The organism is Pseudooceanicola sediminis, from assembly GCF_003575965.1.
GTDB lineage: Bacteria > Pseudomonadota > Alphaproteobacteria > Rhodobacterales > Rhodobacteraceae > Pseudooceanicola > Pseudooceanicola sediminis.
On record NZ_QWJJ01000002.1, the window covers coordinates 169,586 to 227,256 of the forward strand.

Sequence of the window (57,671 nt, forward strand, 5' to 3'; positions counted from 1 at the left end):
CGATGCGCGTGAGGGCCTGACCTGCGTGCTGTCGGTCAAGGTACCCGACCCGAAATTCTCGAGCCAGACAAAGGACAAGCTTGTCTCGTCCGAGGTGCGCCCCGCCGTGGAATCCCTTGTGGGCGAGAAACTGGCCGAGTGGTTCGAAGAAAACCCTCAGCAGGCCAAGATCATCATCGGCAAGATCGTCGAGGCCGCACAGGCGCGCGAAGCCGCCCGTCGGGCCCGCGAACTGACCCGGCGCAAATCGGCGCTGGATGTGAACTTCCTCGCCGGCAAGCTCAAGGATTGCTCGGAAAAAGACGCGACCAAGACCGAAGTCTTCCTGGTCGAGGGCGACTCGGCTGGCGGCTCCGCGCAGACGGGCCGGGATCGGCGCACGCAGGCGGTACTTCCCCTGCGCGGCAAGATCCTCAACGTCGAGCGGGCGCGTTTCGACAGGATGCTCTCCAGCCAGGAGATCGGCAACCTCGTCATGGCGCTCGGCACCGGCATTGGCCGCGATGAGTTCAACATCGAAAAGCTGCGCTACCACAAGGTCGTCATCATGACCGACGCCGACGTCGACGGCGCGCACATCCGCACCCTGCTGCTGACCTTCTTCTACCGCCAGATGCCCGAGCTGATTACCGGCGGCTACCTCTATATCGCGCAACCGCCGCTCTACAAGGCGTCGCGCGGCAAGTCCGAGGTCTACCTCAAGGATCAGGCCGCGATGGACGACTTCCTGATGGATCACGGGGTCGAGGGGGCCGTGCTCAAACTGGGCAACGGCAACGAACTCGGTTCGCAGGACCTCAAGCGCGTCGTGGCCGAGGCGCGCCAGCTGCGCCGCGTTCTGGATGCCTTCCCGACGCATTACCCGCGCCACATCCTGGAACAGGCGGCCATCGCCGGGGCCTTCGTGCCCGGTGCGATCGACGCCGACCTGCAAGGCGTTGCCGAACAGGTTGCCGCCCGCCTGGACCTGATCGCGCTGGAATACGAACGTGGCTGGCAGGGGCGCATCACGCAGGATCACGGCATCCGCCTGGCCCGCATCCTGCGCGGCGTCGAGGAAGTCCGCACGCTGGACGGTCCGATGCTGCGGTCGGGCGAGGCGCGCCGCACCGGCAGCTTCACCAAGTCCCTGCAAGAGATCTACAGCGTGCCCGCGACACTGGTCCGCAAGGAAAAGCGCCAGATGATCTATGGCCCGCTCGACCTGTTCAAGGCGATCCTGGCCGAGGGCGAAAAGGGCCTGTCGATCCAGCGCTACAAGGGTCTGGGGGAAATGAACCCGGAACAGCTGTGGGAAACCACGCTGGACCCGGATGCGCGCACCTTCCTTCAGGTCAAGGTCGACGACATCGCAGAGGCCGACGATCTGTTCACCAAGCTGATGGGCGACGTGGTCGAACCGCGCCGCGAATTCATCCAGCAGAACGCACTGAACGTCGCCAACCTCGACTTCTGATCCGACAATGGCGCCCGCCCGTTGCGTGCCCCTTCCGGGCCGCGACGGGCGGGCGTCCTAGCGCTCGCTCGCGCCCTTTCCGGCCAGAATTTTGTCGCGGAATTTCGCGATACGGGCCACGCGGGTCGCAGATTGCTTTGCCCCGTTCAGATTGATGACATAGCTCCTCTGGCGGCCCGGTGTCAGCGCCCGAAAGGCCTCGTCCAGCTCTGCATCGCCCTCCAGCGCCTCGACCAGTTCGTCAGGGTAGTCCAGTGCGGCTTGCACCTTTTCCGGTTTGATGCCCGCCTCGGCATATCCCATCGCCTCTTTCAGATAGGACAGGATCAGTCCCTCCTGCGCGGCAACCTGCGCGGCGTCGTCAAAGCTGATCAGATTGGGATGGTCCGTATTCGGCCCCTGCCGCACCATCACCCCCGCGGGGTCCTTCATCAGGGCCGCATTGAAGAAACTGAGGCAGAAGTGCCTGCGAAAGGCCCCGATGATGACGATGTTGCGCCCTTCGTGCACATAGCAGGGGTGGCCCCATTTCACCGTTTCGATCAGTCCCGCGGCGCAGCAGATCCGGCGCAGATCGCTCAGGCCATTTTCCCACAGGTGCACCGAACACTCCGGTGTCGCGAACCGGGAACAGCGCCCGCAGCCCTGGTGGAAAAATGTCTCGATATCCGTGATCATCGCCGCCCCCTGCCTCGGCCCCCCTCTGGATGCCTGTGCCGCTATCTGGTCGCGTCAGCCTCGCCCCGGCACGCGCGTCCCGGCCCGCATCGGCGTCAGATTGCCGGGGCCATCGTCCGGTGCGGGAATGAATTCGGCCCGATCCTGCGGCGGCAGGTCGAACACGCCCTTGCCCCAATCCGCCATCCGCCAGGCAATCTTGGCCGCCTCGATCTTTTCTTCGCTCGAGGCCACGAAATTCCACCAGATATAGCGCGGCCCGTTCAGCGTCGCCCCACCCAGGGCCATGAACCGGGCACCCTCTGCCCCGGCCCGCACGCTGATCCTGTCGCCGGGGCGAAACACCATCATCTGCCCGGCGCGAAACACCTCGCCCGCCACGGTGATTTCGCCATGAGTCACGTGAATGCCGCGATCCTCGTGATCGTCGGGCAACGGAAAGGCCCGCCCCGGCCGCAGCGTCACATCCAGATAGAACGCCTCGGAAAACAGCGTCACCGGGGCCGTCCGGCCAAACGCGCTGCCCAGGATCAGACGCGCCGTGATGCCCTCGGCCTCGAACATCGGCAGGTCCGGCTGGCCAAAGTGTTCGAACATCGGCGCGCGCTCCTCGTGGTCCTCCGGCAGGGCAATCCAGGTCTGGATGCCATACAGGCTCTGCGGGCCCTCACGCTCGGCACTGGGCGAGCGTTCGGAATGGCTGACACCCTTGCCCGCGACCATCCAGTTGACCTCGCCCGGCTTGATCAGCTGGTCACTGCCAATGGAATCCTGGTGGTGGAACGTGCCCTTGTACAGATACGTCACCGTGCCCAGCCCGATGTGGGGATGCGGGCGCACGTCTATGCCCTGCCCTGTCACCAGTTCCGCCGGGCCCATCTGGTCGAAAAAGATGAACGGCCCCACCATCTGGCGGCGCGGGGCCGGCAAGGCGCGGCGCACCTCGAACCCGCCGATATCGCGGGCGCGGGGCACGATCACGGATTCGATGGCATCGCGGGCAATCGCCTCGGGGTCGGTCAGATCAACAGCAGGATTCCAGCTCATGACATTCTCCTCTCGCTAAGGAAAATGTACCCGTTTCGCACCACTTTGCATCCCCGCAATCGCGCACATATCACCTGCGTGCGGCGTCATGGGCCGCCATCGTCCGCACATCGGGCCACGGGCAGCGCGCTGGCAGCGCCCTCGCAGCGCCGCGGCGCAGGGCCCGGCAGTTGCCGGTTTCTTGGGCAGCGACATCGATTGTCGGCACGGCCTCCGGCGCTTGATGGAATCCCCGTTTACTTCCTGTGACCTTCCGCGACATTTCGAGGTCATGCCGGACAAGCTCTCCATCATCGTCGTCGAACCGGATCGCGACCGGGCGCTGTTGATCGTCGACAGCCTGCGCGGTGCTGGCGATTACGACATCCATGTCATTTCCGAGGTGACGGGCCTTGCCCGCTCGATCCGCGCCCACAATCCCGACATGGTGCTGGTCGATATCGCCAACCCCTCGCGCGATACGATCGAGGAGCTGACCCTCGCCTCCGGCCCTCTTGAACGGCCCGTCGCCATGTTCGTCGACCAGTCCGACGTCGGCCTGACCCGCACCGCGATCGAGGCTGGCGTCTCCGCCTATGTTGTCGACGGGCTCAAGGCAGATCGCGTCAAACCCATCCTCGATGCCGCCGTCGCCCGCTTCAACATGTTTCAGCGGATGCGCACCGAACTCGCCGCCACGAAAAAGGCGTTGGAAGAACGCAAGGTCATCGACCGCGCCAAGGGCGTGCTGATGAAGGCGCGCGGCGTCAACGAAGACGAAGCCTATGCCCTGCTGCGCAAGACCGCGATGGATCAGGGCCGCCGGGTCGCGGACGTGGCGCAGGCGCTCGTGACCACCGCGGGCCTGCTGGGATGAAGGGGGCCACTCTCTCTGTCGGCTATATCGGCCTCGTGGACGCCGCGCCGCTGATCGTGGCGCAAGAGATGGGCTTCGCTGCCGAAGAGGGGCTGGACCTCGACCTGATCAAGGCCCCCTCCTGGTCCTCGCTGCGCGACATGCTGGTGTTCGGCCGGGTCGAGGCGGCGCATATGCTGGCGCCCGTCCCCGTGGCCTCCGCGCTCGGGCTCGGCGGCAACGGCGGGCCGATCTCGGCGGTGTCGGTGCTGTCGGTGAACGGCAATGTCATCGGCGTCAGCAACGATCTGGCACGGCGGCTGCGCGATGTTGGCCATGACTTCGCGTTCAACGATGCCCGCAATGCCGGTCTGGCGCTGATCGCCGCCAAGCGCCCCGACAAACCGCTGCGCATCGGCGTGCCCTTCCCCTTCTCGATGCACGCCGAACTGCTGTACTACTGGCTGTCTGCCGTCGGTCTGCCCGCGCCGCAAGGCGTTCTGATCCGCACCATCCCCCCGGCGCTGATGGCCGATGCCATGGCCGCCGGGGAAATCGACGCCTTTTGCGTGGGCGAACCCTGGGGCTCCATCACCGTGGAAAATGCCGCCGGTGAACTGCTGCTGCCGACCCGTGCAATCTGGGCCTTTGCCCCGGAAAAGGTGCTGGCCGTGCGCACCGACTGGGCCGAAACCGAAGGCGCCCTGCTGGGCCGCCTGATCCGGTCGGTCTGGCGTGCCGGGCGCTGGCTGTCCGATCCGGCCTCCAAGAGCCTCGCCGCCGAGATCCTCTCGGCAGGCAATTACCTCGACCTCCCCGCCGAGGTGCTGGACCGTGCCCTCTCGGGTCGGCTGATCATCGGCCCTCGCGGCGACATGCGCGAGGTGCCGGGGTTTGTCGGCTTTCACAAGGGCACCGCCACATTCCCCTGGCGCAGTCAGGCGGAATGGATTGCGCTGCAACTGGCTGCGCGCACCGGGCTGGACCGCGATCAGGCCCTGCGTGCCGGGCGCGCCTCGTTCCGATCCGACCTGCACCGCGCTGCCCTGGCAGGAACCGAGGCCGACCTGCCCGGCGCGTCGATGAAGATCGAGGGCGCGATTCGCTCCGAAACGTCCATCGCCTCTGCCTCCGGTCACCTGTCCCTGCTGCCTGATACGTTCTTCGATGGCCGTGTTTTTGAGCCGACAGCCGAGTGACGCACAAAAAAATCGCGTCACTTTGCCCCCGGAATGGGCAAATCGGGTCTTTGCCTGCGTTTTTGACGCCGCGCATCATCTTCTCTTTGCTTTTGTGGCCCGGCCCCGTCTAGATCAAGGGCGTAGGTAGGCAATGGCGCCCACCGAACCGAATTCTCCCACCGATTGGGTACGACTGAGCAAAGCCGCTCGACTCTCTGATGCACAGGCATCGGGGTAGGTCGATGTGGCTTTTTTCGTGTTTGCCCGGGCGGTTGTGAACCCCGGGCCATAAACGGGGTAACCTATGAAGAACTTGATCCTTTCGCTTGCTGCCACCACCGCTCTGGTCGCACCGGCCCATGCCGAAATGCTCGACCTCGAAAAGGACGTGCTCACCTTCGGCTTTATCAAGCTGACGGACATGGCCCCCCTCGCCGTCGCCTATGAACAGGGCTTTTTCGATGACGAGGGCCTGTTCGTCACGCTTGAGGCGCAGGCCAACTGGAAGGTGCTGCTCGATGGCGTCATCGGCGGTCAGCTCGACGGCGCGCACATGCTGGCAGGCCAACCCCTGGCCGCCACCATCGGTTACGGCACCGAGGCGCATATCGTCACCCCCTTCTCGATGGACCTGAACGGCAACGGCATCACGGTCAGCAACGAGGTCTGGGACATGATGAAACCGCAGCTGGACACCGGCGCCGATGGCAAGGTGGTGCACCCGATCTCGGCCTCCACCCTGCAACCCGTGATCGAGAAATTCGCGGCCGAAGGCAAACCCTTCAACATGGGCATGGTCTTTCCCGTCTCGACCCATAACTACGAACTGCGCTACTGGCTGGCCGCCGGCGGGATCGAACCGGGCTATTACAGCCCTGAAAACGTCTCGGGTCAGATCAACGCCCAGGCCTATCTCTCCGTCACCCCGCCACCGCAGATGCCCGCCACGCTCGAGGCCGGCACCATCTCGGGCTATTGCGTCGGTGAACCCTGGAACCAGCAGGCCGTCTTCAAGGGCATCGGCGTGCCGGTGATCACCGATTACGAGATCTGGAAGAACAACCCGGAAAAGGTCTTCGGCATGTCCGCGGAATTCACCGATGCCAACCCCAACACCACCCTCGCCATCACCAAGGCGCTGATCCGTGCCGCCATCTGGCTGGACGAGAACGACAACGCCAACCGCCCCGAAGCGGTCGAGATCCTGTCGCGCCCCGAATACGTCGGCGCGGATGCCGAGGTGATCGCCAACTCGATGACCGGCACTTTTGAGTATGAAAAGGGCGACGCGCGCGAGGTGCCCGATTTCAACGTCTTCTTCCGCTACAACGCCACCTACCCCTTCTACTCCGATGCGGTCTGGTACCTGACCCAGATGCGCCGATGGGGCCAGATTGCCGACGCCAAGCCCGACAGCTGGTACGACGAGGTTGCCCGCTCCGTCTACAAGCCCGAGATCTACCTTCAGGCCGCCCGCATGCTGGTCGACGAAGGATTGGCGGACGAGGCCGACTTCCCCTGGGACAGCGATGGCTACAAGGCCCCGACTCCGGCGGCAGATGTGATCGACGGCATCAGCTATGACGGCAAGACCCCGAACGCCTACCTCGAGTCCCTGCCCATCGGCCTCAAGGGCGACCAAAAGGTCGTCGGCACCGAAATCCAGGGGTGACGTAACCGCCCCTCGTCGCCGGACCTCGCCCGGCAAAGCACCCGCGCAGCGCCGTTCAGGGCACACCACCGGCGCTGCGCGAAACACCGAAGGGCGGGCCTGCGCACCGCTCCGGCGACCGCCCTTCGCACTGCCACAGGCACCGCTCAGATACCGACAGGATACCGACGTGCTTTTCGCCATCAGATCAGAGAGTTGAGCCATGACAACAGTCGATCCAGATTTTGCACGTGTCCAGGCCAGGGCGGCCCGCCGCGCACGGCTTTTCACCCGCATCAACACCGCCGATAAATGGCTCAACGTCCTCGGTCTCGCCTGGGTCACCCCGATCCTCAAGGCCCTGGCAGGCGACAATCCCCGCGCCCAACTTGGCGATATCTGGCGGCTTCTGATGGTGCCCCTGCTGGCCATCGTGGTCTTCCTGTCGCTCTGGGGCTATCTCGCACCCAAGGTGCAGACCTCGCTCGGCGCGATCCCCGGCCCTGCCGCCGTCTGGTCCGAGGCCGTGAACCTGAACCATGAGGCGCAGCTCACAGCGCAAAAAAGGCAGGATTTTCAAGACCGTATAGATAAACGCAACGCCCGTCTGATCGAACAGGGCAAGGCGGATCAGGTCAAGGACATCCCCTATACCGGCGCGCCCAGCTACTACGAACAGATCTGGACCTCGATCAAGACGGTGTTCTTCGGCTTCCTCGTCGCCTCGGCCATCGCCATCCCGCTCGGTATCGCTGCGGGTCTGTCGGTCACCGCCAACGCAGCCCTCAACCCGTTGATTCAAATCTTCAAACCGGTCTCGCCCCTGGCATGGCTGCCAATCGTCACGATGGTCGTCTCTGCCGTCTACGCCACCAACGACGGCATGTTTTCGAAATCCTTCCTGGTTTCGGCAATCACCGTCACGCTCTGCTCTCTCTGGCCCACCCTGATCAACACCTCCCTCGGCGTTGCCTCCATCGACAAGGATCTGATCTCGGTCTCCAGAGTGTTGAAAATGAACACTTATACCAAGATCACCAAGCTGGTCCTGCCCTCGGCCCTGCCGCTGATCTTCACGGGATTGCGCCTGTCCCTCGGGGTCGGCTGGATGGTCCTGATCGCGGCCGAGATGCTGGCCCAGAACCCCGGCCTTGGCAAATTCGTCTGGGACGAATTCCAGAACGGCTCCTCCTCCTCCCTCGCGCGGATCATGGTCGCCGTCTTCACCATCGGGATCATCGGCTTCCTGCTCGACCGGGTCATGTACGCCCTCCAGTCCCTCTTCACCTTCTCGAACAACAGGTAAGCACCATGGCAATCCTCAGTTTTGACAATGTGAACAAGGGCTTCGGGACCGGCCTGTCCCGTGCCGAGGTGCTGCGCGGCATCTCCCTCGACGTGCAGGAGGGCGAGTTCGTCGCCATCCTCGGCTTCTCTGGCTCGGGCAAATCCACCCTGATGAACCTGATCGCCGGGCTGGAATTTCCCGACAGCGGGACGGTCCGTTTCAAGGGCGCGCCGATCACCGGCCCCGGCCCCGAACGCGGTCTGGTGTTTCAAAGCTACTCGCTGATGCCCTGGCTGACCGTGATGGGCAATGTCATGCTGGCCATCGACGCCGCCAACCCGCGCATGGCGAAGAAAGACAAACAGAAAAAAGCGTTGCATTACATTGCGATGGTCGGCCTGTCCCATGCTGCCACGCGCCGCCCTGCCGAACTTTCTGGCGGGATGCGCCAGCGGGTTTCGGTTGCCCGCGCCCTGGCGCTGAACCCCGAAATGCTGCTGCTGGACGAACCCCTTTCGGCGCTGGATGCCCTGACCCGCGCCAACCTCGCGGATGAGATCCTCGCGATCTGGGAACGGGACCGCAAGACCTGCATCCTGATCACCAATGACGTGGACGAGGCGATCCTGCTGGCCGACCGCATCGTGCCACTGAATCCCGATGGCACCCTGGGCGATGCAATCCCCGTCACCCTGCCGCGCCCGCGCGACCGCAGCGAAATGAACCATGACGAAGGCTTCAAGGCCCTGCGCGCCCGCGTCACCACCTACCTGATGGACGTCGGCATCCAGTCCCGGATCGAAGGCACACGCAGCCTGCCCAACGTCCAGCCAATCCACAGTCTGCCTGCCGCCGTCGTCGATGCGCAAAAGGGCATGATCGACCAGAAATTCCTGTCTTATGAACAGCTTCACAAGGTCTATCCGACGCCCAAAGGCCCCCTGACCGTGGTTGAGGATTTCAATCTCAAGCTCAATCGCGGCGAATTCGTTTCGCTGATCGGGCACTCGGGTTGCGGCAAATCCACCGTGCTGACGATGACGGCGGGCCTCAACGCGATCTCGAAAGGGGTTATCAAGCTGGATGGCTACGACGTGAAAGGCGCCGACCCCGAACGCGCCGTCGTCTTTCAGTCGCCCAACCTTTTCCCCTGGCTGACCGCACGCGAAAACGTCGCCATCGGCGTCGACAAGGTCTACCCCAAGGCCAGCCGGGCCGAGCGGCAGGATGTCATCGAATACTACCTCGAACGCGTCGGCATGGCCGATGCGATGGACCGGCTGGCGGACTCGATGTCGAACGGCATGAAACAGCGCGTCGGCATCGCCCGCGCCTTCGCCCTGTCGCCCAAACTGCTGCTGCTCGATGAACCCTTCGGGATGCTCGACAGCCTGACGCGGTGGGAGTTGCAGGAGGTGCTGATGGAGGTCTGGAGCCGCACCAAGGTCACCGCCGTCTGCGTCACCCATGACGTGGACGAGGCGATCCTGCTGGCCGACCGGGTGGTGATGATGACCAACGGCCCGCAGGCCACCATCGGCAAGATCACCGAGGTCAAGCTGCCCCGCCCGCGCACCCGCAAGGCGCTGCTGGAGCACCCCGATTACTATCTCTACCGCGAACAGGTTCTCAGCTTTCTCGAAGAATATGAACATGGCGCAAAGGGCAAATCCGCCACCCAGGATGACACAGCAAAGCAGGAGGCCGCGTGATGGACGCCGCACTCGATCTTCCGGTCAAGACCTTCATAGAAGTCGCAGAAATCTGGGTGCCCCAGGGGGATCGGCTGGTTCTGGGCGAGGGGCATTATGGCACCCTCGACAGCTTTGCCGAAGCCTCGCGTCACGCCAGCTTCGCCCGTGGCGAGGGCCTGCCCGGCAAGGCCTGGGCCGAACAACGTCCCATCGTGCTGAAGGAATTCGACGGTTCGTACTTTCAACGCACCGAGGCCGCGCAGGAGGCCGGCCTGACCGCCGCCGTCGCCGTGCCGATCTTCAGCGGCAAGACCCTGAAGGCGGTTCTGGTCGTGCTCTGCGCCAATGACAACATCCGCACCGGCGCCATCGAGGTCTGGAAGGAAAACGATGGCGTGCTGATGCTGGACGATGGCTATTACGGCGCGGCCAAACATTTCGAGTGGGTCTCGCAGCACACGCATTTTCCGCGTGGGCAGGGCCTGCCGGGGGGCGTCTGGGCCTCGCAGACGCCGATGCTGATGCGCGATCTCGGCTCGGGCTATCGCTTCATCCGCGCTGACAGTGCGGGCAAGGCGGGGCTGACCACCGGCCTCGGCCTGCCGATCCCCGTGCCGGGGGGCGCGACCTATGTTCTGGCGTTGCTCTCGGCCCTCGGCACCCCCATCGCCCGCCGGTTCGAACTGTGGGATGCCAGATCTGCCCGCGTCGGCAAGGCCGGGAAATCTGCGGTGCTGGCGGATGGTATCTGCGCCCGCGACGGCGCGCTCTGGGTCGGCGAAACAGAAGAGCCACGTCGCGCTACCCCATGGCAGGGCCTGATCGGCCGCGTCCTTGCGACCGGTCTGCCCGCTGTCGAAACGGGAAATGCCGCACTGACGCAGGGGTATGACACCGCCGTCGCCCTGCCCATCCATCTGGATGGCGAGGTCGCCCACATCATCGCCTGGTATTGCTGAAAGGAAGGACGGAACATGCAGAAACTGGTCATAATCGGTGCTGGCATGGCCTCTGGCCGTGTCCTCGAACATCTGCGCGACACCGCGCCCGACGCCTTCGACATCACTGTTTTCAACGCAGAACCGCGCGGCAACTACAACCGCATCATGCTGTCGCCCGTGCTGTCGGGCGAAAAGACATATGCGGAAATCATCACCCATGACGATACCTGGTATGCCGACAACAACGTCACCTGCCGCTTTGGCGAAAAGGTCATCGCGGTGGACCGCGACCGCCGCGTCGTCATCGGTGAGAAGGGCGAGGTGCCCTATGACAAGCTGATCTTCGGCACCGGCTCCGCCCCCTTCATCATCCCGCTGCCCGGCCACGACAAGAAGGGCGTCGTCGCCTACCGCGATCTTGAGGACACCAACGCCATGGTCGCGGCGGCAGCCAAGCCCGGTGCCCGCGCTGTCGTCATCGGCGGCGGTCTGCTGGGGCTTGAGGCCGCCGCCGGTCTGCGCCTGCGCGGCATGGAGGTGACGGTGCTGCACATCGCGACGCACCTGATGGAACGTCAGTTGGACGAGGCCGCCGGATACCTGCTGCGCCGCGATCTGGAAAAGCGCGGCATCAACGTGATCCTGCAGGCTTCGACGCAGGAAATCACCGGCGGAGATGCGGCCGAGGCGGTGCACCTTGCCGATGGCACCGTGTTGCCCTGCGATATCGTCGTCATGGCCGTCGGCATCCGCCCCGCCGTGCAACTGGCGCGCGATTGCGGCCTGACCTGCGGTCGCGCGATCGAGGTCGACGCCCAGATGCAGACCTCCGACCCCGATGTCTATGCGGTGGGCGAATGCGTCGAATTCAACGGCAATCTCTTCGGCCTTGTCGCGCCGCTCTATGATCAGGCCAAGGTGCTGGCGAAAACCCTTCTGGGGCAGGCTGACGCCTTCAAGCTGCGTGAGCTGTCGACCAAGCTCAAGGTCACCGGCTGCGATCTCTTCTCTGCCGGGGATTTCGCAGGTGGCGACGGGCGCGAGGATATCGTGTTCCGCGATCCCGGCCGTGGCGTCTACAAGCGCCTGGTGATCGAGGATGATCAGCTGATCGGCGCAGTCATGTACGGCGATACGGGCGATGCCAACTGGTTCTTCGGGCTGATCAAGGACGGCACCGACATTTCGGAAATGCGCGACAGCCTGATCTTTGGCCCCGCGTTTCAAGGGGGTGCCCAGGCGGACCCTATGGCAGCCGTTGCAGCCTTACCGCCTGAGGCGGAGATTTGTGGCTGTAACGGCGTTTGCAAGGGGGCCATCACCGCCGCGATCGAGGGCGGCGCGACCGACCTCGGCGCGATCCGGGCCACCACCAAGGCCAGCGCCTCCTGCGGGACATGCACCGGGCTGGTCGAACAGGTGCTGTCGGTCACGCTGGGCGACGATTTCGTCAGGCCCGCCGCGCAACCGGTCTGCAAATGCACCGATCTGACCCACGAAGACGTGCGTCGCCTGATCAAGTCGCAAGAACTGAAATCCCAGCCCGCCGTCTGGCAGGAACTGGGCTGGAAAACCCCGAACGGCTGCCACGTGTGCCGTCCGGCGATCAACTATTACCTGCTGGCCGACTGGCCGCTTGAATATCAGGACGACCTGCAATCGCGCTTTGTCAACGAACGCAACCACGCCAATATCCAGAAGGACGGCACCTATTCCGTCATGCCGCGCATGTGGGGCGGCATCACCACCCCGGATGAGCTGCGCGCGATTGCCGATGCCGCCGACAAGTTCAAGGTGCCCACCGTCAAGGTCACCGGCGGTCAGCGCATCGACCTGCTCGGCGTCAAGAAAGAGGATCTGACCGACATCTGGTACGACCTCAATCAGGCGGGCATGGTCTCCGGGCACGCCTATTCCAAGGGGCTGCGCACTGTCAAAACCTGCGTCGGCACGGATCACTGCCGCTTCGGTACGCAGGATTCCACCGGCCTCGGCATCAAGCTTGAGAAAAAGCTCTGGGGGTCGTGGACGCCGCACAAGGTCAAGCTGGGCGTCTCGGGGTGTCCGCGCAACTGCGCCGAGGCGACGTGCAAGGACGTCGGCATCATCTGCGTCGACAGCGGCTATCAGGTCAGCGTCGCCGGCGCGGCGGGCATGGACGTCAAGGAAACCGAACGCCTGCATGACGCGCGAACCGAGGAGGAGGCCATCGAATGGGTCGCCGCCTTCGTCCAGCTCTATCGCGAAAACGGCAAGTATCTGGATCGCGCCTACAAATGGGTCGCCAAGGTCAGCCTCGACTGGGTCAAGGAAACGCTCTCCGACGATGCCACCCGCGCCGCGCTGAACGAACGGTTCGAAATCTCGCAATCCGTCTATCGCAAGGATCCCTGGGCAGATCACAACCAGACCCGCGCCGCGCTCTACCAACCGCTTGCCGATCTCACGCAGGAGGCCGCAGAATGAACACCCCTATGAGCTGGATCGACATCGGTCATATCGACGACATCCCCCTGCGCGGATCGCGCGTGGTGAAAACGCGCGCGGGCTGCCTTGCCGTGTTTCGCACGACCGAAGCGCAGGTCTTTGCCGTCGGCAACACCTGCCCGCACAAGGGTGGCCCCCTGTCCGAGGGCATCGTGCACGGCACCTCCGTCACCTGCCCGCTGCACAACATGATCTTCGATCTGGAAACCGGGCAGGCACAGGGGATGGATACCGGCCAGATCCCGACATACCCGATCCGCATCGAGGCCGGCCGCCTTTTGCTGGACGCTGCCAGTGTCAGCTCGCGGAGCGCCGCCTGATGACGCCCCCCGGCCCGCCGGAAACACGTTCGACCTGCGCCTATTGCGGGGTCGGGTGCGGGGTCCTGCTGCGCGCGGATACCGCAGGCGGGCTGGCGGTGCGCGGGGATCCCGATCATCCGTCCAACTTCGGGCGCCTCTGTTCCAAGGGCACCAACCTGGGCGAAACCGTCGATCTTGACGGGCGCCTGACGCATCCTCTCTACCACGGCACGCAGATCGACTGGGACAGTGCCCTGCAAACCGTGGCCGACAAGTTCAGCGCGGCAATCGCGGAACATGGACCCGACAGCGTGGCTTTCTACGTCTCAGGTCAACTGCTGACCGAAGACTATTATATCGCCAACAAACTGATGAAGGGGTTTATCGGGTCCGCCAATATCGACACGAATTCAAGGCTTTGCATGGCGTCGACGGTGGCAGGGCACAAACGCGCCTTCGGCACCGACACCGTCCCCGGCACGTACGAGGATCTTGAGCAGGCCGATCTGGTGGTCCTCACCGGCTCCAACCTCGCCTGGTGTCACCCGGTGCTGTATCAGCGCATCGTCGCGGCCAAGGCGGCACGGCCGAGCATGAAGATCGTCGTCATCGACCCGCGCCGCACTGCCACCTGCGACGGCGCCGACATGCACCTGCCACTGAAACCCGGCAGCGACGTGGCGCTGTTCAACGGACTGCTGGCAGCCATCGCGCAGCAGGGCGCGCGCGATGATACCTTCGCCCAGCATGTCGACGGCTTCGACCCCGCGCTCGCTGCGGCCCGCGCCTGCGACCTCGGGGTCACCGGCCTCGATCCGGCACTGATGCAGCGGTTCTTCGACCTGTGGATCGGCACGGAAAAGGTCGTCACCGTCTTCTCTCAGGGCGTCAACCAAAGTTCTTCCGGCTCGGACAAGGTCAATGCCATCCTGAACTGCCACCTTGCCACAGGGCGCATAGGGCGCCCCGGCATGGGGCCGTTTTCCGTCACCGGTCAGCCCAATGCTATGGGGGGACGTGAGGTCGGCGGGCTGGCCAATACCCTCGCCTGCCACATGGACATCGGAAACCCCGATCACCGGCAGGCTCTGCGCCAGTTCTGGGATGCCCGGGCGATGCCGGAAACCGCTGGCCTCAAGGCGGTCGAGATGTTTCAGGCCGTTGCCTCGGGGCAGATCAAGGCGCTCTGGATCATGCACACCAACCCCGCCGTCACCATGCCCGACGCCGACGCGGTCAAGGCCGCCATCGCAGGGTGTGACTTCGTTGTCTGCTCCGACATCACCCCCCAGACCGACACGGTGCGGCTGGCTCACATGCTGCTGCCGGCCGCTGCATGGGGCGAAAAATCCGGCACTGTCACCAACTCCGACCGCACGATCAGCCGCCAGCGCACGGTTCTGCCCGCCCCGGGACAGGCCCGCCCCGACTGGGCGCAGCTGGCCGAGGTCGGGCGCCGCATGGGTTGGCATGCGGCCTTCGACTATACCACCCCGTCCGAGATCTTTCGCGAATATGCTGCACTTTCGGGGATCGCGGGCGGCTTTGGACTCGATTTCGACATCTCCGGCCTCGCGGACATTTCAGATGCCGCCTATGACGCCCTTGCCCCAACGCGCTGGCCTGTCAGCGCGGGCAGGACCGGCGGGCGCTTTTTCGGTGACGGTCGGTTCTTCACACCGTCCGGGCGGGCACGGATGCTGGCGCTGACGCATCGCGCGCCCGCTGCCCGACTGCAACCGCGCTTTCCCCTGCGCCTGAATACCGGGCGCATCCGCGACCAGTGGCACACGATGACACGCACCGCGAAATCGCCGCGCCTGTCCTCGCACCTCGCCGAACCCTTTCTCGAACTGCACCCCAGTGACGCCGCCGTCCGCGGCATTACCCCTTCGGCCCTGGTCGAGGTCACCACCCCCCATGGCCGCGCCATCCTGCGCGCCCTGATCACCGATCGCGTGCAACCGGGCGATATCTTTGCCCCCATGCACTGGACAGGTGAAAACGCCCCCTCGGCCCGCATCGACACGCTGATCGCCCCGGTCACCGATCCGATTTCGGGCCAACCGGAGAGCAAGGCCGCCGCCGCCCGCATCGCCCCGTTCCCCGCCCGCTGGTACGCCTTCGCCATATCCTCCGACAGCTTTACCCCCACCGCCGACTATTGGGCGCGCGCCAGAACTGCCCAAGGCTGGCGCGCCGAAATCGCAGGCACCGCTTTACCCGAGAACTGGGAGGCGTATGCTGCAACCCTGTTCGGGATCGAGGGAGGCGACATGCAAAGTCTTTCAGACGCACGGCGCGGCACCTTCCGCGCGGCATTTCACGACGCAGGCCGCCTTCGGGCCGCGCTTTTCGTTTCACCCACGCCTGTTGCCGTGATGCGCGATTACCTGTCCGGGCTGACGGGCACGGTGGCCCCCCTTGCCCTGTCGGGGCGCATCGGCGCGGATCAGCCCGACCCCGGCCCGACCCTGTGTTCGTGCTTTGGCGTGGGGGTGAACACCATCCTGACCGCCATCGCGGACAAGGGCCTGCGGTCGGTCGCCGAAATCGGGGCCGCCCTGCAAGCAGGCACCAACTGCGGCTCCTGCCGGCCTGAACTGGCTGACCTGCTGACCCGCACCGCGACATCGCGCGAGGCGGCAGAATGACCGCCCTTGCCCCCCATGTGCGCACGCTCGGCCGCGGGCCCGGCCGGTCGCGATCCCTGACCTACGAGGAGGCTTTCGATGCCATGCGCATCATCCTCGACGGCCAAGGCGACCCTGAGGCGATAGGGGCGCTGCTGATGTTGCTGCGGATGAAGGGCGAGGTACCGGAGGAAATCGCCGGATTCGTCGCTGCGGCCCGTGCCACGCTGCCCCAGATCACGCCACCCGCGCTTGACTGGCCCTCCTACGCCGCCGGGCGCAGCCGCGGCTTGCCGTTCTTCCTGCTGTCGGCGCGGCTGGTTGCGCGGTCTGGTCACACGGTGCTGATGCACGGCTGGAACTCCGAACACCACATGGCGACCAGCGCGTCAGTGCGTCAGGCGTTGCCCTTTGCCGGCATCGCGACCGCGCCCTCCGTTGCAGAGGCGGGCAGGTTGCTTGGCCGTGACGGTATCGCCTACCTGCCGCTTGAATCCTTTCAACCCGGCCTGCTCGACCTCTTGCGCCTGCGCGACAAGCTGGGCGTGCGCTCCTGCGTCAATACGGTTCTGCGCGTCCTCAATCCTGCACATGCCGCCGCCAGCGTGCAGGGGGTGTTTCACCCGCCCTACCGCGATTTGCAGGCCGATGCGGGCAAACTTCTGGGACAAAACAGCCTGACAGTGATCAAGGGCGGAGGCGGCGAATTCGAACGGAACCCCGCCAAGTCCATCGCCTTGTTCGGTCTGCGCGACGCCGCCGCCTTCGATGGCACCGCCCCGGCGCTACTGGATGAAACCACCCGGCTCAATCAGGGATGGAGCGATCCCGCCCTTCTGGCAGGCCTCTGGTCAGGCGACTGGCACGACCCCTTTGCCGAGGCGATCGTCATCGGCACCGCGGAACTGGCCCTCGCCACGCTGGGGGAACCGACCCCGGGCGCAACCGCGCGGCGCCTCTGGTCAGACCGCGCGAACCAACTGGCCGATCTGCGGGACTGATCCCGGTCAGCAGCCGATCCCGCTGGCGCCGCATCGCCGGGGGCCAGCCCTCAGCTTTCGGCGCGCACGGCCTGCACGATGCTGTTCAGCACGCTGTCCAGCAGCCCCATATCCTCGGCCTCGCCCATCACCCGGATCAGCGGCTCGGTCCCGGACTTGCGGATCAGCAACCGGCCGCCATGGCCAAGCGCCGTCTCTCCGTCGGCAATTGCCTGCTGCACGGCGTCAGTGTCCAGCGGGGCCTTGCCCTCGGCAAAGCGCACATTCACCAGCTTCTGGGGCACCGGAGAGAACACCGAAGCCAGTTCGCTTGCCCGCTGACCCGTCTCCACCATCGCCGACAGGAATTGAAGGGCCGCCAGCAGCCCGTCGCCTGTGGTCGCGTGATCCGTCATCACGATATGGCCCGATTGCTCTCCGCCGAGGTTGAAGCCGCCCGCCTGCATCCGCTCCACGACATAGCGATCCCCGACCGCCGTGCGTTCCAGCGCGATCCCCTGCTGGCCCAGGTAACGCTCCAGCCCCAGGTTCGACATGACGGTCGCCACCAGCGTATCGTTGGCCAGCCGTCCCTCGGCCTTCCAGCGCGACGCGATCAGGCCCATGATCTGATCGCCATCCGCCACGGTGCCATTCTCATCGATCAGGATCACCCGGTCGGCATCGCCATCCAGGCAGATGCCCACATCCGCCCGCGTCTCTCGTACGCGACGCGCCGCCTGTTCAGGGCTGGTCGATCCGCAATCTTCGTTGATGTTGAAGCCGTTGGGCTCCACCCCCATCGGAAAGACCTCCGCCCCCAGTTCCCACAGGACCTGCGGCGCGGTGCGATAGGCGGCGCCGTTGGCACAATCCAGCACGATGCGCAGCCCGTCCAGACGGGTCGTGCGCGGCAGGCTGTTCTTGGCAAACTCGACATAGCGTTCGCGCGCATTCTCATAACGGCGGGCGCGCCCGATGTTGCCCGACTGCGCAGGGGGCACACCCTCTTCCATCAGCCGCTCGATTTCGGCCTCGGCCTCGTCCGACAGCTTGAAACCGTCGGGGCCAAAGAACTTGATGCCATTGTCCTCGGCCGGGTTGTGACTGGCCGAGATCATCACCCCCAGATCCGCGCGCAGGGAATGCGTCAGGTAACCGATCGCGGGCGTCGGCACCGGCCCGAACAGGAACACGTTCATGCCGGTCGAGGTAAAGCCCGCCGTCAGAGCGTTTTCCAGCATATAGCCGGACAACCGCGTGTCCTTGCCGATCACCACACGGTGCTCCTGTGCGTCCCGCCGGAAATACCGCCCCGCCGCAGCCGCCAGCCGCAAGGCGACGTCCGCCGTCATCGGCCATTTGTTGGCCCGCCCACGCACCCCGTCGGTACCGAACAATTTCTGTTTCATATGGACTCCCCGACGCTTGCCTGTGACACAGGCATATAAAGCGGGATGCAGGTGCTGTCCAATGGCCCTGCCCTGCACGAATTACCGGCGGGCCTCCGCCACTTGTCGACGTGTTCAGGATTTTTCGTCCGGCGCTAACGGGCGTCTGTTGATCGATCCCGCAAGGCCCGCTACGACTAGCTGCGTAACTGCAATTTTTGATCCTTTTCGACTGGACGCCTTGGCATGACAAAACCCATTTCCACCGTCACCCCCAACACTTGGGAATTCTTGCGTGACCCGATGATCAAGCCGACGGGGTTCCGCGAATACGACGCCCGCTGGAAATACCCCGAAGAAATCAACCTGCCGGGCATGACGGCCCTCGGCCTCGGCCTCGGCACACAGATGCACAAACGTGGGGTCGAGCCGGTGATCGCCGTCGGCAACGACTACCGCGATTATTCGCTGACCATCAAGAATGCGCTGATCCTTGGCCTGATGCAGGCCGGGATCACGGTCAAGGATATCGGCCCCTGCATCACGCCGATGGCCTATTTCAGCTCTTTCCACCTCGGCGTGCCGGGCGTGGCCATGGTCACCGCGTCGCACAACCCCAACGGCTGGACCGGCGTCAAGATGGGCTTTGCGATGCCCCTGACCCACGGCCCCGATGAAATGAGCGAACTGCGTGACATCGTCCTGAACGGCGAAGGCGTGGCGCGCGACGGCGGCAAGTACGAATTCGTCGATGGCGTATTCGATGCCTACCTCGATGACCTCGTCGGTGACTTCAAGATGACCCGCAAGCTCAAGGTCGTCTGCGCCACGGGCAACGGCTCGGCCTCGGCATTCGGCCCCAAGGTCTTCGAACGCCTCGGCGTCGAAATCGTGCCGTCGCACAACACGCTCGACTACACCTTCCCGCACTACAACCCCAACCCCGAAGCCATGGAAATGCTGCATGACATGTCGAAATCCGTCACCGACTCGGGGGCAGACTTCGCGCTCGGGTTTGACGGTGACGGCGACCGCTGTGGCGTTGTCGATGACGAGGGCGAGGAAATCTTTGCCGACAAGGTCGGTGTCATCATGGCCCGCGACCTGATCAAGCTCTACCCGAACTCGACTTTCGTGGCTGATGTGAAATCCACCGGTCTCTTCGCCTCCGACCCCGACCTGATCGCAGGCGGGGCCAAGGCCGACTACTGGAAAACCGGCCACAGCCACATGAAACGCCGTGTGCACGAACTCGGTGCGCTGGCCGGCTTTGAAAAGTCCGGCCACTACTTCCTGGCCGAACCGATCGGGCGCGGCTACGACGATGGCATGCGCGTCGCCGTGGAAATCTGCAAGCTGATGGATCGCAATCCCGACATGAAGATGTCGGACCTGCGCAAGGCACTGCCCGTCACCTATTCCACCCCGACCATGTCGCCCTACGCCTCGGATACCGAGAAATACGATATTCTCGACCGTATCGTGGAAAAGCTGGTCGCCATTGAGAAGGCCGGTGAAACCTTCGCCGGCAAGCCGATCAAGGAAGTCGTCACCGTCAACGGCGCCCGCGTCATTCTGGAAAACGGGTCCTGGGGTCTGGTGCGGGCGTCCTCGAACACGCCGAACCTCGTCGTAGTCTGCGAAAGCTCGGAAAGCGAAGAAGAGTTGCGTGCGATCTTCAAGCAGATCGACGACGTGATCCGCACCGAACCCGGCGTCGGTGACTACGACCAGACGTTCTGATCGAACCTGCCCCGGTCGCGTCCATTCCGACGCGTATGGAAAAGTTAAAAAAGGGGTCAGGAAACTGACCCCTTTTTCTTGTTCCGCAAGCCTCTTGCCCGGTCAGCGCACCAGGAACTCGGCATGCAGCGCGCCTGCGGCCTTGATGCTTTTCAGGATGTCGATCATGTCGCGCGGCGATACGCCAAGCGCGTTCAGACCGGCCACCACCTCGGACAGCGATGTGCCCTCGTCGATTTCGGCCAACCCGATCCCCGGCTCTTCCTGGATCGCTGCGTTTGTCCGTGGCACCACCACCGTCTGCCCTTCGGCAAAGGGGTTCGGCTGCACCACGATCGGGGCCTCCTCGATCCGCAGCGTCAGGTTGCCCTGTGACACCGCGACCCGGCTGATGCGCACATCGTTGCCCATCACGATGGTGCCGGAGCGTTGATCGACCACCACAACCGCCTTCAGCTCGGGCTCGACCCGGATATTCTCGATCCGGCCGAGCGCATGCGCTGGCGAATCCATCCGTGTGCGCGTGATGTCCAGGCGAACTGTCCCCGAATCCAGCATCTGCGCAACACGTCGACCGAACTCTCGGTTGATCGCCTGCTCGATGCGGCCTGCGGTGGTAAAATCCGGGCTGCGCAGGGCCAACCGCAACGTGGTCAGTGACGCCAGCTCGAAATCGACTTCCCGTTCGACCCGTGCGCCTGACGGGATCACTCCGGCGGTCGGAACGCCCTGAATGACCTGCGCCGCATCGCCCGCGGCGGCGGCCCCCCCGGCGATCACCGTGCCCTGGGCCACCGCATAGATCTGCCCGTCCGCCGCGTTCAGCGGGGTCATGATCAGCGTGCCGCCCAGCAGGCTGCCCGCATCCCCGATGGCCGAAACCGTGACGTCAATCTGCCCCCCCGCGCGCGCGAAGGGCGGCAGGCTGGCGGTGACGAACACCGCGGCTACGTTCTTGGGCCGGAACTGTTCGCCGGCGACGTTGACGCCCAGCCGTTCCAGGATGTTCGACATGATCTCTTCGGTGAACGGTGCATTGCGCAGCCCGTCACCAGTGCCGTTCAACCCCACCACCAGGCCATACCCGACCAGGTCGTTGCTGCGCACACCGTCGAATTCCACCAGATCCTTGATGCGGATCGGGGCGGCCTCAGCCATCTGAGGCAGGCTCAGCCCCAGGACGATCGCCAGCGCAGAAAGGACACATCTCAGCATCACAGGAAATCCGTCAACGACAGACGCGACAACTTCACCGTGACGGAATACAGCGCCTCCAGCTGATATTGCAGGTCTTCAAGTTGCGTCGCCGCCTCATACTGGTCGACCTCGAGCAATTCAGTGCGCGCCATGAGGTACCCCGTTCTTTCTGCGGCGATCCGCGTTGCGCTTTCCTCGGTTCGGGCCTGCGCATAGCCGAGGTCGGCGCGAATCCGCACCAGCCCCTGCTGTTCGAACGACAGTCCCTGTCCGCCGGTCATCAGCATTTCTTCCTGCAATTCCCGTGGGAACCCCAGCGACTTGTCCGCCGCCAGAGCGGCCATCGCGGTATGCTTCAACAGCACCCGGATCGAATCGTCACCGGCCCGCAGGTCCAGGTTCACCGTCTCCCCCGCACCCAGGCGGAACGGCGGCAGAGAGGCTGTCGCGCCCTGATAGGCCAGCGTCTCGAACCCGCCGCCCGCATCATCGAACCACGAATCCAGCTTGGCCTGGATGCCGCTCAGCGTCGTTTCGCCCGCGATCAGCGTGCGCAGTTCGTCCAGCATTTCGGTCGAGGAGATCAGCGGCGTGGTGTCACTGTCGACACCGGAAAACAACGCCCGTCCCGCCACCTCGGTGTTGAGCGAGCTGACCATCAGCGCCATGTCCTGCACCGCGCGATCCGACACGTTGTACATCACCTCTGACACCTTGCTGTTGGCCGCGCTCATCGACGCCAGGCCAAGGTCCGTCGCCAGGTCCTGAAACTGACCCAGCACGGTTTGCATCGCGTCGGTGAACAGGATCGCCTCGCCGGTGGCCGCATCGTAGCCCTCCAGCAGGGTCAGGTTGCGCTGCACGTCCGACAGGTAGGAATAGCTGCCGGACAGGTGCCGCGATACATCCGCCGTGCGACCGCTGGCCAGCTCCTGCACCAGCGAATTCATGCGCGTTTTCAGGTCGGTATGCTGTTGGCGCAGCATAAAACTCTGGGCGAGATCGCCAATGGAATTCATGGACATGGCTCAGATCCTCATCAACGTGTCGATCATCGATTCGACGGTCTGCACGATCCGCGCATTGGCGGCGTAGGTTTGTTCGATCAGCAGGATGCGCTGCATTTCCTGGTCCGTATCCACCCCGTCGGCCAGCAATCGCTCCTTCAGCTCGGACGACTTGGTACTGGCAAAGCTCAGCTGCTGATCCGCCTGATTGCGGCGCGATCCGACCACCGACTCCAGACTCGATGCAAGTCCTGCGGCAGAAATCCCGGTGGTTCCGAACACCGCCGATGTGGGGACGCGACGCGTGTTCATCGCCTCCAGCATGTCGTTCAGCAGAGTGGACTCTCCCGCGCTGCCGCTGGTCGCCGCACCCAGCCCCGCGCGCAGATGCCAGGTGGCGCCACCCCTGGACGGATCGACGATCGCGTTCACCTCGATGCGCCCCGACAGGCCGACCTCGTCCGCCGTGGCAAAAGCGAAACCGCTGTCAGTGAACAGCCCCGGATCACCCGGCGCCCGCGTGCTGTCCAGACCGGCATCTTGATACCGCTCGACCATGTCGCGCGCGGTGGTGTCCAGGTTGGCCTGCGCCTCGACCGACAGCGTATCCCGGATCTGGAACAGGGCGCCCAATCGGCCGCCGCTGACCGGCCCCGTGGCCGAATCCGTGTTGATCTCGACGCCATTGATCGTCAGCCCCGACAGCAACCCATTGTCGCGGGTCATGTGCGCCGTGATCGTATTGGTGCGCGAAAAACCCAGCGTCGCGGCGGTGCCGTCGATCAGGATCGCGCCGCCCGGCGTATAGAGCGCCAGCGTGTCATTGCCGCGGGGGGCCTCGATCACCGGCACGATCTCCGACAATTCGTCGATGACCGCCTGGCGATGATCCATGAGAGAGGCCGTCTGCCCCCCGGTATTGCGTTCTTTCGAGATCGAAATATTCAGCGATTGAACCTGTTGCAAAAGGGCATTGGCGCGCTCGACCGTGGCGCCGATCTCCGCATCCGCTTCCTCGCGCATCTTCTGAATACCGTCATTCGCGGCGTTGAACGTCTCTGCCAGATCCTTGGCGGTGTTCAGCACCCCGCTCAGCCGTTCGGGCAGATCGGGGCGGGCGGCGGCGGCAATCAGCGCGTTTTCAAACGTCGCCATCCGCCCGGACAGCGAATTGCTGTCTTCCGGCGTGCCGGTGATCGTCTCCATCCGGTCAAAGAACTTGGCGTTGGTGTCCGCATAGGCCATGTCCGACCCCGCCGCGCGCCAATCACCCACCAGCCGGGAATCGACGTGACGCACCACGCCGTTGATCATCACGCCGCCATAGCTGCCGGTCTGGCGCGTCGACACCTCCAGCTCGCGACGACCATAGCCGTCGTTCAGCGCATTCGAGATATTCGACGACACGACCGCCGCCGCGCGGCCGGCAACCGTCAGCCCCGACAGGGCGTTAGAAAGAGCTCCGGACAGACTCATCGCTCAGACCTTCCATTTTGGAAAAGGGGGCGGCGCCCATTCAGGGCGCCTGCCGGGATCAGCGCTTGATGTTGGTGGTTTCCTGCATCATCTCGTCGACGGTCTGGAACACCTTGGCATTCGACGAATAGGCCCGCTGTGTGCGGATCATGTCCGTCAGTTCCGATGCGACGTCGGTGGTTGATTCCTCGCGGGCGAAGGAGACCATTTCCCCCGTCGGCCCGTCATTGGCATCCCACAGAAAGAACGCGCCGCTCTCCGGTGTCACCGCGAAGGTCTGGTAATCCATCGCCGCCATGCCGTTCAGGTTGGGCACATCGGCCAGGGGGATCTGAAAGATCGTGACCCGCGCGCCGGTGTTGTAGATCGCCTGGACATAGCCGTTTGCATCCACCTCGACCGAACTCATCGTGCCGACCGGTGATCCGTCCTTGCTGATCGTCTTGGGCACGAAGGACGACCCGAGTTGCGTCAGCCCGTTCGCCGTATCCTCGGCGCCCAGGTCAATCTCGATGGGGCCGCTGGCGGTGGTGACGATCACCTTGCCCGTGGCGGGATCCCAGGCCGTACCGGTGGTTTCCGCCACCGTGTCGATGGTGCCACCCGCCGTGCGGGAATCGTTGAACGTCATGAGGTAATCCCCCACGATCGCCCCTGCGGAGCCGCTGTCGGCCACCTCCATCTGCCAGGTGTTCGACGCACCGGCGGCCGGAATGGTCGGCGTAAAGGTGATTGTCAGCGTCTCGGATTTGCCGAGGTTGTCGTAATATTCGATCACCATCTCGCGTGCGTCGCCCGCGGCATCGGATTCCGTCTCGACCGCGGGCAGGTTCACGCCCAGCCGGACCGACGTGGTGGGCGCGCCGGAAAAGGCGTTCAGATCAATCTGCACCGGCTGCAACCCGCTGGCGGTTTCGCGCGGATAGGTCGGGATGGTGCCGTCGGCATTGGCGGGCCAACCCAGCAACGTCAGCCCGGATTCGGTGCGCAGATAGCCTTCGTCGTCCGTCCGGAACGACCCGGTCGAGGTCAGCATCATCTGTTCAAAGGTGCCCGTCTGTTCGATTTCGGACGACGACGCGACCGGCAGCATCCCGCGCCCCCTGATCGCCAGGTCGGTCGCATTCGAGGTGCCCACCAGGGTGCCGCGTTCGTCCACCAGACGTTGCACGGAGGATCGCACGCCCCCGGCCGTGTAGCCGCCGCCATTGGCGCCAATGACCATCGAATGAAAATCCGCTTCGACCCGCTTGTATCCGAATGTCGAGGAATTCGAGATATTGTCAGCCACTGTCGCCAGCTTTGCCGCGTTCGTTGAGAGCCCGGCCACCCCCGCATTGAGCGATGAGGAAATAGTCATGAATACGCCTTTCTGCTGCATCGACCTTTCGTCGCTGCAACAGCTAAGCGTGGGGCATTAAGATGCCGCTAACAGCTAAAATCCTCCACAAATCGCGTGCCATATTGATCCTCGGTAGCCGCGCGAACGCCCTGTCGCAGCGCGCACCGCCGGCGTCACCTCAGCGGTCACTGCGCAGCAGGATGATCTCCAGCCGATTGTTGCGCGCAGACATCGGGTTGCGGGCCGACAATTCCCGGTCGGCATGGCCGGTGACGCGAATGATGCGATCCGGATCAAGGCTTTGCGCGATCATCAGGCGGCGCATCTCTTCGGCCCTCTGGGTCGACAGCCCCCACACCGGGTTGTCGTTCAGCACCACGGGCCGCGCGCGCACATGCCCCTCCACCGCCATCTTGTTGGACACGATCGAGGTCACGCGCACCAGCATCGACGCGATCTGGGTCAGCAGCGGCGTCGCCTGCAATGTATCGTCAACGAACAGGGTCGCATTGTCGGTATCGAACAGCTCGATCACCAGCCCCTCGTCGGTCACGCGGCTGATGATGTGACGCAGCAGATCCGGGTGCACGTCGCTTTCGCCGCTGTTCCCGGCCAACATCTTCTCGATCTCTTCAAGGGCCTTGGTTTCGGCGTCCTCGGCTTCGGTGTTCTCGCGCCCGCTGGATTTGTCCTGCGCCGTCGGGTTGAGAGAGGTCGACCCCGTTCCCACCTCTGGCAGCACGATTTCGGAAAACACGCTCTCGCCGCCAAAGGCGCCGTCACCCCCACCCGAAACCTTGTTGATCGGGATCGTCGGACTGAAATAATCCGCGATTCCGCTGCGCTGTTGTTCCGTCGTCGCATTCAGCAGCCACATCAACAGGAAGAAGGCCATCATCGCCGTGACAAAGTCGGCATAGGCCACTTTCCAGGCCCCACCATGGTGCCCGCCGCCACCGACGACTTTCTTCCGTTTGATGATGACTGGCGCGACATTTGATTGCCCGGCCATCTTCACCACCTGTTTTACTCACCCAGCCAAAGTCATAGGCCGCAAGCGTTGCGGTCCGCTTAACACCTGCAATTGTTGGTATTCCGCCGCTTTCCCGGGCTTGCCACGCCGTTGGAAACCGAAAATTAACCACCCTCCCCGATAGGCTTGGGCCGCAATGGCCGGGGGCGCAGGATGACACGACCGACGACAGAACAGGCAACCCCGGGGCAGGTCCTCTTTCTGGGCGCAGACGGTCGGGTCGGACGGATGCTGCGCCAGGTGCTGGCCTGCCCGCCGCAGGACCTGCGCCCCTTTGCCAAAAGGCCGCTGGTCTGGCAATCGCGACGGCCGCAGTCGGGGCCGGACGACCTGTGCTGGTCGCCGGGCGATCCGCCGCCCGCCGGCCTGCATCCCCATACCATCGTGGCGCTCTGGGGCGTAACGGCGGGTGATGGCGCCGCCCTGGCGCAGAACACCAGCCTGGCGCTTGCGGCGCTCGACCTGGCCCACCGCACCGGCGCGCGCCGGGTGCTGCACCTGTCCTCGGCGGCGGTCTACGGCGCGCCGCCCGCGCCGGTGTCCGAAACCTCGGTTCCCCTGCCCTCGACCGCCTACGGTGCCGCCAAACTGGCGATGGAACACGCCATTGCCGATTGGCACGCGCAAACGCGCACCGGGCCCCGCAGCACCGTGCTGCGGCTGGGCAACGTGGCCGGGGCCGATGCGCTGTTTGCCAACCTCTCCGGGCCGCTGACGCTGGATCGCTTTGCCGGGGGTCAGGGGCCCAGCCGCAGCTATATCGCCCCGTGCGACCTGGCGCGTGTGATTGCCCGGCTGGCCTCCGGCCCACTGGCGCAGATGCCTGCCCTGCTCAACGTGGCCGGCCCGTTTCCCGTCGCCATGTCCGATATCGCGCGCGCCGCCGGGGTGGCAATGTTCTGGCGCGACGCGCCGCCCGCTGCCCTGGCGCAAATGCACCTGGTCACCGAAGCTCTGCATGCCCTTGGTCTGCGCCTGCCCGACAGCGCCAGCCCCGCCCGGCTGGTGGCGCAATGGCGCACCTATGTGCCGGCCCCCGCGCTGATCCGGCGGGCGCGCGGATGACACCCGCGAAACGCCTGATGGATCTGGCCTTGGCCCTGCTGGCCCTGGCGCTGCTGTGGCCCGTTCTGCTGGGCATCGCGCTTTGGATACGCCTGCGCGACGGCGGGCCGGTGCTGCATGTGTCGGAACGGATGAAGACACCGCAAACGGCCTTTGCGCTGGTCAAGTTCCGCACCATGGCACCCGATCCCCACGACAGCGGCGTTTCCGGGGGCGACAAGGCGTGCCGGGTCACCGCAACCGGCCGCTGGCTGCGCCGCACCCGCATCGACGAACTGCCCCAGCTCTGGAACATCCTGCGCGGCGACATGAGCCTTGTCGGACCACGCCCGCCGCTGCGCCAATATGTAGACCAGTTTCCCCTGCTCTATGCCCAGGTGCTGACCTGCCGTCCCGGTGTCACCGGCCTCGCCACGTTGGAGTTTCATGGACGAGAAGACGCCTTGCTGCGCGCCTGTACCAGCGCGGAACAGACAGAACGCATCTATGTCCGTCGATGTATCCCGGCCAAGGCGCGCCTTGACCTGATCTATCTGCGCAGGCGTAGCATCGGGCTGGACCTGTTGCTGATCCTGCGCACGCTGAACCGCCGGGTGCCGCTGCGCCGCCCGCCAAGACGTCCGGTCAGGTCGGCCAACTCGACCACCTCGGAAAGGTCGACAAGCTCGGCCACCATCCCCGGCATCCGCGCCTCCGCCACGATCCCCTGCCGCGCTGCCCCGGCCTCCGCCCCTCGCCCGGGCCGCCGCCCCTCCGAATGACGCCGAATGCCCCCGATGCCGGTTTCAGGGCGCTGTTAGGCGAATGATTACCTATTGCCTGTTTACCTGTGTGAACCGCTCTGCGCGGCGTTCTGATCAGGCGAAAGAAAACGATGCCAATGCGCTTTATCACCCGGCTGGGCACAGGCCAGAAAGCCGCGATCCTGCTCTCGCTGGATGCCGGGATCGCGCTGCTGTCGCTGGCCGGGGCCGACCTGCTTCTGAACGGCGCGCTGCCCGATCTGCGGCCCCTGGCGGACGGGCGGTTCCTGTTGCTCGGCCTGCTGACCGTGCTTGGCACCAGCAGCTACCTCGGGCTGCCCCGGATGAAGCTTCTGGCCTATGAAAAGCATGGTATCGTCGAAACCGGTATCCTCGCCGCCAGCCTCGGGGCCAGCTGTGCAGTGGCCAATGCGCTGCCCGGGGCCCGTATCCCGCCGCAACAGATCCTGTTTGCCAGCCTGCTGTTCCTGGCGCTCTGCGTCTCGGCGCGGCTGGCCCTGCTGCGGCTGACCGAACTCCTCTACCGTCTGGCCAAGGCCCGCCAGCGCCTGCTGATCTACGGCGCGGGCAAGACGGGCCAGCGCATCGCCGCCGCCCTGGCCGAGGATGACAGCATGATGCCCGTCGCCTTTCTCGACGACAATCCGCGCCTGCAAAGCCTGTCGGTGGGCGGGCTGCACGTTTATTCCCCCCTCAGGATCAAGACGCTGGTGCAGCGCCTCGACATCGACAGCATCGTCCTGGCCGTGCCGGACGAAAGCCGCCTGCTCCAGCTCCGCAACCTCTCCGATCTGCCCTGCAAGACGCTGACCCTGCCGTCTCTGGCCGAAACCCTGGCCGGAAAACGCCCCGCCCAGGCCCCCAGCCGCATCGCCCTCCAGGATCTGCTTGGGCGCAAGCGGCTGGATCTGGAATTTCCCGAGGCCGGCGACAGCTACGCGGGCAAGAGCGTCCTTGTCACCGGGGCCGGCGGCTCCATCGGGTCGGAACTCTGCCGCCAGCTTGCCGCGTTGTCACCGGCCCGGCTGGTGCTGCTCGACCACTGCGAACTGGCGCTCTACACCATCGCCCGAGAGCTGGAGGACATGTTTCCCGAACTGGCGCTCGTGCCCGTGCTGGGATCGGTCTGCGATGCGCCGCTGGTGCGGGCGCTGCTGGGGGAACAGCGCATCGACACGATCCTGCACGCCGCCGCCTACAAGCATGTGCCGCTGGTCCAGTCCAACATATTCGCCGGGCTGCGCAACAACATCATCGGCACCAAGACCGTCACCGATGCCGCGGCCGATGCCCGGATCGACCGGTTCATCCTGATTTCGTCGGACAAGGCCGTGCGCCCCACCAGCGTCATGGGCGCGACCAAGCGCCTGGCCGAGGAGATCGTGCAGGACCATGCCACGCGCGCCGCCCATACCCGGTTTTCCATGGTGCGGTTCGGCAATGTCATCGGCTCGTCCGGGTCTGTCATTCCGCTGTTCCAGGATCAGATCACCCGTGGCGGCCCCGTCACCGTCACCCACCCCGAGGTGTCGCGCTATTTCATGACCGTGACCGAGGCGGTGCGCCTCGTGCTGACCGCCGGCTCCTTCGCCTGCGGAGGCGAGGTTTTCGTGCTCGACATGGGCGCGCCGGTGCGCATCCTTCAGGTCGCGCAGCAGATGATCCGGGGCGCGGGCCTGACCATCCGCGACGAAGACACCCCCCGCGGCGAGATCGAGATTCGCTTTACCGGCCTGCGCGCCGGGGAAAAGCTGCACGAGGAACTGTTCATCAGCGCAGACATGCTGCCGACGCCGCATGCCAAGATCCTGCGCGCCGAGGAGCGGCACCTCTCCCAGATCGAGGTCGCCTCGGCGCTGTTCGAGATCCGCCGCGCCATCGAGGCCCGCGATACCGACGCCGCCGCCAATGCGCTGGCCCGCTGGGTCTCGGAACGCGCCCGGATCAAGGCCACCGGCTAGGCCCGTCACCCACCCCGCTTCTGCCAACGGCGCCGCCCGCACCTCTGCGCCAGGCACCGCCCCGTCGCTCCGCCCCGCCGATCGGCCCCGTCGATCCGCGCCCGTCGATCCGCGCCCGCCTGCCGTCAGGCGTGCCAGGTCTTGCGCAGCACCCGCATCCAGTTGCCCCAGGCCAGCTTTTCCATCAGCGCCGCATCGACCCCATGATCGGCCATCGCCGCGCGCAGGGCGGGCAGGCCGGCACAATCCCCGATCGCCTCAGGCACCACCGCGCCATCGAAATCCGATCCGAACCCGACGCGATCTTCGCCCAGAACCGAGATCAGGTGATCGAGATGCCGCATCACCATGTCCAGCGGCACATCCCCGACCATCTGCCCGTCGGGCCGCAGGAACGACGCGGCAAAGTTGATGCCCACCATGCCATCGCTCTCCGCGATCATCCGCAACTGGCGATCCGTCAGGTTGCGCGCGCTTTCGCAGACCGCCCAGGCGTTGGAATGGGTCGCCACCAGCGGCGCATCCGACAGCGCCGCGACGTCGTCAAAGCCCTTTTCGTTCATGTGCGACAGGTCCAGCATGATGCCCAGCCGGTTGCATTCCGCCACCAGCGCCCGCCCCGCGCCGGTCAGCCCGCCGCCAATGTCCGGCGACGCCGGAAACCGGAACGGCACACCCTCGGCAAAGATCGTCGGACGGCTCCACACCGGCCCGAGAGAGCGCAGCCCGCGCGCGTGCAACCCCTCCAGCTCTGCCAGGTCGGCACCGATCGCCTCGGCGCCTTCGACATGCATCACCGCCGCCATGCGATCTCCGGCTAGCGCGGTCTCGATCTGGGCCACCGTGGTGCACAGCTCGATCACCCCGGCGGCCGCCAGCGCCTCGATGGCCGCGACCCCTTCCAGCGTCACCTTCAGCGCCTGCGCCTGGTCCAGCGGGGCGGGCAGCGGCACGTCATAGGTGGCGCTGGCGAAATCCTCCAGGCGAAAGGCTCCGGCAGGGCTGGGCACGAAAATCGCAAAGAACCCGCCGCCAAATCCGCCTGCCCGCGCGCGCGGCAGATCGATATGCCCGCCCGCCAGGCCATCGCGCACCCCCTCGGCCGTTGCCTTGCCGGTGATCAGCTTCAGCACCAGGTCGTTGTGGCCGTCAAAGATTTTCGGGGTCGTCATCTGCGCCGTCATGTCGTGCTCCTGTCATCCTGCCTTGGCGCATCACACTCCGCCGCCCCCGAAAACACCAGTGGTCAGAGGCCGATTTCCCACCGCGCCCAGCGCCGGATCACAGAAACCACCCGTTGCATGGCAAAAAGGCGCCCGGTTCAGGGCGCCCTCCCGGCGAAAATTCCTCTGTCAGGCGGTGGCTCAGTCGAAACTGACCGTCTTGTCCGGTTCGCCCGCCACCCAATATCCCGCCGATTTGGTCCAGACCAACGGATGCCCCGCCTCGATGAACCAGGCGCGCACCGCCTGCGTGACCGACGCTTCGGCGGCGATCCAGATAAATGTGCCCTCGCCAAAGGGGGCGTCTTTCACCGCCTCCAGCAAGGCGCGCGCGTCGGCCGCCTGCGATTCCGGGCGGTGCACCCATGTCATGCGCAGATCGGCGGCACTGTCGAATGCCTGTTCCTCTGCGGCGTCGCGCACGGCGGCGAACATGCTGACCCGTGCGCCCGCCTCGGCCTCTTCGGCAAAACGGCCCATGGCGGGCAGAGCGGTTTCATCGCCGATCAGCACCCACTGGCTGATCTGGCCAGTGATCCTGCGCGATCCACGCGGACCGCCGATGTTCAGCCGGTCGCCCACGGCGGCGCCGACGGCCCATGCCGTCGCCGGCCCCGCGTCGTGCACCGCAAAGTCCAGCACCAGGCTGCGGCCATCCGTATCGTAGCGGCGCGGCGTGTAATCGCGCATCACCTTTTCCGCGCCCTCGTCGGGAAAGAAGATCTTGACGTGGTCGTCAAAGGCACCGCTCACGAAAGTATCCAGGTCGTCGCTGGTCAGGGTGATGCGGATCATCTGCGGGGTCAGATATTCCTTTGCGGTCACCGTCAGTTCGCGCCGCCGCAGCTCGTGGCGCAGGCGTTCGATCGTCGGTGCGGGCAGGGTCGCGGCTTGCGAAGTCTCTGTGTCGGTCATGGGGTTTGCTGTCTATCCTGTGGGGCCGCCCAGCCCGGATGTCATGAACACCCCGAGGCATCGGACCACCGGCCTGTTGCCGGTCACGTCTGCCTCCGCCGGTTGGCGTCAACACCTACGGATCAATTCCGTACAGTTTCACTCAGGAATATAGCGGGCGCAAAAGACCGGACGCAACCCCCTGCGGTCCGCCCCCACGCACAAGCCTGCGCGCACCAGCGCACGGCCCGACGATACGCTTTACCCCCCGGACGGCAGCGTCAGGCCGGGGCAGAGCCGGGTTTCGACCTCGCTCACTCCAACGCGCCCTGTCCTTCTGCACCAAATGGCGTTCGCGCCTCTTTCCAATGGATATTCCCTCGACCTGCCCTCGGACCGGTCCAGAACCGACCGTCACGCACCAGCGCACCACTCTCACACCGGCCCGCCGGTGTACCTGCGCCCACCGGCAGCGCGTCTTGCACCTGCCCCAGAACAGGAAAAGCCCCGGCATCGAACCGGGGCTTTTGCCTTGGGTGGCGGCGCATATTGCACCGCTTGCTTACCGTCCAGATACCGTCAGGATACCGACGTCGAAAATCCACGTTATCAATGGCTTGGCCCGGATGCTCCCCGGGCCGCACCGACACCCGGACAGATCAGCCCATCCGCTCCGAAGCATAGCTGCCGGGGCTGGCCGGGAACACCACCGTCTTGTTGCCGTTCAGAAAGACGCGGTGATGGATATGCGCATGGATGGCGCGGGCCAGCACCTGGCTCTCCACGTCGCGGCCAAGGCTGACGTAGTCCGACGGGCTCTGCGCATGGGTCACGCGCACCGTGTCCTGCTCGATGATCGGTCCTTCGTCCAGGTCGGCGGTGACATAGTGCGAGGTCGCCCCGATCAGTTTCACGCCCCGCTCATAGGCCTGCTTGTAAGGGTTCGCCCCCTTGAAGCTGGGCAGGAACGAATGGTGGATGTTGATGATCCGGCCCGACATCTTCTGGCACATCTCGTCCGACAGGATCTGCATGTAGCGCGCCAGCACGATCAGCTCGGCCCCCGTGTCGCGCACAACGTCCATGATCCGCCCCTCGGCTTCGGGCTTGTTCTCCTTCGTCACCTTGATGCAGTGGAACGGAATGTCATGGTTTACCACAACCTTCTGATAATCCATGTGATTCGAGATGACGGCCACGATATCGACCGGCAGCGCACCGATCTGCCAGCGATACAGAAGATCGTTCAGGCAATGCCCGAACCGCGACACCATCAACACCACCTTCATCTTGTGGTCCGGGTCATGAATATCCCAGGTCATCTCGAAATCGTCGGCAATCGCGGCAAACCCCTTGCGCAGCTGTTCCAGGGTCGATCCGGTTTCGCTGACAAAGGTCGTGCGGGAAAAGAAATGCCCCGTCTCGGTATCGTCGAACTGGGCAAGGTCACGAATATTGCAACCCATTTCAGCCAGATAGCCGGAAATCTCGGCCACGATGCCACGCCGCGTCGCGCAGCTCACGGTCAGGATGTATTCACTCATGTCGGTTTCCTATGATGCACTCAGGCGATGAAGGGGAAAGGCGTCAGGGGGCGCCCGTCAGGCAGTCAGCCCCTCGGGTTCGGGCAGGCCATTGGCGCGGCAGTAGGCGGTCAGCGTATTGGCCAGCAGGCAGGCGATGGTCATCGGGCCGACGCCACCGGGCACCGGCGTGATGGCCCCGGCCACGGCCGCGGCGCTGTCGTAATCGACATCCCCGACCAGCCGCGTCTTGCCTTCGCCCTTTTCCGGGGCGGGGATACGGTTGATGCCCACGTCGATCACTGTCGCGCCGGGCTTGATCCAGTCGCCGGGGATCATCTCGGGTCGGCCCACGGCAGCAACAAGAATATCGGCGCGCCGGCAGACCTCGGCCAGATCTTTTGTGCGGCTATGGGCAATCGTCACCGTGCAACTGTCGCCCAACAGCAACTGCGCCATCGGCTTGCCGACGATATTGCTGCGGCCGACGACAACGGCATTCAGCCCCGACAGATCGCCCAGGTGATCGCGCAGCATCATCAGACAGCCCAGCGGCGTACAAGGCACCATCGCCTTCTGCCCGGTGCCCAGCAGCCCGACGTTCAGCACGTGAAACCCGTCGACATCCTTGGCCGGATCGATCGCCGCCAGCACCTTGGCCTCGTCGACATGTTTCGGCAGCGGCAGTTGCACCAGGATGCCATGCACCGCCGGATCCGCATTCAGCGCAGCCACCAGCGCCAGCAGATCCGCTTCGGGCGTCGTGTCGGCCAGCTTGTGTTCGAACGATTGCATCCCGGCCTCGACCGTCTGCAACCCCTTGTTGCGCACGTAGACTTGGCTGGCGGGGTCCTCGCCCACCAGCACAACCGCCAGCCCCGGCGTGATGCCATGGCTGTCCTTCAGGGCGCGCACCCCGTCGGCAACCTTGCCCCGCACCGTTGCGGCAAATGCTTTTCCGTCAATACGTGTCGCTGTCATGATACCCTCGGCGTCCTGTTCCGTTCGGCCTCGCCGTACCGGAAAATCCACCCAAGGGACAGATGGGCGCGCACCCAACCCCGACCTGTTTGCGATCAAGAACGGCGTATTGGTGCGCAAACGGTTCCCTTAGACGCCATTTCTTTCCGAAACGCGTCAGCCGTCGCCACGGCGCGACCGAAACGCCCATGTCCCGTTGCCCAGCACCGGGCCCGCGCGCTCCAGCACCATGGGCGAGCGTGAGAATGCGATGGGTGTGCGCAGCCCGGCCAGGCCTTCCGGCGCGATCTTCATGCCGCGCGCCTCGATCTGCGGTTCGGCCAGCGCCTCGGCCACCGTGTTGATCGGCCCGCCGGGCACGCCCGCAGCCTCCAGCGCGGCAATCAGATCCGCCTTGGTGCGGGCGGCAGTCCGCTCCGCGATCATCGGGCACAGCACGTCCCGGTTGCGCACCCGCGCCGGATTGGTCGCGAAATCGGGGTCTTGGGCCACGCCTTCCAGCCCCAGCATCCGGCACAGCGCGGCGAACTGTCCGTCATTTCCACAGGCCACCACGAAATGGCCATCGCTGGCAGGAAATACCTGGTACGGCACGATGCTGGCATGGGCATTGCCCACCCGCGTCGGGTTCCTGCCCCCCAGCAGATGCGCCATGCCCTGATTGCTCAGCAGGGCGACACCGGCGTCCAGCAGCGACAGGTCGACATGCTGTCCCCGGCCTGAGCGAGCACGTTCGATCAGCGCCGCCTGAATGCCGATGATGCCGTAAAGGCCGGTGACGATATCCGTGACGGCGATGCCGACCTTTTCCGGCTCATGCTCCGGCGATCCCGTCAGGTCCATCAGCCCGCACATGCCCTGGATCAGAAAGTCGTAGCCCGGCTGGCGCGCCCGCGGCCCGGTCTGACCAAAGCCCGTGACGCTGGCATAGATCAGGCCGGGATTGCGCGCCGACAGCGTGTCGTAATCCAGCCCGTATTTCTTCAGCCCGCCGAACTTGAAGTTCTCGATGACCACATCCGCCTCGTCGATCAGCGCGATCAGGCGCTCCAGATCCGCGGCATCGCCAAAGTTGCAGACAACGCTGGTCTTGCCCCGGTTGGCCGAATGGAAATAGGTCGCCACCGTCTCGATCCCGCCGCGGCCGTCGTCGCGTTCGATGAACGGCGGGCCCCAGCGGCGCGTGTCGTCGCCCGCCGGGCTTTCGACCTTGATCACTTCGGCGCCCAGGTCGGCCAGCGTCTGCCCGATCCACGGCCCCGCCAGCACCCGCGCCAGTTCGACCACCTTCAGCCCGGCCAGCGGGGCGGCGTCGGGTGTGGCAGGCTGTGTCGGGGCGGTGTCTTGCATCTGGCTGTCCTCTGCGGTCTCGGCCCGGCGCACGGGCATGAACGTACCTCATACCTACCGGCAGAAAACGCTGGATAGAAACAAGAAATCGTCATGGCTTGATGCACTCACCGCATCAAGCGGTGGCCGGGGCAATGACCAGCCCCGGCCCGGCGCCGTCAACTGCCGAATCCCGTCACCACAGGTTCGGAATGGTCGACGCGCGGTGCCTGGGTGAAAAACGGCCCCGCCAGCGCGCGCCACTGCTGGAACCCGTCCGAGGTGCGAAAGCCTTCGGTATGCGCCTCCAGCGTTTCCCACAGCACATGCAGGCGGTAAAGGCCCGGTGTCTCGATCACCCGTTCCAGCGACATGCCAAGGCAGCCCCCGGCGGCCTGAAAGATCGGCACGGCCCTGCCGACGGCCTCCAGAAACTCGGCCTCCTTTGCCGGGTCGATCACCAGTTGCGCGATTTCGCGGATCATCTGCGGTCCCTCGTTTTGCTCCGATATGCCGCATCACGTTTTCACCTGGCGGCCCACTTTGCCAGCGGTTTCCACCTGCCCCGGCACGCGCCCTTTCGCCTCTGTTCCTTCGGTCTGCCCACGCGCAAAAATGCCACGCCCCACAGCCCTTGGTTGCACGACGGGGCGATCCGGCATTGCCACCAGCCGCCACCCGGACCACGTTCAATTCATCACAACGCGAACAATTGATCAGGCAAAGCCAGCCGGCCCTGCCGCAAAAGATCAAAAAAGGGGGACGAACCTTGAGCTTTCTCGACACGATCTTCAATGCAATCAACGACCTGACATGGGGCTGGGCGCTGATCCCCTTCCTCGTCGTGCTGGGTGTCTTCTTTACCATCACCAGCGGCTTCGTGCAGTTCCGCTTTTTCACGCGCATGTTCCGCGTGCTGGGCAAAAGCCCCGATGCCGACCCCAACCAGATCAGCGCGCGCGAGGCGCTTCTCGTCTCGGTCGGCGGGCGCGTCGGCGGCGGCAATATCGCAGGGGTTGCCGTGGCGATCACCGCGGGCGGCCCCGGGGCGGTGTTCTGGATGTGGGCCATCGCGCTGATCGGCATGTGCTCGGCCCTGGTCGAGGCGACGCTGGCACAGACCTATAAACGGTCCGAGGAAGGCGGCGCCTATCGTGGCGGCCCGGCGCAGGCCATCGTGCATGGGCTGGGGCAGAACTATCGCTGGCTGGCCGTTGTCTATGCCGTCTGCCTGATCGCGTCCTTCGCCATCGGCTTCAACGCCTTCCAGGGCAACACCGTCGCCGGGGCCGCGCTTGACAGCCTCGCGATCCCGCGCCTCTACACCGGTGCCTTCCTGGCCATCGCCACGGGGCTGATCGTCTATGGCGGCATCCACAGGATCGCCAAGGCGGCCGATGTGATCATCCCGATCATGGCCTTCGGCTATCTCGGCATGGCGCTGATCGTCATCCTGCTCAACCTCACCGGCCTGCCCGCCGTGATCTGGGATATCGTCGCGAATGCCTTCGGGTTCCGCGAAGCCGTCGCCGGCGGCATGGGTGCTGCCATCGCACAGGGCCTGCGTCGCGGCCTCTTCTCGAACGAGGCCGGCCTCGGCTCCGCCCCCAACGTCGCGGCCACCGCCTATGTGCGCCACCCCGTCAGCCAGGGCATCACCCAGAGCTTTTCGGTCTTCATCGACACCATAATCGTCTGCTCCAGCACGGCCTTCATCATCCTTCTGGGCGATGTCTACCAACCCGGTGCCGAAGGCATCGACGGCGTCGCGCTGACCCAGCAGAGCATGGTCAGCCACGTCGGCGCCTGGGCGCAGTACTTCCTGACCGCCGCGATCTTCCTCTTCTCGTTCTCCTCGATCATGTACAATTACTACCTCGGGGAAAACGCGCTGAACTTCATGACGAAAAGCAAGATGGCGCTGCATGTCCTGCGCCTCGCGATCATCTTCATCGTCTTTCTGGGCGCGGTCGCACCGGGGGCCACGGCGGTCTTCAACTTCTCTGATCCGATGATGGGCATCCTCGCCGTGGTCAACCTGCTGGCCCTGATGATGATGTTCCCCATCGCCCTGCGGCTGATCAACGATTTCCGCGCCCAGCTGAACGCCGGTGTGAAACGCCCCGTCTTCGATCCAAAGGCGTTCCCCGACCTCGACACCGACCCGACCGCCTGGCCTGACGCCAAGTGATCACGGTCTGACACCTTGCAAGAAGGGCGCCCCTGCGGCGCCCTTTTTCATGCGCCCCTTGCACAGCCGCCGCCAAGGCGCGATCTTGCGCCCGAACCAAGGGGGGGCCTGCAACATGATCCACGACTATTGCATCATCGGCGGTGGCATTGTCGGCCTTGCCACCGCCCGCGCCCTGCTGGCCCGCACCCCCGGCGCCAGCCTGATCCTGCTGGAAAAGGAAACCGCCCTCGGTCAGCACCAGACGGGCCATAATTCCGGCGTCATCCACTCCGGCATCTACTACGCCCCCGGCTCGTTCAAGGCGCGCCTTTGCCGCGAGGGGGCCGCGCGCACCAAGGAATTCTGCCAGCAGCACGCCATTGCGTACGAGGATCGCGGCAAGATGATCGTCGCCACCCGCCCGGACGAAGTGCCGCGCCTGGATGCCCTCTATGACCGCGCCGGCGAAAACGGCATCCGGGCCGAGCTGATTTCCGGAGAGGAGATCACGGCCCGCGAACCCAACGTGACCGGCCTCAAGGGGATTTTCGTCCCCGAAGCCGCCATCGTGAATTATACCGACCTGCTCCATGCCATGGCCGCCGAAATCATCGCCCAGGGCGCCGAGATCCGCTATGCCACCCAGCCGCGCGCCATCGTAGAGGGCGGCAACAGCGTCACCGTCACGACCGACAGCGGCGTGATCGAGGCCCGCCGCCTCATCGCCTGCGCCGGTCTGCAATCGGATCGCGTGGCGAAAATGGCCGGGCTCGACCTCGATCTGCGCATCGTGCCGTTTCGCGGCGAATACTATCGCCTTGCGCCGCGCCGCAATGATGTCGTGCGCGCGATGATCTATCCGGTGCCCGAACCCGGCCTGCCATTCCTGGGCACCCACCTGACCCCGATGATCGACGGCTCGGTCACCGTGGGGCCGAACGCCATGCTGGGTTTTGCCCGCGAAGGCTATCCGAAATTCTCCGTCAACCTGCGCGACAGCCTCGACATGGTGTCCTTTCCCGGCTTCTGGTCGTCCATCCGCCAGTTCATCAAACCGGGGCTGAACGAATTGGGCAATTCCCTGTTCAAGTCCCGCTACCTGCGCGAATGTCAGCGGTATTGCCCCGACCTGGAGCTGTCCGACCTGACCCCGATGACCTGCGGCATCCGGGCCCAGGCGGTGATGAAGGACGGCACCATGCAGAGCGATTTCGTGTTCCGCAACACCGACCGGATGCTGCATGTCTGCAACGCGCCGTCGCCCGCCGCGACCTCGGCCCTGCCCATCGGTGACATGATCGCGGATCGCGTCCTGGCCGCCTGAGCCGGGGGGCATCGCCTGCCGGGCGCACGCCGCCTCTCGACGCCCCGCGCCAATGCCCCAACACTGGCCCCTACACTGGCCCCAACAATGCCCCAACACTGGCCCAACACTGGCCCGCCCGGCTGCGGTCCAAGCCGCTCCATATCGCGCCCGAACCCCTCAGACCGGCCCCGGCCATGGGCCGGCACCGCATTGCCGCCATGCCGCGACTGTCCGAAAATTGCACCGTTCGGATACCGTATAGATACCGCCTTAATACCGACGTTCGGATTCAGCGTTTTCAATGACTTGACCCCCCAAGTCGGTATCTTACCGCTATCGCCTTGACCTCCGGCCCGTCACGGGGCCAACTCCGCCCCGACCCTCCCCTGATCCGAGCGCCCCCTCATGTCCGAAACCCGCCTTTCCCTCTCTGACGCCCGCGCGCTGATCGTGCAGACCCTGTTGCGTTGCCGCACCTCTGAATCCAACGCCCATGCTGTCGCCGACGCCCTGCTTGCCGCTGAACTTGCAGGACAATTTGGTCACGGGATGCGCCGCATTCCCGCCTATGCCGATCAGGCGCTGATCGGCAAGGTCGACGGTTTCGCGATCCCCACGGCACAGCAGACGCGGCCCGGCGCGCTCTATGTCGATGCGGCGCACGGCTTTGCCTACCCGGCCCTCGACCTCGCGCTCGACTGGCTGCCGGGGGCCGCCCGCGCCAACGGGATCGCCATCGCGGGCATCCACCGCTCGCACCATTGCGGCGTTGCCGGCGTACCGGTAGAAAAGCTTGCAGAACAAGGGATTATCGGCCTTCTGGTGGCCAATGCCCCGGCCTCCATGGCGCCTTGGGGCGGCGATCGCCCGCTGTTCGGCACCGACCCCATCGCCTTTGCCGCCCCGATCGAAGGGGCCGATCCGGTGGTGATCGACATCTCCCTCTCCAAGGTCGCGCGGGGCAAGATCATGACCGCCGCGCAAAAGGATGAACCCATCCCCGAAGGCTGGGCGCTGGACGCCGATGGCAACCCAACGACCGATCCACACGCGGCGCTCAAGGGCAACATGCTGCCCATGGGTGACAACAAGGGGATCGCACTGGCAATCATGGTCGAGATGCTCTGCGCCGGTCTGACGAACGCGAATTACGGTTACGAAACAACGCCTTTCCTGACCTCCGAAGGCGGCCCGCCCGCCACTGGTCAGACCCTGATCGCCATCGACGCCGGGGTTTTCGGGTCTCACGCCACCGCGCGCTTTGCCGCGCTCGCCGGTGAAATCGAAGGGATGGAGGGCGCCCGCCTGCCCGGTCGCCGCCGCCAGGCGATCCGCCGGCAGATCACCGCAGACGGCATCGCCGTCGACGCCGCCCTTCTGCGCACCATCGACGCCATCGCCCGCTAGATCAGCCCCGACACGCCCGCCCAGATCAACCGCAGCGAAATCAGGATCAGCACCACGTTCAGCGCCCGCTTGAAATTGTGGTCGCTGATCTTTTCCAACAGCAGCCGCCCCACCAGCGTGCCCGCGAACCCCGCTGCGATCATCATCGCGATGAACCCCGCCCAGGGCCCAAAGGCAAACCCCAGCGTGCCAAAGACGATGGTCTTCAACACATGCTGCAAGGTCATCATAACTGCATGAGTTGCCACGTGTTTCTGCCGCGGCAGATGCAGTGACTTGACGAAGTTCGCCACGAAAAGGCCCGTCGCGCCAAAGAACATCGACAGGAAACTGGACAGCCAGCCGGTCAACGCAGGCCAACGCGCCAGCCACTTTGGCGGTTTGGAAAGGATGCTCCAGATCACGAACAGGCCAACGCCCATCTGGACCAGTGCGGGGGGCAGGTTGACCACGACCGATCCACCCATCGCGACGCCGATCACCGCGCCAATGGCAAACGCCAGGAACGGTTTCCAATAGACATGCCGGATCAGGATCACCGCACGAAAAAGGTTCGATCCGAACTGGATCACGCCATGGATTGGGATTAGCGCCAGCGGCGGCACAAGGTTGGCCATGACCGCCAGCAGCAGCGTCCCGCCCCCTATGCCCAGGGCGACCGTGATGAACGAGCAGAAAAAGCTCATCACCGCCAGAAGCACCCCGACATGTGCTGGCAACCCATTGAACAGAAAGTCGGAAACGTGGTCCATCAGGGCCCTCACTCAACGGCAGGCCAGACTGAGGCCGGTGTGATTTTCGGTCTGCGCGGTGGCGGCTGGGCTGGGGGCCTAGCCCTCGGTCGGGTTGATCACGTGAATCGGCGCACCTGCCGCAAACGCGCGAATTTGTTGATAGATATCGGTGAACTGCAGGTCCAGTTCATCTTCGGTGACATACCCGATGTGCGGCGTGCAGATCACGTTGGGATGGCTGATCACGGGATCGCTGGGATCGGTCAACGGCTCCCTGTCGAACACGTCCAGCGCCACCGTGCCGGGATGACCAGCGGCCAGCGCCTGCTCCAGCGCGTCCTCTTCGACCAGACCTGCCCGCGACGTGTTGATAAAGCTGGCCGAAGATTTCATTCGCATCAGATCTGTCGCGGTGACCAGGCCTCGCGTGCTGGCGGTCAAACGCACATGCAGGCTGACGAAATCGCTCTCGGCGAAAAAGCTGGCGCGGCTCGGGGCCACTTCGGCACCATCCGCCTCGGCACGGGCGCGCCCCGCGTCGCTGCCCCACCACCAGACCTTCATGCCGAAGGCATCGGCGTATTGCGCCACCTGCCGACCGATCCGACCATAGCCGTAAAGACCCAGGCGGCGCCCCGAAACCGTCTGGCCCACACCCATCTGCCAATGCCCGGCACGCAGGCTCTGCATCTGCTGCGGCAGTTGTCGCGCCGCGGCCAGCAGCAGCGCAAAGGTCAGCTCGGCCGCGGCATTTGGCGGCGCATCGCCGCTGGCCCGGGAACACAGCATGACGCCATTGGCGGTGCAGGCCTCGACATCGACGTGCGGATAAACGCCACGCTGGCTGATCAGCCGCAGGTTCGGCAAACGCTCCAGCAACGGTGCGGTGACATGGGTGCGTTCGCGAAACAGCACCAGGGCCTCGGCATCCTTCAGCCGGTCCGCAAGCGTGTCGAGGTCTTCGGTATGGTCCGTCCAGACCGTAACCTCATGCCCTTCAAGCAGTTGAAAACACGGCAGTTGCCGCAACGTGTCGAACCAGTCGTCGAGTATGTGAATCTTCACGCGCGGCCTCTTTCTGCGGATCAGCCAATGCCCTGTCGTGCCCTTCGCCAGGGAGGGAACACCGGCCCCTTATCTGCCAACTTAGTGCGGAAAGACCAGACCTTCGAACAATTTGCGCGCCGTGCGAAGAGTGCCGGCGGCCAGGATCGCGCCATCGGCATCCGTTTCGATCAGAACCTCGGCCGCCCCCGTCGGATGTTCGATTGAAAAGGTCCCATCCTTTGGCAAATTGGCCAGCCCGGCTGCTGGGCTACCCTCGACCAGGCACGCGCTTGCCACGGTCACGGCGGCAAACACGCCGATGCTGGCGTGACAGCGGTGCGGGATAAAGCTGCGTGTCGACAGGGTGCCCCCCGCCGTTGGGGCCGAAACGAGGGTCATCTTGGGCACCGATTTGTCAGAGACATCGCCCAGGTTCATCAGCGTCCCCGCCTGCAACCGGATCGCCTCCAACCGGGACTTCAGGTCGGTGTTCGCCTCCATCTCGTCACGCGTTTCGGTGCCCGACGCGCCGACATCGGCGGCGCGCAGGATCACGCAAGGCATCCCGTTGTCGATCAGCGTACAGTCCACCCCGTCGATCACGTCAACGGCATTGCCAGTTGGCAGCATCACGCCACCGCCTGTCATCGAGCCGGCAATCTTTGTGAACATCAAGGGCACCGGCGCGTGCTGACCCGGCACACCGTCGATCGTGGCATCGCCCGCGTAGGTGACCTTGCCACCCGGCGTCTGCACCTTTGCGACCGCCACCTCGCCTGTGTTCAACATGTGGATGCGCACCTCGGTCACGGCGGCGCTGGCCTGCACCAGGCCCCGCTCAATCGCGGCGGGACCGACGCCAGCAAGGATATTGCCGCAGGCCTGCGCATCCGTGACAACCGCCTGATCCACGAAAACCTGCAGGAACAGGTAATCCACATCCGCATCATCGCGCGTTGACGGCGACAGGATCGCAACCTTCGAGGTCAGCGGATCCGCACCGCCGATCCCGTCGATCTGGCGCGGATCCGGGCTGCCCATCAGGCTGAGCAGGACGGCATCGCGTTCTGCCACGCCCGCCGGCAGATCCTGAGCCAGAAAATATGCCCCCTTGGAGGTGCCGCCGCGCATCCAGATGCAGGGAATGCCGTCGCTCATGTTCTTCGCTCCTGTCAGATGTACTTGAGGCCTTTCGCCTCAAGCCGTGGGCGCATGTCGTAGATGTCGAGGCCCAGTTCGCCTGCCGCAAGCCGCACTCGCTTGGCTTCCTCTGCCGCGAGGCGTTTCTGAACGCCCTTCAGCACCTCTTCTGCCTCGTCACGTTTCACCACGCAGACACCGTCGTCGTCGGCACAGATGATATCACCCGCCTCGATTGCCGCACCGGCGCAGACGATAGGAACGTTCACCGAGCCGAGCGTTTCCTTGACGGTGCCTTGGGCAAAGACCGCCTTGGACCAGACGGGAAAGCCCATCTCGGTCAGATCGCGCGTGTCGCGCACACCGGCGTCAATCACCAGCCCGCGGCAGCCGCGCGCCATAGCGGACGTCGCCAAAAGGTCACCGAAATACCCGTCTTCGCAGGGCGAGGTCGGCGCCAGAACAAGGATGTCACCCGCCTGCAACTGTTCGATGGCGACATGCAGCATCCAGTTGTCGCCCGGCGCGGCCGAAATCGTCACGGCGCTGCCGGCAATCATCGCCCCCTTGTAGATCGGACGCATGTGACTTTGCAGCAGGCCCTTGCGGCCCTGTGCTTCGTGCACCGTGGCAACGCCCGCCTGCCCGAGGGCCTCGATGATCGCCGGATCGGCGCGTTGGATATTCTGAACGACAACGGCCATGACAGCCTCCTTCTGGAATGGGGTCGCACCCCGGCGGGCGGGGCGCGCAAACGCTTATTTTTCGATGGGCGGGGTGCCGTGGGTGTGAAAGGTCTCGATGGTCTTCAGACCCCAGGCCTGACCCTTTTTGCGGTCGGCCTCGCTCCAGACGACAGGGTCCCAATCGGGATCCAGGATCAGGCGCGCACCGGCATTTGCAATCTCGACCCGGTTGCCCGCAGGCTCCCAGACATAGAGGAAGAACGTGTTCTGAATCGCGTGCTTGTGCGGTCCCGTCTCGATATGCACACCGTTTTCCAGAAAGATGTCGGCGGCCCGCAGGATGTCTTCGCGCTGATCGGCGGCATAGGTGACATGGTGGAAACGGCCCTGCCCGCCGCCGTGCTCCTCCGTGCAAGCCAGATCATAGCCCTTGTTGTTGACCGTGAACCAGCAGCCGCCGATGCGCCCGTTGTCCAACTGGATCATCTCGGTCACTTTCGAGCCCAGACAGGTCTCCATGAAACGGCGGAATTCCGTCACGTCCTCGGACAGCAGGTTCAGGTGATCGAGGCGACGCGGAGCGGCCCCCGTATGGTGAAACCGGCTGGCATTGTTCTTCAGCGCGGGTTTGTCCGCCGTGCCATGCCGATACTTGACCGTGTCGAAATAGATTTCGAAGACATGGCCAAAGGGATCCTCAAAGCGGAAGGCACGCCCGTGGCTCAGATCGCCGTCGTTCCAGCCGATCACCTTGAAATCGCTTGCCTCAATCGCCGCCACACGACGCTCCAGCGCCGCTTGCGAGGCCGCGCGATAGCCGATGTGCCCGACGCCAGTGGTATCCGAACGGGTCAGCTTCAGCGTGCAAAATTCATAGTCATCCCAAGCCCGCAGATAGGCCGAGGTTTCATCCTGACCACTGATCGTCAGACCATAGATGCGGGTAAAGAAATCAAGGCTTTCGTCAAACTTGTTTGTCAGCATCTCGACATGGCCAAGGTGCGCCAGATCGTCAAAGTCGGACATTCGTGTCTCCGTTCAGAATGAGGTCGGACAGTGAAACAGGCCCCGGCACTACCACCGCGACCTGTCCTCAAGCCCTCCTACAGCGTATCGACAGTGCGCGGAAAGATTGACTGGAATCCTTCGGCATACTGGCAATCACGCCCGCCCGATTGACCGCCCGAGTTGCGTTTGAAGTGGTTGGCGCGCTGTTGGGCAACCCGCGTGTAGTAATCCCAGAGGTGAACCTGCCCCTGCATGCACTCCATCGCCGCGCGCTTCTTGTCCCAGACAGACGTGATGTCGAGGAATGTGTCCGGTTTCCATCCCATCTGCTCGGTCTGATGCGGCTCGAACAGATACAACTGCGGTGCGCCCAGCACCTTTTCGCCCGGATTGTGCCCCCAGGCCTGCGCGATCATCCGCGCCTCAAGCGCGACCTGCGTCATGTACATGTGGTCGGTGTTATAGGGGTCGTACTGGCTGTGGCTCATCATGAACTTGGGCTGAACCTTGCGGATCAAATCGACCAGGCGGAACTTGTCCTCTTTCTCCAGGTGCAGCGGGTAATCGCCAAGGTCAAAGCATTCCAGCTCGTGCACGCCCAGGGCTTCGGCGGCGGTCTCGGCCTCCTTGCGGCGGATGTCCTTGACCTCCTGCAGCGACTTGCCTTCTTTCCACAGGCGCGCGCTTTCCCCGCGTTCCCCAAAGGACAGGCAGGCTACCGTGACGTTATAGCCCTGCTCGGCATGAGACGCGATGGCACCCCCACAGCGCCAGACGAAATCGGCGGCATGGGCGCTGATCACCAGAACGGTTGGCTTCGAACACATCAGAGAACTCCTTTCGAATTTGGCCCCAATCTGCGCCCGAACGGCAGAAATGCCAAATTTGAACGCCGTGCAAATCCATAAGAGCACGCTATAGGATACTCACACAGTTCGGCAAAAAGCACTGATGCCCTTCACAAAATCTGCAATCCGTATAAGTTTTGCACAAGCGGATGCAGGCGCATATCCATCGGGAAAGGGCCGGACATGAAATGGAACCTGCGGCATCTTAGGGTGTTTCTGGCTGTCGTGCATCATTCATCGGTGTCACGCGCAGCCGAGGAATGCCACCTGTCCCAACCCGCGGCGACCCAGGCCATCGCAAAACTGGAAAACGGATTTTCCCAACCTCTGTTCAAACACAAGGCGCAGGGGCTTTACGTGACCGAGGCCGGTGCGGCACTGGCCCAGCGGGTCAAACGTGCTCTGACCCGGATAGATCAGGCTGCGGCGCCCATTTCGCCCCGCCTGATCGCTACGGCGACGTCCTCTCAACTCGACGCGCTGATCGCGGTGCGCGAGCTGGAAAACTTTACCTTGGCGGCCCGCCACCTCGGCCTGGCGCAGCCGTCGGTCCACCGCGCCGTCGCCCGATTGGAGGCCGAAGCCCGCAAGCCGCTGTTCGAACGCACCGCGATGGGTATCCGCGCCACGCGCGCCGGAAGGCAACTGGCCGATGCAGCCCGCCTGGCCTTTGCCGAACTGGATCAAGCGGTCATGGACCTGGCGGATCTGGCAGGTCGCGAGGCGGGGCAGATCGTTGTCGGGGCGATGCCGCTGTCGCGGTCCTTCATGCTGTCCCAGGCGATCATTGAGTTCCGCAAGCGCCGGCCATCCGTGTTGATCCGGGTGGATGAAGGGCCCTATGACGACCTTCTTGCCGGCCTGCGCCGCGGCGAGATTGATTTCCTGATAGGGGCGCTGCGCGAGCCGGTTCCGATCGGGGACATTGTCCAGACCGAATTGTTTGCCGATGACCTGATCCTTGTTGTAGGACCGCGCCACCCTCTGTCCGGTCAGGACCGGGTCACGCTGTCGCAAACCATCCGGTTTCCCTGGATACTGGCGCGAAAGGGAACTCCCTCGCGCCGGATTTTCGATCAGCTTTTTGCGGGCCGGCCAACGCCTCAGAGCCTGATTGAAACCGGATCGATGATCCTGATGCGGCAACTGTTGCAGCAATCCGATCACATTGGTTTCATATCGCGCCTCCAGGCCGCTGCCGAGGTGGATCTGGGTCTCATGGTGCCATTGCGCACGGAACTGCACGAAACACGCCGCCCCATCGGACTGACGACGCGTCTCGGCTGGATACCGACGAAAGGGCAGAAAATGCTGATTGATGAAATTTCAATTGCCGTACGACAACGCAATATTTGCAGCGTTGACAATTGAACTGTCGATAAAATGCAATGCTCCGATTTATGGACTTGCCGTTTAGGCAGCTTAGCAGTTATTCAGATATGTATGTGTTTTCGGTCCCGAAAGGCCTGTTGGTGCCTACAGAAAATCGCTCACGTTTAGATGCGGATATTGCCGAAGCGGTCAAAGATGTCGCAATTCTCGACACTCTGTCGCATCTGCTCAGACGCGCGCATTTCCGTAACGAATATCTCTTCAGCGGTATCTTTGGAGAAACGGGCCTGACCTCGCGGCAGATGGTTCTGCTTGTCGCGATCGCGCAAAACCCCGGTGTTTCGCAAAAAGTGATTGGCGATATCGTCGCGCTGGACGTCAATACGGTCAGCGACACCCTCCGCCGGATGGAGCGAAAACACCTGATCGAGCGCATTTCGTCAAAGGCGGACGGCCGATCGGTGGTCGTGCGCCTGACCTCGGATGGGCTGAAAACGCTGAAGGATGGCATGTCGCGCAATCCGGCCCTTCAGAACCAGGTCGCCGAAAGGCTTAACCCTGATGAAGCGGCGGATCTGAAAATGTTGCTGCAAAAGGTTCTGGGGGTCGACTGAGGCCGCCCTTCCGCCCAATCAGCCGAAGCAGCGCGATCCCCCTTCGCCAGGTTGTGTGATCCAACTTCGTCTCACATATCGTATTGCAGATCGTAGGATCGCTTGAAAAAGTTCTCGTTTTTCAACAGCTCAGCAGGTGTGCCTTGCTCCAGGATCTCACCGTCCTTGACCACGATGATCTGGTCGGCACGCATGACCGAAGACAGCCTGTGCGCGATCAGGATCGTCGTGCGCCCCTGCGACAAGTCATGAAGCGCCTTCTGGATTTCCGCCTCGGATTCCGCATCCAATGCGCTCGTCGCCTCGTCCAACAGCAGGATCGGGGCATCGCGCAGGATGGCGCGGGCGATCGACAGACGCTGACGCTGTCCACCGGACAGGTTGCCCCCATTTTCACCGACATCGCTCTCGTAGCCCTCGGGGAGCTTGCTGATGAAATCATGCGCATTGGCTGCCTTGGCTGCTGCTATGATCTCGTCATCCGTGGCGTCCGCGCGGCCGAGCCCGATATTGTGTTTCACGCTGCCCGCGAAAAGAAAGGTGTCTTGTCCGACAAAGGCCATGTTTTCGCGCAATGATGCAAATGTCACGTCACGAATATCCATGCCGTCAATTTCGACCTGACCATCCGTGGGATCATACAAACGCATGGTCAGGTTCAGGATCGTCGATTTCCCGCTACCCGACGGCCCGACAAGCGCCGTGCTCTTGCCCGCTGCGAATTCCAGGTCAAGCGACTTCAAGACGGTTTCGCCGTTCCCGCCCTCGTAATTGAACGACACATTGCGAAATGCGACCTGCCTCGGCCCTTCGGGCAGGGGTTTGGCATTTTCGGATTCCAGCATCGTAATCGGATGATCCAGCAGGTCATACATCATCTTGACCCCGACCAGACCTGTTTCGATCCCGATCCGCATGGAGGCGAGGCGCCGCGCCGGATCGTAGGCCATGATCAGCGCCGTCAAAAACGACAGCAGCTGCCCCTGCGACGTGACAACGCGGCCGCCGAAGATCGTTGTCGCGCTCATCGCCAGGATCGCAGCAATAGCAAGGCCCGACAGAACATCCATCATCGGCATCGTGGCCGCCTGCAAACGGGCAATCGAGTTGGACATCTTTTCAACGCGGGTCACGGCCTGGTTCATACGGGCGGCCATGTGATCTTCGAGGGCGAAAGCCTTGATGACCCGTATACCCATCGACGTCTCGGTGGCGACCTTGATGATCGCAGACAGCGAAACCATCTCGCGCGTGACGATATCGCGGACTTTCTTCAGCAGGTTCTTGATACCGAACAACGCGACCGGAATGGTCACGATCGAGACCGCCGAAAGCACTGGTTGCTGGGTGAACATCACGAAGCCCAGCCCGATCAGCGTAAACAGATCCCGAACGAACGAGAGCAGGACCGTATCAAGCACCGCCCGTGCCGCCTGAGAGGCCTGCGTCAGGCTGACCAGCGTGTCGGAAGAGCTTTTGGACCCGAAGTACGAAACACCTTGCTGAATGAGGCGGTCGAACATCTTAATCTGTTGCGAGGCAATGATCCGGTTGCCCGCGATGCTGAGGAAAACGGCCTGCAAGTACCCGGCAATCCCCTTTACGGCAAAGATTGCCGCCACAGCCATCGCCACGCCATACACCTTGTAGGCGGGTTCGTCGGGGGACAGCGACTGCACGATATCCTTCATGATCCACGCCGAAGCCGCGGTCGTGCCGGCGACGAAGAACATCGACAAGATCGCCAACGCGTACCATTTTGCCTGGGCTTGGTAGTTTTCGCTCAGAAGCCGGTAGAGCAACTTTTCCTCGATGCCGGGCAACAACTTTGCAAGCATGTGCTTCTCTCGCTCTGATCTTTCGCGGCCTAAGTACACTCTGGTCCAGTGAAGTTCCAGCGTAAGAGCACCGCACGGCATTCAGCCGCAAGGCGACCGGGGCATCCGAAGATGCCTCGGTAGTGTTTCATGGAATGCTACCTAATAACGAAAATCGCTGAAAGTAGGGGGCGGCGGAGCATGCCTGTCACAAGGCTGCGTCAAAGACCACGACTGTCTCGGCCGCGACATCGACCTCTTTCTTGCCCGGCATCAGGAATACCGTCGTCTGGCGTGCGGCAGAGGTATCCATGATCCGTCGCCAGCGCCGGCGTCCCGGCGGTTCGGGCAGGTGCACGGTGCAGGCATCGCCTCCGTTGATGACAGCGAAAAGCACGTCATCGCTCATGGAGTAGCTTGGCGTTGCCGATGCCGCCCGAATTTCGACGCACAGGCAGCGGAATGTGGGATCGTGCCAATCCTCTGTCGTTGGTGCCTGCCCGTCAGGGCGCCGCCAGAAAAGATCCGGGATACCATCGCGATGGCGCGGCTGGGAATGCAGGAACAATCGCTGCCGCAAGACAGGGTGATCGCGGCGCATACGCGCCAGCCAGGCCACGAAATCCGCCAGATCATAGTCGGGGCGATCCCAGTTGACCCAGGCGATGGCATTGTCCTGGGCATAGGCATTGTTGTTGCCGCCCTGGCTGTTGCCGATCTCATCCCCCGCCAGCATCATCGGCGTACCTTGGCTCAGGAACATCGTTGCCAGCATGTTGCGCTTTCGCCTTGCCCGCGCCGCAAGGATATCGGGGTCCAATGTCGGCCCCTCCGCCCCCATGCCGTCCGAGTGGTTGGGTTCATGGCCGTCCCGGTTTTCCTCTCCGTTCCCCCAGTTGCGCTTGGCGGAATAGCTGACGATATCTTCCAGCGTGAACCCATCGTGCGAGGCAAGGAAGTTGACCGAAGCCGTGGCGGCACGGCCATCATGGTCGAACATGTCCGCCGATCCCATCAGACGCCCAGCGATGCTTGAGGTCACGCCCTCGTCACCTTTCCAGAACCGGCGCACATCGTCGCGATAACGGTCGTTCAGTTCCATGAAAGGATGCGGCCATGCCCCGAGCTGATAGCCGCCCGGCCCGAGGTCCCAGGGCTCGGCGACCAGCTTGACGTTGCGCAGCACCGGGTCCTGTTTGATTGCCGAGATAAATCCGCCGCGTGCATCGAACCCGGCCGGACCCCGCGCCAGCGCCGTGGCGAGGTCAAAGCGGAAACCATCGACATGCATCACCTCGACCCAATATCGCAGGCTGTCCATGACCATGCGCAGAACCGCCGGGTGCCCGAGGTTGAGCGTATTGCCGCAGCCGGTATCATCTATGTAATAGCGCGGATCTTCGGCCAGCCGGTAATAGGCGCGGTTGTCCAACCCCCGAAAGCTCAGCGTCGGCCCCAGCTGGTTGCCCTCGGCAGTGTGATTATAGACGACGTCTAGGATCACCTCGATCCCGGCAGTATGAAAACGGCGGACCATCGTCTGGAATTCCCAGATATCCCCACCACTCATGAAGCGCGGATCAGGCGCGAAAAAGCCGATGGTCTGATAGCCCCAGAAATTCGACAGCCCCTTTTCCACCAGAAATCTTTCGGACAGATGCGTCTGGACAGGCATCAGCTGCACCGTGGTCACACCGATCTTGTCCAGATGATCCAACACCGGGGCCGACGCCATGCCGAGAAAGCTGCCGCGTTTTCGCGGGTCGACGCCGGGATGTCCCGCCGTCATCCCTTTGACATGCGTCTCATAATGCACCGAGAGAGAGCGGCGATGATTTGGCCGACTGTCATTGCCCCAGGGAAAGCTGACATCTGCAACTTCGGCCTTTGGCATCGCAAAGGCACTGTCGCGGGAATCGAACCCCAGATCTGCACGCGCTGCACCCGGACGATAGCCCAACAAGGCATCCGACCAGCGAAAACGCCCCGAGATCTTGCGCGCATAAGGATCCAGCAACAGCTTGTTGTGATTGAAACGCAGCCCCTGCTCCGGTTCATGCCGGCCCCGTGCGCGGTAGCCGTAGAGCGTGCCGGGCGACAACCCGGCCACGTAGACATGCCATATATCGCCATCGCGTTCGCGCAGCGGGATGCGCACAAGTTCCCGCCGCCCATCTGACGAAAACAGGCACAACTCGATCTCTTCCGCCTCGCCCGAAAATACCGCGAAATTGACTCCCTGCCCGTCCCAGGTTGCCCCCATGGGGTCGGGTCGACCGGCGGACAGACCATGATGTGCCAACTTGTTCGGGATGTCCCGACCCGCGCCGCTACGCGCAACACTCGGCCCGAACAAACGCGGGTCTCGTCCATTTCCGTTCATTCAGTTGCCTCGGTGATGATGTCGGAAAAAAGCGACGCATATGCAGCGGCAGAGCGTTCCCAGCCAAAGTCTGCTCTCATTCCATTCTTCTGGATCTGCTTGAAAGTCGTGGGCGCCGCGTGCAGCGTGCACAGTTGCATGAGTGCATCGTACAAGCCACCCGCATCAATGCGCGACATCATTATGCCCGTCGCAACACCCGCCCCAAGAGCCGCCGGATTCGCCGCGATCACCGTATCCGCCAGCCCCCCCGTCGGGGCAACAAGCGGTACGGCACCGTAGCGAAGACCGTACAACTGGGTCAGTCCGCAGGGCTCAAAGCGCGACGGGACCAACATTGCGTCTGCCCCGGCATACATCAGGTGCGAAAGCGGCTCATCATATCCGCGTGCCATGCCGACCTGCGCCGGCCAACGCGCGGCAGCGTCATGGAACGCCTTTTCGATTTCGGGGTCCCCGGACCCGAGAACGACCAACCTGCCCCCGGCGTCGATATATCCCGGCAACACCTCCGCCAGCAGATCCAGCCCCTTCTGCTCGGTCATCCGGCTGACGACGGCGGCCAGCGGCCCCGGGCCGTCCTCCAGCCCGAAGCGATCCAGCAGGGCCTTGCGGTTCTTTGACCGTGACGCCGGACGCGCCGCAGAGAAAGGTGTGATGGCCGGATCGGTTTCGGGGTTCCAAACCTCCAGGTCGATCCCGTTCAGGATGCCGACCACCGGACGATTCAGCGCCGCAATGACCCCATCCAGCCCCATGCCGAATTCGGGCAGCGACAATTCCGCAGCGTAACGCGGCGATACGGTGGAAACCCGGTCCGCGCACATCATCCCGGCCTTGAGAACACCCACCTTTCCCCAGAATTCCAGGTGCCCCTGTTCGAATGCCTCCGGGTCGATCCTGAGGCGCGAAAGGCGCTCCGGCTGCGTCAGTCCCTGAAAGGCGATGTTGTGAATGGTCAGCAGGCTGGGCACGCGCACCCCGTGCTGGCGCAGATACAACGGCACCAACGCCCCCTGCCAGTCATGCGCGTGGACAAGTTCGGGACGCCAACCATCGGTCAGGCCGTCGCGGGCGATTTCCATCGCCACCCAGCACAGCGCAGCAAAGCGTTCCGGGTTGTCGGGATAATCGCGCCCCTGCGGATCCAGGTAGGGCCCACCATCGCGGGAAAACAGATGCGGTGCGTCAAGCAACAGAACGCTCATGCGGCCCGATCTGCCGATACGGACCGAGGCCGGGCCGCCGAAAAGATCGGATGATTGCCAGACCACCCGCGTCTTGCCCACCTTCTTTGCCACACCCGGGTAGGCCGGCAGCAGGACACGCATGTCCCAGCCATGCGCAGCCAGCGCACCGGGCAATGCCCCACTGACATCCGCAAGGCCGCCGGTCTTTATCAAAGGCACGCATTCCGACGTGACCGACAGCACCCGCCGCATACCGCTCGCCTCCGACGTGCTCGTCATCTTCCTGTCCTTCATTGCGCCTGAGGCAAATGGGGGTCAGCCGTTCTCGGCCATCCATCGTTCTACCATCGGTTGGGTTAAGAGCGTCACTCCGCCCTCGCTGACCCGGAACCACTTCGCGTCTTCTTCGGGGTCCTCGCCCACCACCAGGCCCGGCGGCACCTTCACGCCGGCGTCCAGCACGACTCGGCTCAGGCGCGCCCGTCTGCCGACGACCGTATAAGGCATCGCCACCACCTGAAACAGTTCAGCATAGCTATGCGTGCGAACACCGTTGAAAAGCAGCGACTCGCGCACTTCGGTGCCCGAAATGATGCAGTTGCCGGCAATCATCGATGAGACTGCCGATCCGCGCCGCCCGTCTTCGTCATGAATGAACTTGGCCGGCGGATTGACCTCGCCGTAGGTCCAGATCGGCCAGGCCGTGTCATAGATATCCAGTTCAGGGGTAAAGTCGGTCAGGGCGATATTCGCAGTGTGATAGGCATCGATGGTGCCGACATCGCGCCAGTACACCTTTTCATTTTCGCCCGTCGTGACGCAGCTTGCGGCAAACAGGTGCGCCATTGCCTTGCCGTCGCGTACCAGTCCGGGGATCAGGTCGTTTCCGAAATCGTGACTGGAGTCTGGATTGGCCGCATCCGCAATCAACAGCTTGCGCAAAAAGGCCCACCGGAACACGTAGATCCCCATCGAAGCGAGTGCGAGGTCCGGCGCGCCTGGCATCGAAGGCGGGTCCGCCGGCTTTTCCAGGAAATCGGTAATGCGCTGTTTATCGTCCACCGCCAGGACACCAAAGGCGCTGGCCTCGGCCCGCGGAACCGAAAGACACCCCACGGTGACATCCGCGCCCGTGTCTTCATGTTCGCGCAGCATCACCTCGTAGTCCATCTTGTAGATGTGGTCTCCCGCAAGGATCACGATATAGTCGATGTTGTAGCTGTCGATGATGTCGATGTTCTGCGTCACGGCATCGGCGGTGCCAAGGTACCACTGGTTTTCAGACACCCGTTGCGACGCCGGCAGGATGTCGAGGTATTCGTTGCGTTCAGCACGCAGGAAAGACCAGCCGCGTTGCAGATGACGGATCAGGGAATGCGCCTTGTACTGGGTCGCGACCGCGATCTTGCGCATTCCCGAATTATACGCGTTGGACAATGCGAAATCGATGATCCGCATCTTGCCACCGAAATAGACAGCCGGTTTCGCGCGGGTATCCGTCAGCTCTCTCAAGCGGCTTCCCCGCCCCCCGGCCAGGATAAAGGCCATTGATCGTGCACTTAGCTTCTGAGTGTTCATGGGTTTCATTTTACTGACCCTCCCCGCCAGTCGTGATCCTGATCAGACACCTCCGGGCTACGGCGCATTGGCCACCCGGCCCTTACCTGTCACCGCTTGCGCCGCAGGAAAATCACGGAAAGCGGTGGTATAGTCATAACAGCTATGGCAGGCATCGCGTTCCCACTGACGGCCTCCGCACGCACCGAACCCATGTTGCCGCGGTTGCCTCCGCCGTAAATTTCAGCATCGGTGTTCAACACCTCCTGCCAGACACCTGGCTCGGGCAACGGCAGCGCGTAATCGCAGCGTTCGACAGGGGTAAAGTTGCACACGACTGCGATCTCGGCGTCCTCGGCTTCGCCCCGGCGCAGAAAGGCCAGCACGGACCGCTCCGAATCCCGCTCGACAAGCCAGTCGAACACAGCGCCGCCCAGGTCATCGCGATGCAACGCCGGTTCGTCCCGGTAAAGGCGGTTCAGGTCGCGCACGAGGTTCTGCACCCCAGCGTGGGCCGGATCATCCAGCAGATGCCAATCCAGGCTGATATCGTGGTTCCATTCACGTTCCTGACCAAACTCACAGCCCATGAACAGCAATTTCTTGCCCGGGTGCCCCCACATGAAGCCATAGTAGGCCCGCAGGTTGGCAAACTGCTCGGCCCGCTGACCCGGCATCTTGCCCAGCATGGACCCCTTGCCGTGCACGACCTCATCGTGGCTGATCGGCAGGATGAAGTTCTCCGAAAACGCGTAGACCAACCCGAAGGTCAGCTTGCCATGATGGTGCGCACGGTGGATCGGGTCTTCGTGCATGTAGGCCAGCGTATCGTTCATCCAGCCCATGTTCCACTTGTACCCGAACCCCAGACCATCCTCATGCACCGGCCTGCTGACACCGGGAAAAGATGTGCTCTCCTCTGCGACCGTCATGATGCCCGGGGCCGCGCCGTAGGTTTCGACGTTCATCTCGCGCAGAAACGAGATCGCCTCCAGGTTTTCGCGTCCACCGTGCACATTGGGCACCCATTCGCCATGTGGGCGGGAATAATCGCGATACAGCATCGACGCCACGGCATCGACCCTCAGCCCATCGACACCATATTCCGTCAGCCAATAAATCGCGTTGGCGATCAGATAGTTGCGCACCTGCCGCTTGGAATAATCGTAGATCAGCGTGTTCCAGTCGCGGTGAAACCCCTCGCGTGGGTCGGCGTATTGGTACAGCGGCGTTCCATCTAACCAGCCCAGCCCATGCGGATCGGTCGGAAAATGCCCCGGCACCCAATCCAGGATCAGCCCCAGCCCGGCCGCCTGCGTCGCGGCGACAAAGGCGGCGAATTCACGCGGCGTACCGTGCCGGATCGTCGGCGCATACAGGCCCACCGGCTGATACCCCCAGGACCCGTCGAACGGAAACTCCGACACCGGCATCAGCTCGATATGGGTAAAGCCCATGTCGGCGGTATAAGCGACCAGCTCAACAGCCAGTTCATCGTAGCTCAGGCGCCTGCGGTCGTCTTCGACCTTGCGACGCCAGGACCCAAGGTGCACTTCGTAGATCGAGATCGGAGACGAGACCGCCTGACGATGCGCGCGCGCAGCCCGTGCCTCGGGTGCAGGCCGGTCGGGCAGCCGACGCACGATCGAGGCCTGCGCCGGGGGATGCTCGGACCCAAAGGCAACGGGATCGGCCTTTTGCGGCAGGCTGGCCCCGTCGGGCCCCAGAATATCATACTTGTAGGCTGCGCCCGGCCCGACATCCGGCAGGAAAATCTCCCAGACGCCTGATGCACCGCGCACCCGCATCGGATGGCGCAGCGGTGACCAACCATTGAAATCGCCGACGATGGCCACGCGGCGGGCATTTGGCGCCCAGACGGCAAACACTGTGCCCGCGACCCCTTCGTGCGTTTCGGGGCGCGCGCCCAGCTTTTGCCACAGGCGCAGGTGACGGCCTTCCGAAATCAGGTATTCATCAAGCTCTCCCAGCACCGGCGAAAACCGATAGGGATCATGCCGGTCCTGCGTGCGCCCGTGCCCTTCGGCTCGCAGCATGTACCCCCCACCGGCCGCAACACTCTTCGGGACCCCTCGCAGGATAAAGACACCGCCGCCCTCTGCCTGCATTTCCACGGCATCGGTCGACCCAGATGTCAGGCACCACATGCGCTCGGCCTCGGGATCGAACGCGACCAGGGTATCACCATGCAGACCCAGGATATCGAAGGGCGCACCGTGTCGCCCCTGACGCAGGGCATCAAAAGCAGCCGTGTCGGGTGTATGGGCGCTCTCTTCACCGGAATTGCTGATCATTGCCCCCCCAAT

Annotated in this window: 45 protein-coding genes (1 of these 45 cut by a window edge); 20 read left to right on the forward strand and 25 right to left on the reverse strand. The window is 63.9% G+C overall.

Annotation, left to right across the window (positions count from 1 at the left end; all coding sequences use genetic code 11):
• A protein-coding gene (gyrB, locus tag DL237_RS02730) for a DNA topoisomerase (ATP-hydrolyzing) subunit B (protein WP_119397489.1) crosses the window boundary here: on the forward strand, positions 1 to 1,456 show its 3' portion. It extends 962 nt beyond the left edge of the window; 1,456 of the gene's 2,418 nt are visible here — the last part of the coding sequence; the start codon falls outside the window, past its left edge; the stop codon is at positions 1,454 to 1,456.
• A 57-nt stretch (positions 1,457 to 1,513) separates the two neighbouring features.
• On the opposite strand, the gene DL237_RS02735 is transcribed toward gyrB, so the two are convergent.
• A complete protein-coding gene (locus tag DL237_RS02735; RefSeq protein ID WP_119397490.1) occupies positions 1,514 to 2,134 on the reverse strand; it encodes a YdeI/OmpD-associated family protein in 621 nt (206 codons plus the stop codon).
• 54 nt (positions 2,135 to 2,188) lie between these two features.
• Positions 2,189 to 3,181 carry a pirin family protein gene (locus tag DL237_RS02740; protein ID WP_119397491.1) on the reverse strand — a complete coding sequence of 331 codons (993 nt, stop codon included), beginning with the start codon at positions 3,179 to 3,181 and terminating at the stop codon, positions 2,189 to 2,191.
• A 271-nt stretch (positions 3,182 to 3,452) separates the two neighbouring features.
• Between DL237_RS02740 and DL237_RS02745 the strand changes: the two genes are divergently transcribed.
• From DL237_RS02745 to DL237_RS02790, 10 genes are all read left to right on the forward strand, one after another.
• Entirely contained in the window at positions 3,453 to 4,037 is a 585-nt protein-coding gene (locus DL237_RS02745) for an ANTAR domain-containing response regulator (protein WP_119397679.1), read from the forward strand.
• Entirely contained in the window at positions 4,034 to 5,215 is a 1,182-nt protein-coding gene (locus DL237_RS02750; protein WP_119397492.1) for a CmpA/NrtA family ABC transporter substrate-binding protein, read from the forward strand. The genes DL237_RS02745 and DL237_RS02750 overlap by 4 nt, the downstream gene beginning before the upstream one ends.
• Positions 5,216 to 5,501: 286 nt before the next feature.
• The gene (locus DL237_RS02755) at positions 5,502 to 6,869 is read left to right on the forward strand and encodes a CmpA/NrtA family ABC transporter substrate-binding protein (RefSeq protein ID WP_119397493.1); all 1,368 of its coding nucleotides are present in this window, start codon (positions 5,502 to 5,504) and stop codon (positions 6,867 to 6,869) included.
• Between the two features lie 202 nt (positions 6,870 to 7,071).
• The gene (locus DL237_RS02760) at positions 7,072 to 8,154 is read left to right on the forward strand and encodes an ABC transporter permease (RefSeq protein WP_119397494.1); all 1,083 of its coding nucleotides are present in this window, start codon (positions 7,072 to 7,074) and stop codon (positions 8,152 to 8,154) included.
• Between the two features lie 5 nt (positions 8,155 to 8,159).
• Positions 8,160 to 9,848, forward strand: coding sequence for an ABC transporter ATP-binding protein (locus tag DL237_RS02765; protein WP_119397495.1), 1,689 nt, complete (start codon positions 8,160 to 8,162; stop codon positions 9,846 to 9,848).
• Positions 9,848 to 10,789, forward strand: a complete 942-nt coding sequence (locus DL237_RS02770) for a GAF domain-containing protein (protein WP_119397496.1) — start codon at positions 9,848 to 9,850, stop codon at positions 10,787 to 10,789. Before DL237_RS02765 ends, DL237_RS02770 begins: the two co-directional genes overlap by 1 nt.
• A 15-nt stretch (positions 10,790 to 10,804) precedes the next feature.
• Entirely contained in the window at positions 10,805 to 13,237 is a 2,433-nt protein-coding gene (gene nirB / locus DL237_RS02775) for a nitrite reductase large subunit NirB (protein WP_119397497.1), read from the forward strand.
• Positions 13,238 to 13,245: 8 nt separating this feature from the next.
• A complete protein-coding gene (gene nirD, locus DL237_RS02780) occupies positions 13,246 to 13,578 on the forward strand; it encodes a nitrite reductase small subunit NirD (RefSeq protein WP_119397498.1) in 333 nt (110 codons plus the stop codon).
• On the forward strand, positions 13,578 to 16,214 hold the full coding sequence (locus tag DL237_RS02785) for a nitrate reductase (RefSeq protein WP_119397499.1): 2,637 nt from the start codon (positions 13,578 to 13,580) through the stop codon (positions 16,212 to 16,214). Before nirD ends, DL237_RS02785 begins: the two co-directional genes overlap by 1 nt.
• Positions 16,211 to 17,194 (forward strand): glycosyl transferase family protein, encoded by a 984-nt coding sequence (locus DL237_RS02790; RefSeq protein WP_119397500.1) that lies wholly within the window; start codon positions 16,211 to 16,213, stop codon positions 17,192 to 17,194. The genes DL237_RS02785 and DL237_RS02790 overlap by 4 nt, the downstream gene beginning before the upstream one ends.
• A gap of 50 nt (positions 17,195 to 17,244) precedes the next feature.
• On the opposite strand, the gene glmM is transcribed toward DL237_RS02790, so the two are convergent.
• Positions 17,245 to 18,585 carry a phosphoglucosamine mutase gene (glmM, locus tag DL237_RS02795; RefSeq protein WP_119397501.1) on the reverse strand — a complete coding sequence of 447 codons (1,341 nt, stop codon included), beginning with the start codon at positions 18,583 to 18,585 and terminating at the stop codon, positions 17,245 to 17,247.
• 225 nt (positions 18,586 to 18,810) lie between these two features.
• On the opposite strand from glmM, the gene DL237_RS02800 reads away from it, so the two are divergent.
• Positions 18,811 to 20,307, forward strand: coding sequence for a phosphomannomutase/phosphoglucomutase (locus tag DL237_RS02800; RefSeq protein WP_119397502.1), 1,497 nt, complete (start codon positions 18,811 to 18,813; stop codon positions 20,305 to 20,307).
• 102 nt (positions 20,308 to 20,409) lie between these two features.
• Here DL237_RS02800 and DL237_RS02805 read toward each other — a convergent pair whose 3' ends face one another.
• From DL237_RS02805 to DL237_RS02825, 5 genes are all read right to left on the reverse strand, one after another.
• Complete coding sequence (locus tag DL237_RS02805) at positions 20,410 to 21,522, reverse strand: flagellar basal body P-ring protein FlgI (protein WP_119397503.1); 1,113 nt, start codon at positions 21,520 to 21,522, stop codon at positions 20,410 to 20,412.
• Positions 21,522 to 22,529: a flagellin gene (locus DL237_RS02810; RefSeq protein WP_119397504.1), complete on the reverse strand. Its 1,008-nt coding sequence runs from the start codon at positions 22,527 to 22,529 to the stop codon at positions 21,522 to 21,524. Before DL237_RS02810 ends, DL237_RS02805 begins: the two co-directional genes overlap by 1 nt.
• Before the next feature lie 3 nt (positions 22,530 to 22,532).
• Positions 22,533 to 23,987, reverse strand: coding sequence for a flagellar hook-associated protein FlgK (flgK, locus tag DL237_RS02815; protein WP_119397505.1), 1,455 nt, complete (start codon positions 23,985 to 23,987; stop codon positions 22,533 to 22,535).
• A gap of 58 nt (positions 23,988 to 24,045) precedes the next feature.
• Entirely contained in the window at positions 24,046 to 25,347 is a 1,302-nt protein-coding gene (locus DL237_RS02820) for a flagellar hook protein FlgE (protein WP_233544842.1), read from the reverse strand.
• A gap of 160 nt (positions 25,348 to 25,507) precedes the next feature.
• On the reverse strand, positions 25,508 to 26,341 hold the full coding sequence (locus tag DL237_RS02825; RefSeq protein ID WP_119397507.1) for a flagellar motor protein MotB: 834 nt from the start codon (positions 26,339 to 26,341) through the stop codon (positions 25,508 to 25,510).
• A gap of 174 nt (positions 26,342 to 26,515) precedes the next feature.
• Here DL237_RS02825 and DL237_RS02830 point away from each other — a divergent pair, with 174 nt between their 5' ends.
• The 3 genes from DL237_RS02830 to DL237_RS02840 all read left to right on the forward strand — a co-directional run bounded on the left by DL237_RS02830 (position 26,516) and on the right by DL237_RS02840 (position 30,152).
• Complete coding sequence (locus DL237_RS02830; protein WP_119397508.1) at positions 26,516 to 27,427, forward strand: NAD-dependent epimerase/dehydratase family protein; 912 nt, start codon at positions 26,516 to 26,518, stop codon at positions 27,425 to 27,427.
• Positions 27,424 to 28,188: a sugar transferase gene (locus tag DL237_RS02835; RefSeq protein WP_119397509.1), complete on the forward strand. Its 765-nt coding sequence runs from the start codon at positions 27,424 to 27,426 to the stop codon at positions 28,186 to 28,188. Before DL237_RS02830 ends, DL237_RS02835 begins: the two co-directional genes overlap by 4 nt.
• A 119-nt stretch (positions 28,189 to 28,307) precedes the next feature.
• Positions 28,308 to 30,152, forward strand: coding sequence for a polysaccharide biosynthesis protein (locus DL237_RS02840; RefSeq protein ID WP_233544843.1), 1,845 nt, complete (start codon positions 28,308 to 28,310; stop codon positions 30,150 to 30,152).
• A 125-nt stretch (positions 30,153 to 30,277) separates the two neighbouring features.
• On the opposite strand, the gene DL237_RS02845 is transcribed toward DL237_RS02840, so the two are convergent.
• The 6 genes from DL237_RS02845 to DL237_RS02870 form a co-directional block, all read right to left on the reverse strand.
• Entirely contained in the window at positions 30,278 to 31,336 is a 1,059-nt protein-coding gene (locus tag DL237_RS02845; RefSeq protein ID WP_119397511.1) for a dipeptidase, read from the reverse strand.
• Positions 31,337 to 31,516: 180 nt separating this feature from the next.
• Positions 31,517 to 32,290, reverse strand: a complete 774-nt coding sequence (locus DL237_RS02850; RefSeq protein WP_119397512.1) for a siderophore-interacting protein — start codon at positions 32,288 to 32,290, stop codon at positions 31,517 to 31,519.
• A 638-nt stretch (positions 32,291 to 32,928) separates the two neighbouring features.
• On the reverse strand, positions 32,929 to 33,813 hold the full coding sequence (gene purU, locus DL237_RS02855) for a formyltetrahydrofolate deformylase (RefSeq protein ID WP_119397513.1): 885 nt from the start codon (positions 33,811 to 33,813) through the stop codon (positions 32,929 to 32,931).
• 57 nt (positions 33,814 to 33,870) lie between these two features.
• Positions 33,871 to 34,773, reverse strand: a complete 903-nt coding sequence (gene folD / locus DL237_RS02860) for a bifunctional methylenetetrahydrofolate dehydrogenase/methenyltetrahydrofolate cyclohydrolase FolD (RefSeq protein ID WP_119397514.1) — start codon at positions 34,771 to 34,773, stop codon at positions 33,871 to 33,873.
• A gap of 156 nt (positions 34,774 to 34,929) precedes the next feature.
• A complete protein-coding gene (locus tag DL237_RS02865) occupies positions 34,930 to 36,123 on the reverse strand; it encodes a CaiB/BaiF CoA transferase family protein (protein WP_119397680.1) in 1,194 nt (397 codons plus the stop codon).
• Between the two features lie 158 nt (positions 36,124 to 36,281).
• Complete coding sequence (locus tag DL237_RS02870; protein WP_119397515.1) at positions 36,282 to 36,587, reverse strand: antibiotic biosynthesis monooxygenase family protein; 306 nt, start codon at positions 36,585 to 36,587, stop codon at positions 36,282 to 36,284.
• Between the two features lie 284 nt (positions 36,588 to 36,871).
• Here DL237_RS02870 and DL237_RS02875 point away from each other — a divergent pair, with 284 nt between their 5' ends.
• The 3 genes from DL237_RS02875 to DL237_RS02885 all read left to right on the forward strand — a co-directional run bounded on the left by DL237_RS02875 (position 36,872) and on the right by DL237_RS02885 (position 40,988).
• Entirely contained in the window at positions 36,872 to 38,293 is a 1,422-nt protein-coding gene (locus DL237_RS02875) for an alanine/glycine:cation symporter family protein (RefSeq protein ID WP_119397516.1), read from the forward strand.
• Positions 38,294 to 38,408: 115 nt separating this feature from the next.
• Positions 38,409 to 39,599: an L-2-hydroxyglutarate oxidase gene (gene lhgO, locus DL237_RS02880; protein WP_119397681.1), complete on the forward strand. Its 1,191-nt coding sequence runs from the start codon at positions 38,409 to 38,411 to the stop codon at positions 39,597 to 39,599.
• Positions 39,600 to 39,986: 387 nt separating this feature from the next.
• Positions 39,987 to 40,988 carry an Ldh family oxidoreductase gene (locus tag DL237_RS02885; RefSeq protein WP_119397517.1) on the forward strand — a complete coding sequence of 334 codons (1,002 nt, stop codon included), beginning with the start codon at positions 39,987 to 39,989 and terminating at the stop codon, positions 40,986 to 40,988.
• On the opposite strand, the gene DL237_RS02890 is transcribed toward DL237_RS02885, so the two are convergent.
• The 6 genes from DL237_RS02890 to DL237_RS02915 all read right to left on the reverse strand — a co-directional run bounded on the left by DL237_RS02890 (position 40,985) and on the right by DL237_RS02915 (position 46,430).
• Entirely contained in the window at positions 40,985 to 41,740 is a 756-nt protein-coding gene (locus DL237_RS02890) for a sulfite exporter TauE/SafE family protein (protein WP_119397518.1), read from the reverse strand. The two genes, DL237_RS02885 and DL237_RS02890, sit on opposite strands and share 4 nt — an antisense overlap.
• 78 nt (positions 41,741 to 41,818) lie before the next feature.
• Positions 41,819 to 42,787, reverse strand: a complete 969-nt coding sequence (locus DL237_RS02895; RefSeq protein ID WP_119397519.1) for a D-2-hydroxyacid dehydrogenase family protein — start codon at positions 42,785 to 42,787, stop codon at positions 41,819 to 41,821.
• Between the two features lie 81 nt (positions 42,788 to 42,868).
• Positions 42,869 to 43,927, reverse strand: coding sequence for a 4-oxalomesaconate tautomerase (locus DL237_RS02900; protein ID WP_119397520.1), 1,059 nt, complete (start codon positions 43,925 to 43,927; stop codon positions 42,869 to 42,871).
• Between the two features lie 14 nt (positions 43,928 to 43,941).
• Positions 43,942 to 44,613: a 4-carboxy-4-hydroxy-2-oxoadipate aldolase/oxaloacetate decarboxylase gene (locus DL237_RS02905; RefSeq protein ID WP_119397521.1), complete on the reverse strand. Its 672-nt coding sequence runs from the start codon at positions 44,611 to 44,613 to the stop codon at positions 43,942 to 43,944.
• A gap of 54 nt (positions 44,614 to 44,667) precedes the next feature.
• The gene (locus DL237_RS02910) at positions 44,668 to 45,621 is read right to left on the reverse strand and encodes a VOC family protein (RefSeq protein ID WP_119397522.1); all 954 of its coding nucleotides are present in this window, start codon (positions 45,619 to 45,621) and stop codon (positions 44,668 to 44,670) included.
• 77 nt (positions 45,622 to 45,698) lie between these two features.
• Positions 45,699 to 46,430, reverse strand: coding sequence for a PIG-L deacetylase family protein (locus DL237_RS02915; protein WP_119397523.1), 732 nt, complete (start codon positions 46,428 to 46,430; stop codon positions 45,699 to 45,701).
• A 204-nt stretch (positions 46,431 to 46,634) separates the two neighbouring features.
• Here DL237_RS02915 and DL237_RS02920 point away from each other — a divergent pair, with 204 nt between their 5' ends.
• Together DL237_RS02920 and DL237_RS02925 are read left to right on the forward strand one after the other, a co-directional pair.
• Positions 46,635 to 47,822: a LysR family transcriptional regulator gene (locus tag DL237_RS02920; RefSeq protein WP_119397524.1), complete on the forward strand. Its 1,188-nt coding sequence runs from the start codon at positions 46,635 to 46,637 to the stop codon at positions 47,820 to 47,822.
• Positions 47,823 to 47,890: 68 nt separating this feature from the next.
• Positions 47,891 to 48,397: a MarR family winged helix-turn-helix transcriptional regulator gene (locus tag DL237_RS02925; RefSeq protein WP_158585578.1), complete on the forward strand. Its 507-nt coding sequence runs from the start codon at positions 47,891 to 47,893 to the stop codon at positions 48,395 to 48,397.
• Between the two features lie 71 nt (positions 48,398 to 48,468).
• Here the strand turns inward: DL237_RS02925 and DL237_RS02930 are convergent, their stop codons facing one another.
• The 5 genes from DL237_RS02930 to glgB form a co-directional block, all read right to left on the reverse strand.
• Complete coding sequence (locus tag DL237_RS02930) at positions 48,469 to 50,235, reverse strand: ABC transporter ATP-binding protein (protein WP_119397526.1); 1,767 nt, start codon at positions 50,233 to 50,235, stop codon at positions 48,469 to 48,471.
• A gap of 187 nt (positions 50,236 to 50,422) precedes the next feature.
• A complete protein-coding gene (gene glgX / locus DL237_RS02935) occupies positions 50,423 to 52,516 on the reverse strand; it encodes a glycogen debranching protein GlgX (RefSeq protein ID WP_267896999.1) in 2,094 nt (697 codons plus the stop codon).
• 77 nt (positions 52,517 to 52,593) lie between these two features.
• Positions 52,594 to 54,066 (reverse strand): glycogen synthase GlgA, encoded by a 1,473-nt coding sequence (glgA, locus tag DL237_RS02940; RefSeq protein ID WP_233544844.1) that lies wholly within the window; start codon positions 54,064 to 54,066, stop codon positions 52,594 to 52,596.
• A gap of 36 nt (positions 54,067 to 54,102) precedes the next feature.
• The gene (glgC, locus tag DL237_RS02945) at positions 54,103 to 55,374 is read right to left on the reverse strand and encodes a glucose-1-phosphate adenylyltransferase (protein WP_119397528.1); all 1,272 of its coding nucleotides are present in this window, start codon (positions 55,372 to 55,374) and stop codon (positions 54,103 to 54,105) included.
• An 80-nt stretch (positions 55,375 to 55,454) separates the two neighbouring features.
• Positions 55,455 to 57,659 carry a 1,4-alpha-glucan branching protein GlgB gene (gene glgB, locus DL237_RS02950; protein WP_119397529.1) on the reverse strand — a complete coding sequence of 735 codons (2,205 nt, stop codon included), beginning with the start codon at positions 57,657 to 57,659 and terminating at the stop codon, positions 55,455 to 55,457.
• Positions 57,660 to 57,671: the final 12 nt, after the last annotated feature.

What these genes read in the sequence shown, in the direction of transcription:
- DL237_RS02790 (WP_119397500.1), top strand. Translation starts at nt 16,211, where the DNA reads ATGACCGCCCTTGCCCCCCATGTGCGCACGCTCGGCCGCGGGCCCGGC.
- DL237_RS02930 (WP_119397526.1), bottom strand. Translation starts at nt 50,235, where the DNA reads ATGCTTGCAAAGTTGTTGCCCGGCATCGAGGAAAAGTTGCTCTACCGG.
- lhgO (WP_119397681.1), top strand. Translation starts at nt 38,409, where the DNA reads ATGATCCACGACTATTGCATCATCGGCGGTGGCATTGTCGGCCTTGCC.
- DL237_RS02925 (WP_158585578.1), top strand. Translation starts at nt 47,891, where the DNA reads ATGTATGTGTTTTCGGTCCCGAAAGGCCTGTTGGTGCCTACAGAAAAT.
- DL237_RS02900 (WP_119397520.1), bottom strand. Translation starts at nt 43,927, where the DNA reads ATGAGCGACGGCATTCCCTGCATCTGGATGCGCGGCGGCACCTCCAAG.
- DL237_RS02735 (WP_119397490.1), bottom strand. Translation starts at nt 2,134, where the DNA reads ATGATCACGGATATCGAGACATTTTTCCACCAGGGCTGCGGGCGCTGT.
- glmM (WP_119397501.1), bottom strand. Translation starts at nt 18,585, where the DNA reads ATGAAACAGAAATTGTTCGGTACCGACGGGGTGCGTGGGCGGGCCAAC.
- glgC (WP_119397528.1), bottom strand. Translation starts at nt 55,374, where the DNA reads ATGAAACCCATGAACACTCAGAAGCTAAGTGCACGATCAATGGCCTTT.
- DL237_RS02800 (WP_119397502.1), top strand. Translation starts at nt 18,811, where the DNA reads ATGACAAAACCCATTTCCACCGTCACCCCCAACACTTGGGAATTCTTG.
- DL237_RS02835 (WP_119397509.1), top strand. Translation starts at nt 27,424, where the DNA reads ATGACACCCGCGAAACGCCTGATGGATCTGGCCTTGGCCCTGCTGGCC.
- DL237_RS02890 (WP_119397518.1), bottom strand. Translation starts at nt 41,740, where the DNA reads ATGGACCACGTTTCCGACTTTCTGTTCAATGGGTTGCCAGCACATGTC.
- folD (WP_119397514.1), bottom strand. Translation starts at nt 34,773, where the DNA reads ATGACAGCGACACGTATTGACGGAAAAGCATTTGCCGCAACGGTGCGG.
- DL237_RS02770 (WP_119397496.1), top strand. Translation starts at nt 9,848, where the DNA reads ATGGACGCCGCACTCGATCTTCCGGTCAAGACCTTCATAGAAGTCGCA.
- DL237_RS02785 (WP_119397499.1), top strand. Translation starts at nt 13,578, where the DNA reads ATGACGCCCCCCGGCCCGCCGGAAACACGTTCGACCTGCGCCTATTGC.
- DL237_RS02745 (WP_119397679.1), top strand. Translation starts at nt 3,453, where the DNA reads ATGCCGGACAAGCTCTCCATCATCGTCGTCGAACCGGATCGCGACCGG.
- flgK (WP_119397505.1), bottom strand. Translation starts at nt 23,987, where the DNA reads ATGAGTCTGTCCGGAGCTCTTTCTAACGCCCTGTCGGGGCTGACGGTT.
- DL237_RS02870 (WP_119397515.1), bottom strand. Translation starts at nt 36,587, where the DNA reads ATGATCCGCGAAATCGCGCAACTGGTGATCGACCCGGCAAAGGAGGCC.
- DL237_RS02865 (WP_119397680.1), bottom strand. Translation starts at nt 36,123, where the DNA reads ATGCAAGACACCGCCCCGACACAGCCTGCCACACCCGACGCCGCCCCG.
- DL237_RS02840 (WP_233544843.1), top strand. Translation starts at nt 28,308, where the DNA reads ATGCGCTTTATCACCCGGCTGGGCACAGGCCAGAAAGCCGCGATCCTG.
- DL237_RS02905 (WP_119397521.1), bottom strand. Translation starts at nt 44,613, where the DNA reads ATGGCCGTTGTCGTTCAGAATATCCAACGCGCCGATCCGGCGATCATC.
- DL237_RS02825 (WP_119397507.1), bottom strand. Translation starts at nt 26,341, where the DNA reads ATGGCCGGGCAATCAAATGTCGCGCCAGTCATCATCAAACGGAAGAAA.
- DL237_RS02915 (WP_119397523.1), bottom strand. Translation starts at nt 46,430, where the DNA reads ATGTGTTCGAAGCCAACCGTTCTGGTGATCAGCGCCCATGCCGCCGAT.
- nirB (WP_119397497.1), top strand. Translation starts at nt 10,805, where the DNA reads ATGCAGAAACTGGTCATAATCGGTGCTGGCATGGCCTCTGGCCGTGTC.
- glgB (WP_119397529.1), bottom strand. Translation starts at nt 57,659, where the DNA reads ATGATCAGCAATTCCGGTGAAGAGAGCGCCCATACACCCGACACGGCT.
- DL237_RS02920 (WP_119397524.1), top strand. Translation starts at nt 46,635, where the DNA reads ATGAAATGGAACCTGCGGCATCTTAGGGTGTTTCTGGCTGTCGTGCAT.
- glgA (WP_233544844.1), bottom strand. Translation starts at nt 54,066, where the DNA reads ATGACGAGCACGTCGGAGGCGAGCGGTATGCGGCGGGTGCTGTCGGTC.
- DL237_RS02910 (WP_119397522.1), bottom strand. Translation starts at nt 45,621, where the DNA reads ATGTCCGACTTTGACGATCTGGCGCACCTTGGCCATGTCGAGATGCTG.
- DL237_RS02755 (WP_119397493.1), top strand. Translation starts at nt 5,502, where the DNA reads ATGAAGAACTTGATCCTTTCGCTTGCTGCCACCACCGCTCTGGTCGCA.
- DL237_RS02750 (WP_119397492.1), top strand. Translation starts at nt 4,034, where the DNA reads ATGAAGGGGGCCACTCTCTCTGTCGGCTATATCGGCCTCGTGGACGCC.
- DL237_RS02820 (WP_233544842.1), bottom strand. Translation starts at nt 25,347, where the DNA reads ATGACTATTTCCTCATCGCTCAATGCGGGGGTGGCCGGGCTCTCAACG.
- DL237_RS02885 (WP_119397517.1), top strand. Translation starts at nt 39,987, where the DNA reads ATGTCCGAAACCCGCCTTTCCCTCTCTGACGCCCGCGCGCTGATCGTG.
- purU (WP_119397513.1), bottom strand. Translation starts at nt 33,813, where the DNA reads ATGAGTGAATACATCCTGACCGTGAGCTGCGCGACGCGGCGTGGCATC.
- DL237_RS02760 (WP_119397494.1), top strand. Translation starts at nt 7,072, where the DNA reads ATGACAACAGTCGATCCAGATTTTGCACGTGTCCAGGCCAGGGCGGCC.
- nirD (WP_119397498.1), top strand. Translation starts at nt 13,246, where the DNA reads ATGAGCTGGATCGACATCGGTCATATCGACGACATCCCCCTGCGCGGA.
- DL237_RS02850 (WP_119397512.1), bottom strand. Translation starts at nt 32,290, where the DNA reads ATGACCGACACAGAGACTTCGCAAGCCGCGACCCTGCCCGCACCGACG.
- DL237_RS02805 (WP_119397503.1), bottom strand. Translation starts at nt 21,522, where the DNA reads ATGCTGAGATGTGTCCTTTCTGCGCTGGCGATCGTCCTGGGGCTGAGC.
- DL237_RS02830 (WP_119397508.1), top strand. Translation starts at nt 26,516, where the DNA reads ATGACACGACCGACGACAGAACAGGCAACCCCGGGGCAGGTCCTCTTT.
- DL237_RS02810 (WP_119397504.1), bottom strand. Translation starts at nt 22,529, where the DNA reads ATGTCCATGAATTCCATTGGCGATCTCGCCCAGAGTTTTATGCTGCGC.
- DL237_RS02845 (WP_119397511.1), bottom strand. Translation starts at nt 31,336, where the DNA reads ATGACGGCGCAGATGACGACCCCGAAAATCTTTGACGGCCACAACGAC.
- DL237_RS02740 (WP_119397491.1), bottom strand. Translation starts at nt 3,181, where the DNA reads ATGAGCTGGAATCCTGCTGTTGATCTGACCGACCCCGAGGCGATTGCC.
- DL237_RS02765 (WP_119397495.1), top strand. Translation starts at nt 8,160, where the DNA reads ATGGCAATCCTCAGTTTTGACAATGTGAACAAGGGCTTCGGGACCGGC.